This is a genomic window from Vreelandella sp. EE27 (assembly GCF_968206495.1).
Map to the genome: position 1 here is coordinate 2,425,715 of NZ_OZ309109.1, position 57,671 is coordinate 2,483,385.

Below are 57,671 nucleotides of genomic sequence, written 5' to 3' on the forward strand. Positions count from 1 at the left end.
CGGCCAATGCTGAAGGCGGGCACCATGACCGTGCCATCGTTTTTAAGCGCTTGGGTGATCGCACTTTTGAGCACCGCACGCCGATTTTCGCGGCTGGGGTGGATGCGGTTGCCGTAGGTGCTTTCCAGTACCAGCTGGTTACAGCGGTGGGGCGACTTGGGGGCCGACAGCAGCGGCGCGTGGGGGGCGCCCAAGTCGCCGGAGAACACGATTCGCTCTTTCTGCTGATTGGAGAAATCTTGATGGCTTACTTCTACGTAGCTCGAGCCCAGTATATGCCCTGCCCGCTTTAGCTTTATGCGGGTATTGGCGTTTTCATCTGCTACTACCGTGTGCCACTTGCCATACGCCACGCTTACGATTTGGGATTCCAGCTGTGCCTGGAAGCGCTCGATCAGTTGGGCATCGCGGGTGAAGCCTATTTTAAGTGCGTCTTCGATCACCAGCGGTAGCAGTTTAGCAGTGGGCTTCGAGCAAATAATGGGGCCTTTGAAGCCCGCCGCCAGCAGGTACGGCAGCCGCCCTACGTGGTCGATATGTACGTGGGTAACGATGAGTGCTCGTACCGTGGATATATCGAACTCGATTTGTAGCTGCTCGAACGAATCTTCACGGGCATCCTCGCCCTGGAACAGGCCGCAGTCTATTAGCAGCGAGTTTTCACTGTTTAGTATTAGCTGGTGGCAGCTGCCGGTAACGCCGTTGGCGCCACCGTGGTGGAGGATGTCGAGCATTAAGGTCCTTTTCGTGCTTTCTTTCAGCATTGTAACGTGTGGGCGTATGATAGCGATATCAAAGCGGCTCTCGCTGCCCTTTGCAGGTGTCTCATTTGTTTGTTGCTCGCTCTTTCTTTATGCCGCACCACGGGGTAATGGCCCCGATTTATTATTACACCTTATTATGAGGGACGCGCAAACCTCACTTTAGACCGGTCCCATTTTTTAAGTACTGATTCCACAAACCAGCTTGAATCAATTTTTTCAAATTCGCTTTCGTAGATATCCAGAAAACCATCAGGTGTCGCTTCTGCAAAATGAAGATGCCTTTCACTTGAATTATCAAAAAAGTAGGCTCTTCGACATTTCACAACCATTTCATACAAAAGTGACAAACTTGCTTGATAACGACTTTTTATTTTATCTGAGGGACATCGTGCCCTCCGCTAGAAACTCTTTGTGCAACACGCGCTTGATTAATTTCAGGGCTAGAGGTGCAAATATAATAAAGATAGGGTTCGAATCCTAAATCAAGTGCCTTTTCTACGAAGTTTAGGTGGCTACTATGACTCATAACGGATTCGTAGGTAAGAGAGAGGCCAGATTCCAGCCAGTCTTCTCTTAGGCCTATGGCAATCGCTTGGGCAGATATCGCAGCAAAATAAGCTTCAAAATCCTTGGCAAACTGATTTGAAGAGGCATCACCATGGGAAATTGCGGTTGATGTTCTTTCTAACACGCTATTTAGCTGAATGTGCTTAGCAATGTCATCAGGATTTAAATACTGCCCCAATGGTATTTTTTTACTAAGCAAAAATTGAGTCAAGGTAGTTTTACCCGAGCCATTCGGGCCAGCAATTAGCCTTAACCTTGGCACAAATACTCCCTAAGGTTGAAAGGTTGTGTTTCTTTTAATTTTTTAAGCTGTTTGACCTGATGGTCGGGCGTCTCTTCAACTAAATAGCCATCACGTTCATATACAACAGAGACGCCTGCAGCCAGGGTTTTTCGAATAGCCGCACTAGAGGATTCGCTCGCAAACCGCATGAGTGAGCGGGTGTCTTGCATTGGATCTTTCCTCTTCACCTTGCGCACAACCACTAGCTTTTCGGGGTTCGATTTTATATTCATGATTTTTCCATCTCAGCAAAGACTATGAAACCTTAGATCTATTATAGACCGTGTGGTTTCGAAGCAAGCAGGCTTTAGCCAGCGATTTGTTGAACGGGGCGCCGTTAGCAAGGGAAGGCTGGCGCCTTCCATCGCCGGATGAATCCAGCTCCTACGGGGGGTGGCAGGATTACCTTCTGACCGTGGGAGGATGCTGTAGCCGCCGCCTCGCGGGTGCCTCGCTGTTGCTCGTTACGCTGCGCTACGGTATATGCACGTGTTTACGATTCACCACTTACTATTTACTCAACCCTAATCGCGGTGGTCCTTCACGATCATGATGATCATGCTGAGGATGAACGCGAGGAAGATGGTGATGATGGCGAATACCGTGCTGTTGTAGAGCCGGTTGGGCGATACCGGGTATTCCGGTAGTAGCGGGCTTTGCAGCACGCTTACCTGCTTGAGCTGACGGGCGGCTTCCAAGCGGGTGTTTTCGAGGGCGGCCAGGGCGCTGGAGTAGGTTTCCTGGGCGAACTGGGCTTGTAGTTCCAGGGTTTGGTACTCGGCGGAGACGCGGTTGAGCGCGCCGCCAGCGGCCTGGGCCAGACGTTCGCTTTGCTCGCTGATCTGATCGCGTAGTGCGGTAATATTGCGCTCGACCTGCCTGAGCTCGGCAGATTGGGAGCTCTGGAAGCTAGCCAAAGCGTCGCGCTGAGCCTGCAAGCGCGCTAAATCCCCTTCAAGCGTGGAGACGACCTGGTTAAGCCCTTCTACCGTAGCCGTGGGAGATACCAGGCCATACTCGTTTTGAAAGTCTAGAAGTTCGCTGCGCGTTTCGCGAAAGCGTTCCTCAAGACGCACCATTTGCTGTTCGAGAAACTCTACCTGCTCTTGGGCTAGCCGGTGACCCATGGCGTTCATATGATTTTCTCCAGCCTCCAACAGCATGGCGGTCATTTGCTGGGCAAACTCGGGGGTATAGCCTTCGACCTCGATATTGAGCACACCGGCGTACTCATCCATCTCGATCTCGACCCGACGCTGATAATAGGCGTGCAGGTTTTCGATGGGAGCGTTGGCATCCCACAGCTTGGCAAAAATATCACCGTGAGTGCTATAGTGCTCGCGAAAGCCTAACTCCTGGTCCAAGTGGCGCAGCATATCGACCGATAACAGGTGTTCGCGAAGCAATAGCAAATCGTGCGTATTGCCGCCACCGCCACCGCCCATCAATGAAGCAAAGCTGATATCCGGCGTAGCAACCTGGGGGCTTTCGAGCACCACCGTCGCGCGGGAAACGTAACGCTCCTGTGCCCACAAGAACCAATAGAAAGTAACCAGGATAATGGCAAGAACGGCAACTGCCCAATGGGGCGATTTCTTAACGAATTTTGTAAATGAACCTTGCATGGATTAGCTTGCCTTTAACCGGTCAATAAAGCGTAAATGCATGATTAAACCTAGAGAGGTAACCGAAAGCGTGAAGAGCCAGAAGTAGAGCATGCTAGTACCGTGAACTACCTTGTAGTTTTCGAAAAAGCCCAAGCGTAGTGTTTCTATTCCATGGGGAATCGGGTTAAGCATCAGATACTCCAACAACCAATGGGGCATGCTATTGAGGGGCAGTATTACGCCTGAGATTATTAGCAGTGGTAAAGACAACATTCTTATTATCCGCCCCACTTCCGGCACTAACGAAGCGGATACCGACGTTATCAAGCCAAGGCCTAACCCCAAACTCCATAGCGAAAACCACGCAGCCATGGCTCGGATCGCATTGTCGGGATACAAGTCCAGCCCCAGCATTAGTCCGCCTGCGATAAAAAGCAAAAAGACGAATGAGCGTAGGGCACCTTCAAGAAAATTACGCACCAGCACGGGGTCTACTGGTTGCACTTGGCGGTAAGAGAACAGCGCCTTATTAGCGTCCACTGCTCCCATGCCACGCAGCATACCTTCGCGCACCAAAAAGAAGCCCATTAGCCCTGCAACCATCCAGGGAATAAAATCGGCATTCATGACCATTCGATCGCCATTAATAAAGCTGCGAATAGCCACCATAATGCTTATTAGTGCAAATGGCTCGAAAATCATCCAGAACCAGCCCATGCGGTCGGACATGGTGCGCGAGATGGCCTCGCGCATGAACATGGCGTACCACACGCTGCGGGTTACCTGCCACGGCGTGCGGGCGCCGCGGCGTGCCGTTGGGTTATCGGCCATGATTACAGGTCCAGCGCCACACGAGTGGTGACCGCGATCTGGAAGAGCATTTGGGTCAGCGTGGAAACCAGCTGCAGGTTGTGTGCCGGCACTTTCGGCATCACGAGGATTTCATCACCCGGGCGTAGCGGCGAGTTGCTGGCGTGCTCCACGGCGCCGTTTTGGCGAACCAGCAGAATCTGGTCTTCATCCGCACGTTCGGTAAAGCCGCCGGCGTTTTGTACGTAGTCGATCACGCTCATGCCCGGGCGATACACCACGGCTTGCGGTACGACGATCTCGCCGCTCAGGAGTACGGAGTCGCTGATTTCGGGAATAGTGACGACATCGCCATCCTGCAAGCGGATATCCGAAATTTGGCCGTTTTGCGCAACGACCAAACGGCCGCTGGGCTCGAGATCGCGGGCGCGTTCGATAAAGCGCTCGATGAGTTCGGCTTCGCGCAGGCGGATTTGTGCTTCTTCATCGGTGCGCGAGGTGGCGCCCAGGTAGGTGGTTTCCAACCGGCGCAAGCTGTCTTCTAGCGACTGCTCCTGCTGCTGACGCACGCTTTCGCGGCGAAGCGATACGCTGTCGACCGCGGTAAGATTCTGCGGCACGGAAATGGCATCGAGCAGCTCGCTCAGGCGCGCGTTACGCGGCAGCGCGTAGCGTGAAGGCCCGTAGTAGCTGCCTTCCACTTCGACCACGATCGTCTCGCTGCGCTGGTCGGCGCTGAAGGTGACTTCATCGCCACTGCGTACGGTTTGGCCCGAGAACAGCCCCAGCGGAAAGTACTGGGCAATAGGGCCGCTGGGGCGGTCGCCACGAAGCAGCACATGAGAAACCCCGCTTCTTAGTCGCGCCAGGTTGACAAGTTCCGCACCGCTTAGGGTGTTGCCGGTCAGTTCGTAGCGCAGTTCGCGGTGTACGTCTCCCACTACGGCAATCGCCGGGCCACGCTCTTCAACCACGATCGTGTCGCCGTCCTGGAACTGCGGGCGGGGGATCGTGCCGTTGATGAGAAAGTCGTAAAGGTCGACGGTGGCGATCTGGCTACCATCACGCATCACGCGAAGCTGACGGTAGCTGCCCAGGTCCTGGTCGATACCGCCGGCCTGGTCCAGAAAGTACAAAAGCGAATCATCCGGCGTACCGGCATAGCGGCCGGGGTTTTCCACGTAGCCGGTGACGTACACCGCCACAGGCTGAACGCCTTGCAGGTTGGTATAGACTTCGACGTTATCCGGGTACACCGAGGTAATCGCCTGACGTACGGTGTTATCCACCTGCTGGCTGCTCAGGCCTTCCACATTGATAGGGCCAGAACCGGGGATGAAGATATTGCCTTGGGCGTCCACGGGCAAAGAACGGTCCAACTCGATCGCCCCCCAGGCACGTACGGTGACCTGGTCACCGGGTTTGATGCGGTAATCGGCATTCATGCCGTCGCCTATCGCGCCGCGAAAGCCGCCGGTAAACAGGTTGAAGCCAAACGGCGGGAGTAGGTCCGGGTTTCTGGGCTGATTACTGGGCAACGGGCCGTAAGTGCCGCTTCGCCAGTCGGCACGGGGCGCGTCTTCTACTTGCTGCTGGCCCTGGGCCGCTTGCCCCCCTTGACCCAGGCCTTGCCCCTGACGCTGGCTTTGGCTTGTGGACTGACTACTGCGCTGGTTGGAGAGCGTATCGTCTGGCAGGCTCAACACTTGGGCCTGAGCGGCCGGTCCGAGGGCCATCAAACAGCTCAACGAAACGGCAGCGAGCGCTTTGGTAACGCTCAGGCGTTTATGAAAGGTAAACACGTTCATTGCAACCGCCCTTCTACCGTTTGTGTGACGACACGCTGATTGACCCACCCTTGGGGCGTTTTACATGCCAGCGCCCGGCTGTTTTCACCTTGCGTGGCTATAATTTGCAGGCGTCGGCATTCCCGACCGCTTGCCGCCAGGTACGGCTGGTCGGCGACGATCTCAACGTTGTTACCCCAAGGGCTGTTGGCCGCGCTAACGACGCCTCCGGCGGGCGACTGCTCCAAAAAGCCGTTGATGGTGTCATTGTTGATGGTTTGGGCGCTGTCGTTGTCCAGCGCGTACTGAAGCTGCGATTCGCTACCCGAGGGGTAACGGGTGGCACACCCGCTCAACAACGCCAGGCTAACGGCGGTGAGCAGCAAGCGCACGGATACCGTTTGGATACGTGGGGTATAGATCATTTGGATTCCCAGAAAAAAGGCACGCTACCGCCCGGGGATTAAACCGGGCGCTTTCCCTTGCCCTACACTTTACTATGTAAAAACGTGGGGTGCGCTATCGCAGCGCCGTAAAATAGACGGCCATTGTATGTGATTCCTCTTTAGCGCTCCACCTTAACAAATCTTTTACAAATTCCACGTTTAAAACGTTTATTCACTATATGTTGTTTTACTGAAATAAAAAAAGCCGACCCTTCACCGGGCCGGCTTTAAAGCGAACTTGGCTTAAGCGCTCGCGTTAAAAAGAGGTATCGCCCTCCTGTGATCCAGTAAACGTCGTCAGAAGAGGCACGAATGGCTGGTGAATCGGCTTCGGCGACTCCAGCTTCACTACTCGAAACATTTTTATGCGCAATAAAAAACCGGCCCTCGAAGGGGCCGGTTCCATATACTGCAGGGGTACTTCTTAAGCGCTCGGGTCAATTAAGCCGGGCTTAGAAGAAGTAACGCGCGCCTGTCAGCCAGTAAACGTCGTCAGTCAGGTCGCTAAGCGTACCGTCGCTGCCGAAGAAGTCGTCGTTACGGTTAACGCGCGGTGCGTCAGCGTCAGCCACTTCCAGGAAGACGTCGAAGTTGCTGGAAACGTTGTAGTACGCGCCAGTCGCCCAGGAGCGGCTGGTTTCGGCATCGTCACGCTCGATGTTGTAGTAATCGATGTTGAATGCCCACGGGCCGGTAGTGAAGGTACCACCAACGCCTACGGAGTCGTAGCCGCCACCGCGAGTCTGGTCGAACGGACCTACTACGTCGCTGCTGTTGTCACGACCTTCGTAACCCAGACGAGCCGAGAACTGATCGGTAAAGTCGTAAGAACCGACCAAGCCGTACAGCATTTCGCCGTTACCGCCGTCGCCACGGGCAACGTCATCGATGAAACCTAGACCAACAGTAACCGGGCCTTCAGCGTAGCGAACACCACCCTGTGCGGCGGTTACGCTGCCTTGATCACTTGTTTCACGAGTAGCAACACCCGCGATGTCTTCGTCAACCAGGCCGCGCTCGCTGTAGTGCTTAGCCTGTACGAATACAGTGAAGCCTTCCAGGTCAGGCGTGTAGTAACCGATCGAGTCGCCGCGAGACTGCTTCGCATGGCCACCGAACCTGTAACCCTGGTCGACGTAGACGTCGAACGGCAGAGAAACGAACTGGTTGTAGAAGCTGTCGAAGTTACCCGCTTGGAACGTACCGAACTGCTGGCTGGTCATACCGAGGTAGGACTGGCGAGTTTCGGAGAACGCGTCGAAGTTGTTGCCGTTGCGATTACCTGCTTCATCGGCACGGAAACGCCACTCGAGACGACCGAAAGCGGTCAAGTCGCGAGTAACTTCTTGGCTCAGACGGAAGCCAAGACGCGAAGAGATATCGACGAATTCCGGATCGTTGTCGATTTTCAAGCCATTTTCTTCTTCCGGGCCGCCGCCTGCAACGCCGAGTGCGATACGGCCGTACAGGTCAAGTTTGGTGCCGTCTTCGTCGTAAACAGTGGCTGCTTGAGCGGCAGCAGAAGCGCCCAGAGCGGCGATGACAGCAGTCGCTAAAAGTGTCTTTTTCATGATGTAGGTTCCTTAACTAGCTTACTGTTTCGATCGTGTCTGCCAGACTTTTATAAGCCTGCAGGTTGGCCTATGGGTCATGCTCTTCTGCCATCCGCCGTTTTAGCCAGCGATATGTGGCATGTCCTCACTAAAGCCTTGTTATAGTCCAATGCTCGCAAGTCAAACTCTATACCGGGATTCGAGGGAACGCAATAGAAAAAAACAGTGTTCTTTTACGATTTGCGCTTTTTTATGGAACCCACGGCCTGTTGATGAGTCTCAGCGCCCTTCGAATTTCTGCATTAACCCTTTTATTTTCTCTTCCATGCTAAGCGGTTTTGCTTCATCGCTTTTTTCCGGCGCCTTGTTTTGCGAAGCGCGCGGTTCAGTGGCGCCAGCAGAAGCATTATCGGCCTTATGGCCTTGTGGGTTCGGTTTTTTAGACGCTTTGTCGTGCACCTGGCTCGAAGCTTGACGAACGGGTTTCTCCCCCGCCTGGTCCTTGCGCCGCTCGTTGGCGTGAAGCGAAGCCTCTTTATCTACTTTCCCCGCGGGCAAGCCATCCAGGTCGACCCGCTCTGCGCCTTCGCGCATGGATTTCACGTAGCGTGGCAAATTGACATAGTTGGCGAGCGCCCGGCGTATCAACTTGCCAGACCATGGCTCGCGCTCGGCCAGGTCATGATGAATACCCACCTTGAGCGGTTTGGTGTGCCCTTTGAAAAAGGCATGGGGATAGCGCTCGTACCACTGTTTCAAAAGCGCGTGGGGCGAGGGCTGCTGCGTATCGGAAGATTCATGGGCGTTCGATGGGTCGACTTGTCGAGCTTTCTGCGCTGGCGGCTCTTCTACCTGCGGCTTCGATGCCAAAGGCTCGAACGCATTGTCCGCTTGCCCAGAACGGGCCTGAACCGGGCTCTGGGCCGAAGGCGTTACTTGCGCCTGCGCCACTTTCTGCACCGCTTCAGGCGTTGGCGGCTGTGCGATTTGGCTTTCACCCGCCACAGGGGAAGGCGATGCAGAAGCCCCCGCCTCCCGAGCAAGCTGCTCGCGAAGCGCGGTATTTTCCCGGCGCAGTAGCTCGAGTTCTTGTTGAGTGCGCTGGAGGTGCGTCTCCAGTGATTCGATCAAACTATTTACGCTGGCGGCCATTGCGCCCTCCCTGGAACTGGTCAGTCGTCAATACGCTCGTAAACGACAAAGTCATAATGCGGCTGCCCTTCGCTGGGCGTACCCGCCACGCGCTCTACTTCTCGAAACATTTGCGGCGGTATCGCCGGAAACGTGGTGTCGCCGTCTACCTCGACATCCACCTCGGTGACGTAGAGGCGCTGGGCATACGGCAACGCCTGGCGATAAATTTCGCCGCCCCCCATTACCATGATCTCTTCCGCTGCTTCTATCGTCGCTTGCTGGTCGGCAAGGGTTAGCGCACTTTCAAGATCATGGCAGACACGCACACCGTCGGCATCGAATTGCGGGTCTCGGGTCACCACGATGTTCAAGCGGTTGGGCAGCGGCTTGCCAATGGAAGCGTACGTCTTGCGCCCCATTACCAGTGGCTTTGCCTGGGTCTTACGTTTAAAGAACTTCAGGTCTTCTGGCAAGTACCAGGGCAAATTACCTTCAACGCCAATCACGCGGTTTTTGGCCATGGCGACGATCATTGCCACCGGCACCAAGGGCTCATGGTCGAGTTGCGGGCTCATACGGCCACCTTCGCTTTGATGTGGGGATGAAAGGCGTAGTCGTCGATGCGGATATCGTCGAAGGTGAAATCGAACAGGTCCGTGACCTCCGGATTCAACCATAGCTTGGGCGGGCTGTAGGGCGCGCGGGCCAACTGCTCTTTCGCTTGCTCGAAATGGTTACTGTAAAGGTGGGCATCGCCCAGGGTATGGATGAACTCCCCGGGTTTTAGGCCAGTCACCTGGGCCACCATGCACGTAAGCAGCGCATAGCTTGCGATATTGAACGGTACGCCCAGGAAAATATCCGCACTGCGCTGGTAGAGCTGGCAGGAGAGCCGGCCATTGGCCACGTAGAACTGGAACAGGCAGTGGCACGGCGGTAATTTCATTTCATCGACCTGGGCCGGGTTCCAGGCCGACACCACCAGCCGGCGGGACTGCGGCGCGTTGCGGATCTGCTCGAGCACGTTGGTTATTTGGTCGACCCCTTCGCCGCCTTTCGGGTCGGGCCAACTGCGCCACTGGTAGCCGTACACCGGCCCCAGGTCGCCGTTTTCATCCGCCCACTCGTCCCAAATGCGCACCCCATGCTCTTTCAGGTAGCCAATGTTGGTATCGCCTTGTAAAAACCATAAAAGCTCATGAATGATGGAGCGCAGGTGCAGCTTTTTGGTGGTTAAAAGCGGGAACCCGCGGGCCAGGTCGAAGCGCATCTGGTGGCCAAAAAGAGACCGCGTACCGACGCCGGTACGGTCACCCCGGTCGGTGCCCTGCTCCAGCACGGTATGCATCAGGTCCAGATAAGGCTGTTCCAGCGCGGCGGAGGTCGCTTGAGGTGCGGCAGTTGCAGGCGTTGAGGCAGTCACAGGGTTTCCAGAGTTGCAGATCATTAAAGGCTTTATTCTAGGCAGGGGGCGATGAGAAATACAACGCCGCCCGCCCCAGGTATCCGTTCGTTGAACAAGGCCCTGACAGGGCGCTAAAAGGTGTTGGGTACGTTAAACCGCTTTCGCATCGACCGGGTTGGTGCGCGACCACACCATGAACGCCACGCCCAGCGCGATCATCGGCAAGGTCAACAGCATTCCCATGGTGACCCAGCCAAAGGCGATAAACCCGATGTGGGCATCCGGCAGGCGCACGAACTCCACCATAAAACGGAAGACACCGTACCCCAGCAGGAAAAGGCCCGAAACGAACCCGCGGGCGCGCGGCTTGGCCGATACCCACCAAAGAATCACGAAGAGCACCAGGCCTTCCAGCAACGCCTCATAAAGCGCGGAAGGATGACGTGGCTCTGGCCCCATACCGGGAAACGGCATTCCCCAGGGCAGCGAAGTAACCCGCCCGGGCAGCTCATGATTGATGAAGTTACCAATGCGCCCGGCCCCCAGGCCGATGGGCACCAGCGGCGCGATAAAATCGGTCAGGGTAAAAAAGGCCAAGCGCTTGCGCCGGGCGAAGAGCCAGGCGGCGAGCAGAACGCCGATTAGACCGCCGTGAAAGCTCATGCCGCCGTCCCAAACACGGAAGACCCAAAGCGGGTCCGCCGCCCACTGCCCCAAACCGTAGAAAAGGGCGTAGCCCAAACGCCCACCGGCCACCACGCCCACGGCGCAGTAAAACAGCAAGTCGCTGATGTCGTCGTTGGTCAGGCCAATGCGCGCCGCGCGTTTACAGCCAAGCCACCAGGCCGCCACGAAGCCGACGACGTACATCAGGCCATACCAGTGAACCTGCAGGGGCCCGAGAGAAATCGCTACCGGGTCAATCGCTGGGTAATTGATCATCAACCGCCTCTAGGTAAATCAATACAAACAAACCAGTTCAGGTCATCGCGGGCTTATACCGCGCTGCCTTTTCGTTTTTTAGCTCAGTACCGTCAAGCCAGTATAAAGCGAAGCCCCACGACGGCCAGCAGCAGCGCAAAGGATAACCGCAATACGCGAGCCGACAACACGTGGGCCAGCTTAACGCCTACGCGAGCAAAAGGGACACTCGCTAACACGATGCCGAAAAACGCCGGCCACATGATAAAGCCCGTGGACCAGGCGGGCAGCAATGCGTTGTTCCACCCCACCACGATAAAGGTGAGCGCGCCGACCAGCGCAATGGGCAGCCCGCACGCCGCCGAGGTACCCACCGCCTGGGTCATGGTGGCGCCACAGCGTGAAAGCCAGGGCACGGTCATTGCCCCGCCGCCGATACCGAATAGCGCCGAGATGCCCCCGACGACGCCGCCGGCAATCGTCATGGCGATTTTACCCGGCGCTATGGAGCCCGGCTTTGGCTTGAGCCCGAGAACCATTTTCCCCGCCAGCAAAAGCACGAACACGCCGAAAAGCGTGCCCAGCACCGTGCCGGAGAGATTCCCTGCAATGAAGACGCCGCCAATGGCGCCCAGCATCAGGCCCGGTAAAAGCGCCATGAACCAGGGCCGGTGAATGCTGCCTTTACGGTAGTGCCCCAGGGTCGACGACGCACCGGTGACCACGATGGTGGCAAGCGAGGTACCCACGGCCAGGTGCATGGTGATTTCCGGCGCAACGTTTTGCAGATTGAACGCAAACACCAGGGCGGGAACGATGATCAGCCCGCCGCCAACGCCAAACAGCCCGGCCATGGTGCCAGCCGCCGCGCCCAAAAGGAGATAGCCCAGTAGTGTGATCGCAATGCTCATGATGCAGCGCTCTTACTGATTGAGAGAGGGTGTTTTGCGCTTGCCCCCGCTGGAAGGCGGCGGGCAATATGAGCAGATGATAACATTTAGCCCCTTTCGATGGGGCGCCATGGTCCACTTTTGAAAGGCGATCGACGCCATGTGCCTACTTACCTTTGCCTGGAACCCGGGCAGTGCCACGCCCTTGAAGCTCGCCGGTAACCGCGACGAGTTTCACGCCCGCCAAACGGCGCCGCTACACCACTGGCAAGACCACCCGGACATTCTGGGCGGGCGCGATTTACAGGCCGGCGGCAGTTGGTTGGCGGCCAACCAACGAGGCGTAGTGGCGGCACTGACCAACGTACGCGAGCCCGGCGCGGCGCTACCCGCCAACGCCCCTAGCCGGGGCGAGCTCGTCTTTCGTGCATTACGTGCCGATGACCCGACCACATGGCTTCAACAGTTGGTCAAAGACGAGGCCACGCACTTTGGCGGTTTCAACCTGCTGGTGGCCCACAACGCGACGCTTTGGCACGTGCATCGCGGGGTCGCGGGCGTTTTTATCGAGCGCGTGCCGCCGGGTGTGCACGGGCTTTCCAATGCACGCCTGGATACGCCCTGGCCCAAGCTGACCGCCGCCCGCCAGGCGCTCGAAGAAGCGGGAAGCGACTGGCAAGCAGCCACCGCTCGAGCGCTGCATGACCCCAACACCGCCCCGGACGAAGCACTTCCCCATACCGGCGTAGAAGCGGGCCTGGAGCGTCGCCTTTCGGCGGCGTTCATCGTCGGGGAGGAGTACGGCACCCGCGCGACCACCTGGCTGAGCCTGGACGCCCAGGGCCACATCAACATGACCGAGCAACGGTTTGGCCCCATGGGGCGGCGCGAGGGAGAAACCACCCTGGCCCAACCCCGCGCGCCGCTTTAAAGACGCGGTTAGTCGCGGGGCGGCAGCAAGTGGGTTAGCTGCCACTCGTCCATGCGCTTGTTCAAGTGCTGGCGCACCAGGGCCGGGGTATCCAGCGCCATGATCTCATCCAAAAGCGTTTGGGCATCGGTGAGCGGCACCCGGCGAATCGCGGCGCGCACTTTCGGCAGGCTAGGCGCATTCATCGAGAGGCTCGAAAAGCCCATCGCCATGAGTAGCAGCGCGCCAGCCGGGTCGCCGGCCAGTTCGCCGCAAAGCGAAATCGGCTTTTTTAGGCGCAAGGCATCCTGGGAGAGTTCCTGGAGTGCGCCGAGAAGCGCCGGGTGCAGCGCATCGTAAAGGCTCGAGACCCGCGGGTTGTTGCGATCCACCGCCAGCAGATACTGGGTCAGGTCGTTACTGCCCACCGAGAAGAAATCGACCCGCTTGGCCAGCGCATCCATTTGGTAAATGGTGGCGGGCACTTCGATCATGACGCCTACCTGGGGGCGCCCGACGGCGATCCCCTCCTCGCCCAGCTCGAGAATGGCGCGGTCCAGCAGGCGCAAGGCTTCGTCGACCTCTTCCACGTTGGTAATCATGGGGAAAAGGATATAAAGGTTGTCGATCCCATGGGAGGCCTTGAGCATGGCGCGCAGTTGCACCATCAGCACTTCCGGGTGATCCAACGTCACCCGCATGCCCCGCCAGCCCAAAAACGGGTTGGCCTCCTCGATGGGAAAGTACGGTAGGTCCTTGTCGCCGCCGATATCCAGCGTACGCATCACGACCGGCAGCGGCGCGAAACCTTCCAACTGCTCGCGATACATGCGCATTTGTTCTTTCTCGCCGGGAAAGCGCTCGGCGATCATGAACGGCACTTCTGTCCGGTAAAGCCCCACCCCGCCGATACGGCTTTTGAGCAGCGCACTGGCGTCGACCGCGAGCCCCGTGTTCACCATGAGCGGCAGGTGGTAGCCATCCGGCGTTTCGCTGGGCAGGTCCTGCTCGTGCTCGAGCATGTCGCTCAGCGCCTGCTCTTCGGCAATCAAGCTTGCATAGCGCGCCTCGAGCTCTGGCGAGGGCCGCACGAACATGCGCCCGCGGTGGCCATCCAGCACGACCGGAGCGCCGTTCAACCGCGGCAGCGGTAGATCGACCATGCCCAGCACCGTGGGAATGCCCATCGCCCGGGCCACGATCGCCACGTGGGAGGTGCTCGAGCCGCGCACGGATACCAACCCTTTTAGCTTCCCCTTGGGCACTTCGCCCAGCATGGCCACGCTGATCTCGTCGCCGACCAGAATCGCGTTATCCGGGTAGGTTTCCGGGGTCGAGGGGGTGTCCTGCTGAAGATGCGCCAGCACCCGGCGGCCCAAATCGCGAATGTCGGCGGCGCGCTCGCGCAGGTAGTTGTCGTCCACACGTTCGAGATACTGAACGTGGCGGCGTACAACATCCGCTAACGCCCCGGGCGCCCACTGCCCTTCGCGAATGCGCTTTTCGACCTCTTCGGAAAGCGCCGCCTCGCCCAGCATCTGCTGGTAAACATCAAAAAGCGCCAGCTCCTGGGCGGAGATACGGCTGGCCAGGCGCTCGGCGGCGGCGCGGATTTCGCGGCGGGTTTGTGCAATGGCCTCTTTCAAGCGGGCGACTTCGAAATCCTGATCGCTTGGAACCAGATCCGGCACGCTGTTCAAATCCGCCGGCGGGCTGATCACGACGGCTTCGCCGATCGAGACCCCCGGCGAGGCCGCCACCCCCTTGAACATCGCCTGGCCGCCGGGCAGCGCCGGGCGCGAGAGATTCCCGGTGGCTAGCGCGTGGGCCAGCACCCCGGCAAGTTGGGCGGCCATGGTCACCAGGAACGCTTCGTCTTCGTCGTCGTAGCGGCGCTTTTCGGCTTGCTGCACGACCAGCACGCCCAGCATTTGGCGCTGGTGAATGATGGGCACGCCCAGAAAGCTCGAGTAGCGCTCCTCGCCGGTGGCCTCGAAGTAGCGAAACTGGGCGTGGGCCCGGGCGTCTTCCAGGTTCAGCGGCTCGCTGCGCTTGGCCACCAGCCCCACCAGGCCTTCGCCCAGCGGCAGCACTACGCGGCCCACGGCCTGGGTGCGCAGGCCGATGGTTTCCATCAGCACCAACGACTCGAGATCGCTATCATAAAGATAGAACGAGCAGACATCGGTCTGCATTGCCTTGCGGATACGGCGCACCATGGTAGACAGCGCGGCTTCTAACGTTCGCGCGCCGTTCACTTCTTGTATGACGCGCCTCAATACCTCCAGCATGGATGTTTTAGACTTCACTTTTGTTGTCCTCGCTGAGGGGTAGGCGGCACGGCGAGCAGCGCCTCGGCCAGTAGCGCTTTTTAATTGCGCTACTGGCCCTACGTCGGCCCGCCTTGTTTTTCACGCTATTCATCTCCCAGTGCCAAGCGCTGCACGCGAGGGGAAAGCTCGCGCAAGGCCCGCCGGTAGACTTCCCGCTTGAACGGCACGACCTGGCCCAAGGGATACCAGTAGCTGACCCAGCGCCAGCCGTCGAATTCGGGCTTGGGGGTTGCCGTCATGCTGATCCGGTTCTCCTGACACCGAATCCTGAGTAAAAACCACTTCTGCTTCTGACCGATACAAACCGGCCGTGAGTGGGTACGAATCATGCGTCGTGGCAGACGGTAGCGCAGCCACCCCCGGGTGCAGGCGACAATATCAACATCGTCGGCGGTCAGGCCGATCTCCTCAAACAGTTCACGATACAGCGCTTGCTGTGGCGTTTCGCTTGCTTTAATGCCTCCTTGGGGGAACTGCCACGCGTTTTGTCCTACGCGACGCGCCCAAAGCAGCTGCCCCTGGCTATTGACAATGATAATGCCAACATTGGGGCGAAAGCCGTCAGCGTCGATCACGGACTTCACCTTCTTGAATTTTCAGTTGTCCCCATTTTTCCACAAGGCAGACAAGCGTATCAATACAATATAACGCTCGGGGGCAATAACGGGGAGAAACGGTGCGTTCGCGGTGGGCAGCGGCCAGGGTCTCTGAGATAATTCGGTGCGCTTAACGTTCAGCGGCTTGAATCAAAGACCTATAAACCTACAAGGGGAACACGGTGAGCCTGGCCATTTTCGATTTGGACAACACGCTACTCTCGATTGATAGCGACCACGCCTGGGGCGAGTTTTTGCTGGAACAAGGCGCCGTGGACCCGGTGGCGTACCGCGAAGCCAACGACCGTTTCATGGCCGAATACGAAGCGGGCACGCTGGATATGGCGGCGTTTTTGGAAGTGGCCTTGAAGCCACTGGCCGAAAACTCCCCGGAGCAGCTGGCCGCCTGGCACCAGCAGTTCATGGCCAGCAAGATCGAACCGCACATTCTCGCCAAGGGCGAAGATCTTTTGGCCCGCCACCGCACCAAAGGCGATACGCTGTTGATCATCACCGCGACCAACCGCTTCATTACCGGACCGATTGCCGAGCGCCTGGGCGTGGATGACCTGATCGCCGTCGAGCCGGAAATGGTCAACGGACGCTACACCGGCAAGGTCACCGGCGTACCGAGCTACCGCGAAGGTAAGGTCACCCGTTTGCAGGCGTGGCTCGAAACCCAGGACCACACCCTGGATGGCACATGGTTCTACAGCGACTCGCATAATGACCTACCGCTTTTGGAACAAGTCGAACACCCGGTCGCCGTCGACCCCGACGACACCCTGCGCCAAATCGCCGAAGAGCGCCAATGGCGGATCATGAGTTTGCGGGATGATTAATGGGTGAAGGGTGAATGGTGAATGGTGAATGGTGAATGGTGAATGGTGAATGGTAGGAGCAGGCTTCAGCCATCGATGCAGCGCAACGCGCTGCCGGGGTTGGTGGTTGTGGCAACCTGTAATGCCTTCGTCACCCAAGGGCGGCTAGCGCCGCCATCGCCCAATAAAATTGGGCTCCTACAATAAAACCGTGCACCCATCTATTTGTAGGAGCAGGCTTCAGCCAGCGATGCAGCGCAACGCGCTGCCGGGGTTGGTGGTTATAGCAACCCAAAATGCCTTCATCACCGAAGGGCGGCTAGCGCCGCCATCGCCGATGTGTCGGACCACCAATAAAATTGGGCTCCTACAATAAAGCCGTGCCCTCTCTTGTAGGAGCAGGCTTCAGCCAGCGATGCAGCGCAACGCGCTGCCGGGGTTGGTGGTTATGGCAACCTGTAATGCCTTCACCACCCAAGGGCGGCTAACGCCGCCATCGCCCAATAAAATTGGGCTCCTACAATAGAGCCGTGCACCCATCTTTTGTAGGAGCAGGCTTCAGCCAGCGATGCAGCGCAACGCGCTGCCGGGGTTGGTGGTTGTGGCAACCTGTAATGCCTTCACCACCGAAGGGCGGCTAACGCCGCCATCGCCGATGTGTCGGACCACCAAAGAATCGGGCTCCTACAATGGAACCGTGCCCCAATTCTCTTGCAGGAGCAGTTTTGAGATAACAAAAAACCCCGCGAGCATACTTGCGGGGTTTTGGCATTGCGTCACGCGTGGCTTAGCCGAGCAGGTGCTCGACGGCGGAGCGTTCTTCGCGTAGCTCTTTCTCGGTGGCCTGCACTTTCTCTTTGCTGAACGCGTCCAGCTCGAAACCCTGGACGATTTCGTATTTGCCGCCTTTGCAGCGAACCGGGTAGGAGAAAATGATGCCTTCTTCGATGCCGTAGCTGCCGTCAGAGGGGATGGCCATGCTGACGATGCCGTCACAACCCAGCGCCCAGTCGTGCATATGGTCGATGGCGGAAGACGCAGCAGACGCGGCGGAAGAAGCACCGCGCGCCTTGATGATGGCCGCGCCGCGCTGCTGCACGGTGGGGATGAAGTCGTTTTCGTACCAGTCGCGCTCGACCAGATCGGTGGCGGCCTTGCCGTCGACCTTGCACTGGGCGATATCCGGGTACTGGGTCGCGCTGTGGTTGCCCCAGATGACCATGTTTTCGATATCGGTGACGTGCTTGCCGGTTTTTTGTGCCAGCTGGGTCAGTGCGCGGTTGTGATCCAGGCGGGTCATCGCGGTGAACTGGCCCTTGTCGAGATCCGGCGCGTTGCAGGATGCGATCAGCGCGTTGGTGTTGGCCGGGTTGCCGACGACCAGCACTTTCACGTCACGGCTGGCGTGGTCGTTCAGTGCCTTGCCCTGTACGGAGAAGATCGCGGCGTTGGCTTCGAGCAGGTCTTTACGCTCCATACCCGGGCCACGCGGGCGGGCGCCCACCAGCAGCGCGAAATCCGCATCCTTGAACGCCACGTTCGGGTCGTCCGAGGCAACGATGTCCTGGACCAGCGGGAAGGCACAGTCGTTGACTTCCATCACCACGCCGTTTAGCGCGTCCATCGCCTGAGGAATTTCCAGAAGCTGGAGAATGACGGGCTGATCCGGCCCCAGCATGTCGCCGGCGGCAATGCGGAAAATTAGAGAGTAGCTGATTTGGCCGGCACCGCCGGTAATCGCAATACGTACTGGATCTTTCATCATCGCTCCTTGGTTGGTTCGCCTTGGGGTGGTCGACAGAACACAAGACGCCAAGATGGTATGCCCACTTTAAAAAAAACTCAATCAGACAAAGGCCACAGGCGGTTGCGTCGCGATTCAAAGGCTCGCCGCCCCGCCGTGAGTGCGCTATGGTGGGAGCCGATTCTAACGTTCGTTTGATATTGAGACCGACCACCCCATGCGACGAATCCCCCTTTCTTACGCCCTGGCGAGTGTATTCGTGCTGGCGTTGATCATATGGCTGGCGTTGGGCGACTTTCAGCGCTTTCAAAGCACCCCGCCCGATGTAGAGACCGAGCAAAGCGACGAAGCGCCCCGGGTCGAGGTCACCCGCCTACAAAGCACGCCGTATATTCCCGAGCAGGTGATTCAAGGCCAGCTCGAGGCCCACCAGGAAACACTCTTGCGTGCCAACGCCGCCGGCTACGTTACCGAAAAGCCCGTGACCCAGGGCGAGCAGGTAAGCCAGGGACAAACGCTTTTGGTACTGGATAACGACGCCCTGCCCGAGCGCCTACAGCAGGCCCGGGACGAGCTGGCGGTGGCCCAGGCCGAATACGCCGGCGCCCAGGACCTGCGTCGGCGCGAATTCATCTCCGAGCCGGACCTTCTTCGCCTGCAAAGCGCGCTTAGCGCCAGCGCGGCCCAGGTGGCACAGCTGGAGCGCCAGCTAGCCGACACCCGCCCGACCGCACCCTTCGCGGGCGTGGTCGACCGGATTCAGGTCGAGCTTGGCGACTTGCTCCAGCCCGGCGAGGAGTGGGGGCGCTTGATCGATGACCAAACGCTGACCGGTACGGCCTGGGTCTCGCAGCAGCAAATCAATGACCTGAGCGTGGGCCTACCGGTCACCGCGCGGCTTTTGAACGGCAGTACGCTGGAGGGCCAGGTCTCTCACATAAGCAGCCGCGCCGAGGAGCAAACCCGCTCGTTTTATATCGAGGTCACCCTCGACAACCCAACGCGGCAGCGCCTGGCCGGCGGCAGCGCCGAGTTCACCATCACCCTGCCCCCACGCCAGGCCCACGCGCTCTCCCCCGCGCTTTTGAGCCTGAACGATCAGGGCGAGCTTGCCGTCAAGCACCTGGGCGAAAACGATGAGATCAAACAAACGCCGGTGACGCTGATAAGTGCAACGCTGGAAAGCGCCTTTGTGGCGGGCTTGCCGGATTCGCTGGAGCTGATCACCCTGGGCGCCGGGCTCGTTGGCGTGGGCGATACGGTCACGCCGGTGTACGTAGACGACGCGACGCCCCAGCCCGGTAGCGACGCGGCGGCAGCGAGGCCTTAAATGCGTTCACTCATTCAGGCCGCGCTTACCCATACGCGCACTACGCTGCTGTTGCTGATGGGCCTTTTGCTGGCCGGGGTCACCGCCTGGCAGGTCATCCCCAAGGAGGCGAACCCGGACGTTACGATCCCGCTGATCTACGTGTCGCTGACCCTTGAAGGCGTCAGCCCTGAAGACGGGGAGCGGCTTTTGGTGCGCCCCATGGAGCAGGAGCTTCGCGGCATCGAGGGGCTACGTAAGTTCACCGCCCAGTCCAGCGAAGGCCACGCCTCGGTCACGCTGGAGTTCGACCCGGGCTTCGACCCCAATACGGCGCTTTCGGACGTGCGCGAGCGGGTGGACATTGCCAGGGCCGAGCTTCCCGATGAAGCGGACGAGCCCCGGGTGATGGAAGTCAACGTCTCGGAGTTTCCCGTGCTGAGTATCGGGCTTTCCGGCCAGCTGGATACCCGGGAGCGCATCGCGATCGCCAGGCGGTTAAAAGAGGAGATCGAAGGCATCGCCAACGTGCTCGAGGTCGAGATTGCCGGCGAGCAGGAGGATCTTCTCGAGATCGTGGTCGACCCCCTGGTGCTGGAGAGCTACGGCATCGACTTCGATGCGCTGTTCAACCAGGTATCGCGCAATAACCGCCTGGTCGCGGCGGGCAGCTTGAATACCGGCGCCGGGCGTTTGGCGCTGAAAGTGCCGGGGGTCATTACCTCGCTCGAAGACGTCATGAACATGCCGGTGAAGATCGACGGCGACCGGGTGGTAACGTTTGGCGACGTCGCCTGGATTCATCCCACCTTCAAGGACCCGGAAGGCTTTGCGCGCATCAACGGCGAGCCGGCGGTGGTACTCGAGGTTTCCAAGCGTGCCGGGGCGAACATCATCGAAACCATCGACGCGGTGTGGGAGCGCTTCGACCAGGCGGGCGAGCTGTTACCCGACTCCCTTCGCGTGACCCCGATTCTCGATGAGTCGACCACCGTCGCCAATATGCTGTCCGAGCTTTTGAACAACGTATTGACCGCGGTGGTGCTGGTGCTGATCGTGGTGGTCGCGGTCATGGGACTGCGTATGGCGCTGCTGGTGGGCCTGACGATTCCCGGCGCCTTTTTGACCGGTATTTTGCTGGTGTGGGCCTTCGGCTTCACGCTCAACATCGTCGTGCTGTTTGCGCTGATTCTGGTCGCCGGGATGCTGGTGGATGGCGCTATCGTGGTGAGCGAGCTGGCGGACCGCTACCTAAAAGAGGGCCAAACCCCGTTCGATGCTTGGCTCAACGCTGCCTCGCGTATGAGCTGGCCGGTCATCGCCTCGACCGCGACGACCCTGGCCGTCTTCGTTCCGCTGCTCTTCTGGCCCGGCGTGGTCGGTCAGTTCATGAAGTACCTGCCGGCCACGGTGATCCTTTGCCTTCTGGCCTCCCTGGCCATGGCGCTGGTGTTTCTGCCCACGCTTGGGCGGCTGATCACCCGTCAAGTCCCCAACCCCGAGGAGCAAACCGCCACGCTTGGCCAAAGCACCGCCCTTGGCCGCGGCTACCGGCGGCTACTTGCACGCCTTCTACAGCGCCCGGGCTGGGTGCTGGCGTTTTCACTGCTGGTCATCGCGCTTTTATATACCGGCTACGCGCGCTTTAATCACGGCATCGACTTCTTTCCCAACGTGGAGCCGGACAGCGCCCAGGTGCTGGTGCGCGCCCGGGGCGACTTCTCGGTGGACGAAGCCGACGCCATTTTAAAGCGCGTGGAGACGCGTCTAGGCACCATGAGCGAGGTGGAAGCCCTCTACGCGCGCTCGTTCGTGGCCAACGAACAGGCCGGCGACGATGTGGTCGGCACGCTGCAGTTTCAGTTCATCGACTGGTATCAGCGCCGCCCGGCCCGCACGATTCTTGCCGACATGGCCGAGCGCACCGCGGACATCCCCGGTATTACGCTGGAATTTCAGGAGCAGGAGCAAGGCCCTGGCGGCGGCAAGCCCATCGTGCTGGAAATCAGCGCCAACGACCCGGCGCTAGCCGATGCGGGGGTGGATCAGTTGAGCGAATTAATGCGCACCCTGGGCGGCTTTACCGATATTCAGGATAACCGCAGTCTGCCCGGCGTGGAGTGGCAGATCAATGTGGACCGCGAAGCCGCCTCGCGCATGGGCACCGATATCACCACCATCGGCAGTGCCGTGCAGCTTCTGACCACCGGCCTGCAGGTAGCAAGCTACCGCCCGCCCACGGTGAGCGACGAGGTGGATATTCGGATTCGCCTACCCGAGCGCTTTCGCACCCTGGATCAGCTCGAGCGCTTGACCCTCAATACCGAGCGCGGCCAGGTGCCCATTTCCCACTTCGTCACCCTCACGCCCGCGCCCAAGGTCGGCACGCTGAACCGTATCGACGGTCGCCGGGCGATTACCCTGGAAGCCGATCTGGCGCCGGGGTATCTGGCCGACGAGCGCCTGCGCGCGCTGTTCGAGGCAGGCCAGGGGCAGTTACCCGACGCCCTCATGGTCAACGTGGCCGGCGAGCAGGAGGATCAGCAGGAGTCGATGCAGTTTCTGATCACCGCGTTTTTGGTGGCCGTAGGCCTGATGACGCTGATTCTGGTCACTCAGTTCAACAGCTACTACCAGGCGGCGCTGGTGCTCTCGGCGATCGTGTTTTCAACCGCGGGCGTACTGATGGGGCTTTTGATTACTGGCCAGGCGTTCGGCATCGTGATGGTCGGCATGGGCGTGATCGCCTTGGCGGGGATCGTGGTGAACAACAACATCGTCTTGATCGACACCTATAACGAACTGCGCGGCCAAGGGCTTGCGCCCGGCGAGGCCGCCCTGGAAGCGGGTGCTCTGCGCCTACGCCCGGTACTGCTCACCGCGATCACCACGGTGCTGGGCCTGATGCCAATGGTGCTGGGCATCAACGTCAACCTTTTCGCCCCGGCGCTAGGCTTCAACGCCCCCTCCGCCCAATGGTGGACCCAGATGTCCAGCGCCATCGCGGGAGGCCTCACCTTCGCCACCGCCCTCACGCTGCTGCTTACCCCCTGCATGCTGGTAATTGGGGGAACGTTAAGGCGCGATAAGTAAAGATAGCGCCCAACCCCAGCAGCGCTCTGCGCTGCGTCGCTGGCTGAAGCCTGCTCCTATAAGAGATGGGGGCACGGTTTCATTGTAGGAGCCCGACTCATTGGTGGTCCGACACATCGGCGATGGCGGCGTTAGCCGCCCTTGGGTAGTGAAGGCATTATGGGTTGCCATTGCCACCAAAACCAGCAGCGCGTTGCGCTGCATCGCTGGCTGAAGCCTGCTCCTACAAAAGATGAGTGCACGGCTCCATTGTAGGAGCCCAATTCATTGGGCGATGGCGGCGTTAGCCGCCCTTAGGTGGCGAAAGCATTTCTGGTTGCCATCACCACCAACCCCCAGCAGCGCTCTGCGCTGCATCGCTGGCTGAAGCCTGCTCCTACAAGAGATGGGTGTACGGTTTCATTGTAGGAACCCAATTCATTGGGCGATGGCGGCGTTAGCCGCCCTTGGGTGGCGAAGGCATTACAGGTTGCCATTGCCACCAAAACCAGCAGCGCTCTGCGCTGCATCGCTGGTTGAAGCCTGCTCCTACAAGAGATGGGGCACGGTTTCATTGTAGGAGCCCAATTCATTGGGCGATGGCGGCGTTAGCCGCCCTTCGTTGATGAAGGCATTTGGGGTTGCCATAATCACCAGCCCCGGCAGCGCGTTGCGCTGCATCGCTGGCTGAAGCCTGCTCCTACAAGAGATGGGTGTACGGTTTCATTGTAGGAACCCAATTCATTGGGCGATGGCGGCGTTAGCCGCCCTTCGGTGATGAAGGCATTCTGGGTTGCCATTGCCACCAACCCCGGCAGCGCTCTGCGCTGCATCGCTGGCTAAAGCCTGCTCCTACAATGGATGGGGGCACGGCTCCATTGTAGGAGCCCAGTTTTATTGGTGGTCCGACACATCGGCGATGGCGGCATTAGCCGCCCATAGGTGATGAAGGCATTTAGATTGCCATTACCCCCAACCCCGGCAGCGCGTTGCGCTGCATCGCTGGCTGAAGCCTGCTCCTACAATAGATGGGGGCAAGGCTCAATTGTAGGAGCCCAATTTTATTGGGCGATGGCGGCGTTAGCCGCCCTTCGGTAGTGAAGGCATTACAGGTTGCCATTGCCACCAAAACCAGCAGCGCGTTGCGCTGCATCGCTGGCTGAAGCCTGCTCCTACAAGAGATGGGGCACGGCTCTATTGTAGGAGCCCAATTTTATTGGTGGTCCGACACATCGGCGATGGCGGCGTTAGCCGCCCTTGGGGGATGAAGGCATTCCAGGTGCCATCACCATCAACGTCGCGGGCCACCAAAAACCTGCACCTATGCAAAGGACGCTGTTTAAGAGGCAGTCTGCGGGCTGTGGGCGGCGTGCAGGCGGGCGATGAGCTGGTCTTCCAGCGCGAAGCGTTCGGTCAGGGCTTTGGCGAGGCGGTCGAGCCAGGCGGGAAGGCGTGTGATATTCGTTTGGCAGTGCTCAACGCTTGCGTAATCTTCGTCGAACGCCAGTACCATGGCCGTCGACATCTCCAAACGCTCCAGCAGCTTACCGGCAATTTCCAGGGCGCTTTCATCCTCGAAGGCTTTGGCTTCCCGGGCGAGCTCCGGGTAGACCTCGAAATGCCCGGCGCTGATATAGTCCATCAGAAGCTCGCTGAAGGTGTCGATGCGCGGCTTGTTGACGGCGTCGAGTTCCGAGTCGCAGGCTTCTTTTAGCTCGATGAAGCTGATCAGAAAAGAGCGGCGTTGCTCCAGCCAGCGGTCGATCAAGCTGTGTACCCCGCCCCATCGTTCCTGGGCGTTTGTGCAGTTCTCCAACATGGCGTTCTCCTAACCGGTAGCCACTTGTCCTCGCTTAGACTCGCTTTTCCTTTTGAGCGTGTCAATGCGAGCACAGGATTTCGATTTTTCGGCACCGGTGTGAAACCGATGCCGGAAATCGGCCGTTAGCGCTTATAGGCAAGCCACAGGATACGCAGGGGCACCAGCGCCAGGATCAAAAAGCCGATCAACGTCCAGGCGGGCAGTGACAGGCCCAAAAAGGTGAAGTCGATTTCGGCGCATTCGCCGGAGCCGGTCAGCACCATGGCGACGACCTCCTGCATGGGCAGGATGTCCATCATGTAATCGAGCCCAGGCCCGCAGGAAGGCACTTCGCTGGGTGGCAGATGCTGCAGCCATACGTGGCGCCCGGCAATGAAGGCGCCGGTGGCCACACTTGCAAACCCCAACACCCCGTAAACCGTTTTACCGGCGGTGCTCTTGGGGTTATGCAGCGCGGCCAGCAGCAAAACGATACCGGCGGTAATGACCGCCACCCGCTGAAAAATGCACAGCGGGCACGGCTCGAGCCCGACGACGTGTTCGAGCACCAGCGCCACGCTCATCATCAAGGCGCAAAAGGCTACCCCGGCCCAGGCCGTGGACCGGGTGAATGATGGGATCATTCCAATTCCTCGGAGGTAATAGACGAAAAGGTGCGCATTTCGCGGGCCTTGATGAAGTAGTGCTCGATGAACTCGCTAAACGATTCCTGGTCGGCGGCTTCGATATCGCGCTGCTGCTGATGAGACGTATCGATCAACTGGTCCAAAAGCGCCTCGCGGGAACGCAGCATGGGAGTCGATTCCAGCGCCTCGCGCTGCTCCTGGGCCAGCGCCAGCAGCGTATCGCTGAGCGAGCCATTGCCTTTTTTGAGGCGCTCGAGCATCTGGCCGGAGGGCGTAAGCGTCGGGTCTTGAAGCCGCGGCGCGAGGGCATCCAGCGCCGCCTGGTGGGGCGCGTCATCTTCGACGGCGTCCAGCAGGCGCGCTACTTCGCCCATTTCGGCAAAGATCTGCTCGCCCCAGGCGGGTAACGAGATCGCTTCGCCGTTTCTCAATAGCTCCAGGGCCGGGTCGCGGCCGCGCTCGACCACCAGGCGGCGGTTGTCGTCCAGCCGATCGCACTCCTCATCCGAAATCCAGGGGCTGTCGCTTAGCAAGCACCACAGCAGGAACACGTCGACAAAGCGCATCTGGTCTTCGGTGATGCCCAAGGGGTCGAATGGGTTCAGATCCAGACAGCGCACTTCGATGTACTCGACGCCCCGCGCCTCGAGCGCCTGGCTCGGCGTTTCGTTGTGCTTGGCCACGCGCTTGGGGCGAATATCGCTGTAGTACTCGTTTTCGATCTGCAGGATATTGGCGTTGAGCTGGCGCCAGTCGCCGTCGACGTTCACGCCCAACTTTTCGTAGTCCGGCCAGGGCGAGGAGATCGCGTGGCGCAGCGTATTGACGTAGTTGGAAAGCGAATTGAAGCAGATCTTGAGCTGCTCCTGCACCTTGTTCTGATAGCCAAGATCCGACATGCGCAGCGTCGTGGCGTAGGGTGCGTAATAGGTATCGTCGCTCAACGGCTCGAGCTTTTCGGGTATTTTACCGTCCGGCAGGAAGCTTTTGTCGATCGCAGGCGAGGCGCCGAAAAGATACAACAGCAACCAGCTATGACGGCGAAAGTGGCGGATCATGCCGAAGTAGCGCGTCGAGCGGTAGTCGTTGAACGGGATGTTGGTGGCTTTTTCGAGCTCGCGCAGGGCATGCCACATGTCCTCGGGCAGCGACACGTTGTAATGCACCCCGGCAATCGCCTGCATGATGCGCCCGTAGCGTACGTCCAACCCTTTGCGGTAGACGTGCTTCATGGTGCCCACATTCGAATGCCCGTAATCGGCGATCGGCACGCTATCGTTACCGGAAAGCCGCGACGGCATGCTGCCCGGCCAGACCCATTCGTTCTCCAGGTGCTGGTAGGTAAAGGTATGCAGATCGGACAAAAACGCCAACGCCTCGCGAGGCTCGGTGTACACCGGGGTGATGTACTCCAAAAGCGATTCCGAGTAGTCGGTGGTGATATGCGGGTGGGTCAGTTTCGAGCCCAGCGCTTTGGGGTGAGACGTCTGGGCGATATGGCCGTTGGCATCCACCCGTAACCCCTCTTTTTCTAGTCCACGCCGCAGCCGCCCTAGCCGCCCCAGGCGCGCGCTTGGTAGCAAGCGCTCGATTTGAGCGGTTAACGACGTTGGCACAGTGAGTGGCTCAGCCAAAACGAACACTCCTTGTCAATCAGGCCCGCCGTGCGGGCCCTGGTAAAATCGGCGGGTAGCCCTAAGGCTAGCCTTTAATAAAGCCAAGAATATGGCGCAAACTACGTAACATTCAAGGCGCGCGACTATTTGCCCTGCTTCGCTTTTAATAGTGCCGCGCCCAGCGCCCCCATGGAGGACTCGGCGGCGGGCTTTTCGCGCTGACCGCGGGCGCTCTTTTGCGCCCGAGGCGCTTTTTTATCGCCCAGCTCCTGGCTAGCGCCTTCGCTTTCGACTTCATCGCTTAGCCGCATGGAGAGCCCGACCCGCTTGCGGGGAATATCCACGCTCATCACCTTCACCGTGACGATATCCCCCGCCTTGACGATCGATCGCGGGTCCTCGACGAACTTTTCGGCCAGCGCCGAGATATGCACCAGGCCGTCCTGGTGAACGCCGATATCCACGAACGCGCCAAAGTGGGTCACGTTGGTGACCGTGCCTTCCAGCACCATCCCAAGGGTCAAGTCGCTGAGCTTCTCGACCCCTTCGCGAAATTCCGCGGCCTTGAACTCCGGGCGCGGGTCGCGGCCGGGCTTGTCCAGCTCTTTGAAAATATCGCTGACCGTGGGCACACCAAAGCGCTCATCGGCGAATTCGGCTGGTTTCAGCGCCTTGAGGGTTTGGCTATCGCCAATCAGGCCCTTCACGTCGCGCCCGCTCTGCTTGGCGATGCGTTCGACCAGAGTGTAGGCCTCCGGGTGAACGCCGCTGGCATCCAGCGGGTTCTCGGCGTTGCTGATACGCAAAAAGCCGGCGCACTGCTCAAACGTTTTCGGTCCCAGGCGGCTGACGTCCAGCAGCGCCTTACGGCTTTTGAACGCGCCGAGCTGGTTACGCTGAGCGACGATGTTCTCCGCGATCACCGCGCTAAGCCCGGCCACCCGCGAGAGAAGCGCGCTCGAGGCGGTATTGAGATCCACGCCCACGGCGTTCACGCAGTCTTCGATGACCGCTTCCAGGCTTTTGGAGAGCTGCACCTGGGAGACATCGTGCTGGTACTGGCCCACACCGATCGATTTCGGCTCGATCTTGACCAGCTCGGCGAGCGGGTCCTGCAGGCGCCGGGCAATCGACACCGCGCCGCGCACCGTAACGTCCAGATCCGGCAGCTCTTTGGAAGCGTACTCGGAGGCCGAATAAACCGACGCGCCCGCCTCGGACACCATGACCTTGCTCAGGCGCTGCTCGGTGCCCAGCGCCTTGACCAGCTCGCCGGCCAGCTTGTCGGTTTCGCGGCTGGCGGTGCCGTTACCTACCGCGATCAGCTCGACGTTATGGCGTTTGATGAGCCTGGTGAGCTCTGCGAGCGACTCGGTCCAGCGGTTTTGCGGCGCGTGAGGGTAAATCGTCGCCTGGTCCACGAACTGCCCGGTGGCATCGACCACGGCGACCTTGCAGCCGGTACGCAGGCCCGGGTCCAGCGCCAGCGTGACCTTCTGCCCCGCCGGCGCGGCCAGCAGTAGATCCTTCAAATTGGCCGCGAAGACATCGATGGCGGTCTGCTCGGCCTGCTCGCGAAGCCGGCCCAGCAGCTCGGTTTCGAGCGCCGTGTAAAGCTTGACCCGCCAGGTCCAGCGCACCACTTCGCTCAGCCATTTATCGGCCGGGCGGCCCTGATCTTGAACGCCCACCTGCTTGGCGATGGCGACCTGGGCCGGGTGAATCGGGGCTTCGTCTTCGCCGGGCAGGCGGATGGCCAAACTCAGCACGCCTTCGTTACGCCCACGGAACATGGCAAGCGCCCGGTGGGACGGCACTTTAGCGAGCTTTTCGTCGTGCTCGAAGTAATCGGAGAACTTGGCACCTTCCTGCGCTTTGCCATCGAGCATGCGGGCGCTGAGTTGACCTTCGTCCCAAAGCCGCTCACGCAGTCGGCCGATCAGCTCCGGGTCTTCGGCGAAGCGCTCCATGAGAATCTGCTTGGCGCCGTCAAGCGCCGCCTTGGCATCTTCGATGGCGGCAATATCGCCGTCCGCGGCGCGAAGATACCCTTGCGCCTCGCTTTCAGGGTTTAGCGTGGGGTCGGCCAACAGCGCGTCGGCCAGCGGCTCGAGCCCGGCTTCGCGGGCGATCTGAGCCTTGGTGCGGCGTTTTTTCTTGTAGGGCAGGTATAAATCTTCGAGGCGCTGCTTGGTTTCGGCGGCGTCGATGCTCGCCTTCAAGGCATCATCGAGCTTGCCCTGCTCGTCGATGGCGGCAAGCACCGCACCGCGGCGCTCTTCGAGCTCGCGCAGGTAGCGAAGGCGCTCGTCGAGTTGGCGCAGTTGGCTGTCGTCCAGCGCCCCGGTGACCTCTTTACGGTAGCGGGCGATAAAGGGCACGGTCGCGCCTTCGTCCAGTAGCGCTACCGTGGCGCTGACTTGCTGCGCCTTGACACTCAGCTCGTCCGCTAAACGCGAAATAATACGTTGATTCACATCCATACGTGCCACTAACTCATGCCATTTCAAATGCCGACAAGGTACCACAAACGTTTTAGGCTGGCATGAATTGTCGGTGGCACGAGCGGCGCGGTTCAGCCAATACCGCCCATCCAGCGGGCCCTGGCACCTTACCCGGCCGCCCATAAAAAAAGCAGCGCTTTCGCGCTGCCTTTGAGGTAGTGATCAAACCGTTCAGCTCAACTGCGGGCCTGCCTTGATGATGGCATCACTGACGCCTTCGAACTTTTTGAAGTTCTCGACGAATTTGGTGGCGAGTTCGCGCTGGTGATGATCGAACGCGCCTTGATCCTGCCAGGTGTCGCGGGGGTTTAGAAGGCTCGAATCCACGCCCGGCACCGCGGTGGGTACGTCGAGGTTAAGGCCATCGATGTGCTGGGTTTCGATATCGCGCAGTACGCCGGACTGAATGGCGCTGATGATCGCGCGGGTAGTCGGGATCGAGAAACGCGCGCCCCCTTCACCATAGGCGCCACCGGTCCAGCCGGTGTTGACCAGGTACACCTGGGCGGCCTTTTTATCGACACGCTTGATCAGAAGATCGGCGTACTCGCGGGCCGGGCGGGGGAAGAACGGCGCGCCGAAGCAGGTAGAGAACGTCGCGGCCAGGCCCTCAGACGAGCCCATTTCCGTGGAGCCCACCTTGGCGGTGTAGCCGGAAAGAAAGTGGTACGCCGCCGCTTCCTTGGAAAGGATCGATACCGGCGGCAGCACCCCGGACATGTCGCAGGTCAAAAAGACGATGGCGTTGGGCTCGCCGGCCAGGTTTTTGGCCACGCGCTTTTCGACGTGTTCCAGCGGGTAGGCGGCGCGAGAGTTCTGGGTCAGGCTATCGTCGGCGTAGTCGGGTACGCGGCGGTCGTCGAGCACCACGTTTTCAAGCACGGTGCCGAAACGAATGGCGTTCCAGATGACCGGCTCGTTCTTCTCGGAAAGATCGATGCACTTGGCGTAGCAGCCGCCTTCCATGTTGAAGACGATGTCGTCGCCCCAGGCGTGCTCGTCATCGCCAATCAGGTAGCGGCCCTGGTCGGCGGAGAGCGTGGTTTTACCGGTACCGGAAAGACCGAAGAACAGGCAGGTTTCGCCGTCCTCACCCACGTTGGCGGAGCAGTGCATGGGGAGCACATCGGCGTCGGGCAGCAGGAAGTTCTGTACCGAGAACATCGCTTTTTTCATCTCGCCGGCGTAGCGCATGCCGGCGATCAGCACTTTTTTCTCGGCGAAGTTGATGATCACGGTGCCATCAGAGTTAGTACCGTCGCGGCCGGGTTCGCACTCGAAACCCGCGGCGTTGAGAATCGTCCAGGCCTCTTTACTCGCCGGGTTGTAGGTCTCCGGGCGCACGAACATGGTGCGCCCGAACAGGTTCTGCCAGGCGGTTTCGGTTGTGACCCGTACCGGCAGGTAATGAGTCGCGTCGCTGCCCACGTGCAGCTCGGCGACGAAGTGCTCTTCACGGCCCAAATACGCTTCCACCCGCGCCCACAGTGCAGAGAACTTTTCGGCGTCGAAGGGGCGGTTGACGCTGCCCCAATTGATGCTGTCTCGCGTGGAGGGCTCATCGACGATGAAGCGGTCCTTGGGGGAGCGCCCGGTGCGCTCGCCGGTATTCACCACCAAGGCGCCGTCTGCAGAAAGGCGGCCTTCACCACGGGCCACGGCGCGCTCGACCAGTTCGGCGCTGCTGAGGTTGACGTGGGCTTGGGGAGCGGCTTGAGTCGTGGTCATGTCAGTTCCTGGGCTTGAAGCCGTTTCTCGTTACAAGCGCAAAAGACGTGGGCCTCTTTTTGCGCTGGAAAGGTTCTCCCAGCCGCTACACAAGCGGGCCGGGCGCTGAAGACCGGCGCATTATGGCAAAAAGAAAGCCCCCGTGAAACGGGGGCTTGGGACAATCATTTTGTAGTTAAACTACTACAACGACGGGCTTTTTCGTGCTGCGCTGCGGTAATTTTTCAAACACTTGTTTGCCTTTAGTGCTATACCCCAAGGCCTGCATGGGTTAAGCGTGTATGGTCTTTAAATACCGGCAACGCCTTGGCGACTACATAATTAGTGGATGACCGGCGCGGGACCGTCCGGATCGTCGATGAGCGCTTCGATTTGTGCCGCAGTGTAGTGATATTTCGTGTGGCAGAAGTGGCATTGGGTCTCTATTTCGCCCTGCTCGGCCAGAATATCCTTGAGCTCGGCTTCGCCCAGCGAGTGAAGCGAAGAGCTCATGCGCTCGCGCGAGCAGGTGCAGCCAAAGCGCAGTTCCTTGGGCTCGAACACGCGCACGGTCTCTTCGTGGTAAAGCCGGTAGAGCACTTCGCGCTGCTCGAGCCCGAGGATTTCCTCGGTTTTGATCGTTTCGGCCAGGTGTACGCTGCGCTCCCAGGCGTCCACGTCCTGATTTTGCGAGGCGTCCGGCAGGCGCTGGAGTAAAAGCCCGCCGGCGGTTTTGCCATCGGCGGCCAACCAAAGCCGGGTAGGCAACTGCTCGGACTGGCTGAAATACGCCTCCAGGCAGGTGCCGAGGGTTTCGTGTTCGAGACCGACGATCCCCTGGTAGCGCTTGCCCTCTTTGGGGTCGAGGGTAATGATGATTTGGCCCTCACCGACCAGGTCGCGAAAACCGGCGCTCTCGCTGGGAAGCGCGCCCTCTTCGTTGAGCCTGGCAATGGCGCGCAGCTCGCCACCGGGGTTGGATTCGGCCATGAGTAGCGAAAGATCGCCCTGGCCACGTACTTCGATACTCAGCGTGCCGTCGAGCTTGACCGTATCGGTCAACAGCGCCACGGCGGCCAGCAGCTCGCCCAGCAGCGTGTTGACCGCCTCCGGGTAGGCGTGGCGGCTGAGCACCTCGTGATAGGCCGACTCGAGGCTTACGATCTCCCCGCGCACGTTGGTGTGGTCGAACATAAAGCGTTGGATTTGATCAGACATAGGGGACCATCGAAAAAAATTGGGGGACATTGAGGGGGAGATTTACTCGCCCTGATTACGCTGAAAGCGCTGAATCTCGCGGCGCTGTTTTTTATCCGGGCGCTTTAACGGATGCTGCATCACTTCGTTATTGAGGCGGCGGGCTTCGGTTTCCTTGGCGCGGCGCTCTGCGCTCTCCTGGGTTTCGCTGTAGAGCGTACGCGCCTCCGGGGCGCCGCGGCGCTGGCCCGACAGGGTGAGCACTTCGACCTCGTAGATATCCCACCCCTGGGGTACACGGATCAGCGCGCCGACCTCGACATTCTTGCTGGTCTTAACGCGGTCACCGTTGTAGTGCACCTTGCCACCTTCGATGGCTTTTTTGGCCAGTGCCCGGGTCTTGAAAAACCGTGCGGCCCACAGCCATTTATCCAGCCGAACGCTGTCGCTCATTGAGGCTCTCCTTACTGCGTGGGGGTATCGCCTGGTAGCAGCTGGGCAAATCGGTCCAGGGCGATGAATTCCTGCAGCTCTTTTTCGGGACGCTGACTATCGGGCTGCTTGATGCCCATCAGGTATTTGATACCGAACTCCCGGGCGCTTTCGAGCACGCGCGGGTTGTCGTCGATAAACAGGGTGCGGGCCGGATCGAAGGGCTCGCGCTCTTGTAGCGCAAACCAGAACGCCTGCTCCTCTTTCGCAGCCCCCACATCTTCGGAAGAGATGATGGCGTCGAGATACTTTTCCAACCCCGTGAGCGGCAGTTTTAGCGCCAGGCTGGCGCGGTCGGCGTTGGTGGCCAGCACCACTCGCGGGTGGGCACTTTTGAGCCAGGTGAGAAAATCCAGCGCGTCGCTGCGCAGGCCGATCAAATGCTGGACTTCTCGCTTCAACTCGACCACGTCCACATCGAGCTCGCGGCTCCAGTAGGCCAGGCTGTACCAGTTGAGCGTACCCTGCTCGCCGATGATGCGTTCGCGCAGCTCGTTCTGGGTGACCTCATCGAGCTTGTGTAGCTCGCCGTAGCGCCTGGGCAGGTGCTCGAGCCAGAAGTGGCTATCAAAGTGCAAATCCAGCAGCGTGCCGTCCATGTCCAGCAAGACGGTATCGATCTCGCGCCAATCAATCATGGCCACTCCGGTGTTGAAACGGTAAGCGTGCTATTGTAGCCCAAGGCGTTTTTTCGAGCCATGGAGGCCCTTATGTCCAGATCCGACTCCCCTCGCCCCGACCCGACTCAACCGGATGCCAACGCGCAGGAAACGACGCTTTCGGGCTACCCGGTCAAGCCACATATTCTGGCGCGGGAAAGCGTGGCGAAAAGCCGCCTTTTCCATATCGAAGCGCTGGATTTGCGCTTTTCCAACGGCGAAGAGCGCCGGTTCGAGCGCTTGACCGGCACCGACCACGCGGCGGTGATGATCGTGGCCATGCCGGACCCGGACCACGTATTGTTGATACGCGAGTACGCCGCCGGTTTCGAAGAGTACGCGCTGACCCTGCCCAAGGGGTTGGTGGACCCGGGGGAAGACGTGATCGGCGCGGCCAACCGCGAGTTGATGGAAGAGTGCGGCGTAGGGGCTCACCGCCTGGAGCCGCTCATTGAGCTGTCGCTGGCGCCCAACTACATGCACCACCGCATACAGGTGGTCATGGCCACCGACCTTTATGAGCAGCGACTCCCCGGCGACGAACCCGAGCCCCTGGTCGTCGAGACTCACGCCCTCGAGGACTTACCGGCGCTTTTGATGCGCGAGGATTTCCACGAAGCCCGTGCGATTGCCGCGCTTTATATCGCCCGCGACAAGCTTCGTGACGAGAAGCGTGAAGATGCCATGGATTTGCTTTAGCGGGCGCCGCCAGTAAGGGAAGGCTGTCGCCTTCCATCGCCCAATGAATTGGGCTCCTACAATAGACAGTGGCAACCATCATTTGTAGGAGCAGGCTTCAGCCAGCGATGCAGCGCTGCGCGCTGCCGGGGTTGGTGGTGATGGCAAACTACAATGCCTTCATCACCCAAGGGCGGCTAACGCCGCCATCGCCCAATGAATTGGGCTCCTACAATAGACCGTGGCACCCGCCCTTTGTAGGAGCAGGCTTCAGCCAGCGATGCAGCGCAACGCGCTGCCGGGGTTGGTGGGGATGGCAACCTGCAGTGCCTTCACCACCGAAGGGCGGCTAACGCCACCATCGCCGATGTGTCGGACCACCAATGAATTGGGCTCCTACAGGGGATGGTGGCAGCCGTCATCTGTAGGGGTTAATAGGTAGTGAGCGCGGGCGCTGACTTTTGTAGTGCCTGGTTGACTCGCGCGAGCTTTTCGATGGATGCCTGGATGTTCTCTTCCTGGGCGCCCTTGAGTCGGAAGGCATCCACGACGTTGGCCAGCTCGAACACCTCTATGGCCAGATTATCGGCGGACTCGGCGATCATTTGGACCTTGTGTGCGTTTTGCTGGGTGGTGCTGTCCATTTCGGCGATGGCGCCGTTGATCTGGCCGATGCCGCTACTCTGCTCGTCCGAGGCGCTGGTGATCGAGGCCATTAGCTCGCTGACCTGGCTGACCTGCTGCATGACGTTCTCGATCGAGCTTTCCGCCTGTTGAACCGCGGTGCGTCCGCCGTCTACTTCCTGGGTGGCGCTGGCGATCATGAGGCGAATTTCCTGAGCGGCGTTGGCGCTACGCCCGGCCAGGTTGCGCACTTCGCTGGCCACCACGGCGAAGCCGCGGCCGTGCTCGCCGGCCCTTGCCGCCTCGACCGAGGCGTTCAGCGCGAGGATATTGGTCTGGAACGCGATACCGTCGATCACGCCGATCATCTCGGTCATTTTCTCCGCGCTTTGCGCGATGCGCTGCATGCGCTCGACCAACTCCTCCATCTGGTGGCGGGTATCCCGCGTGCTGCTGGCGTTCTGCCCGGCCAACTGGCTTGCCTGGCGGGCGTTTTCGGTATTCTGCGCAACGGTGGTGGTCATCTCCACCATGCTGGACGCGGTCTGGGCAAGCGCCGAGGCCTGTTGCCCGGTTCGCTGAGAGAGATTGTCGTTATCCTGGGCGATCTGCTCGACGGCCGGGGTCACCACGGACACCCGGTTTTCGACCTCGCCGACCAGGGCGGCCAGGCTAAAGCGCATGGTATCCAGCGAGTAGGCAAGATCGCCCAGCTCATCGCCGCTGCGCAGCTGGTTACGTGCCGCCAAATTACCGGCGGCTACCTGAAAGGTCATATAGCGCGCGCCTTCCAGCCCTTTGAATATCGACCGCAAAATAAGAATGCTCAGTCCCACCATCACCACAAGCCCCACCACCATCAGCAGCAGCTGGGCGAGCAGCCTTTGCTCACGCTCCTGGCGGGCTTCTTCCACCATGGCGGTGGCCTCGATGCGCTTGTCATCGACCAACTGAGTGCTGAGCGTGCGAATCGACTCGGTGGTGGGCGCCACGATATCGTTGAACGCTTCAAAGGCGGCAAACCCGCTAGCCTCGCTCAGGGCGTCCATCGTTTGGGTGAGCCCCAGGGTCCACTGCGCAAGGGCCTCATCGAATGCCTGCACACTCGGGTGCTGCATGTCGTCATAGTCGAGATATGCCGACCACTGGGACTGGATCTCCTGCAAATACGCATCAACAGTGGACGAGAGCTCCTCCAGATCCGCGCGGCGAGGGTTACGCACGGCGGGCTCTACGAGCTCGACCGCCTGGCCGATGCGCCGCTCGATATTTTGTAGGCTTGCGATGGATTGAAGCCCTGAGTGGTTGAGCAAATCCAGCCGCTCGCCTGCCTTGACCAGGCCCATGGCGCCCAGCCCCCCTGCCAACCCCAGTAGCACCAGCGCTATCAGCACCATCCCGGTGAGCTTGGCTTTCAAGCTACCCAACTGAAAACGGCTGATCAGCCCCAGTGCGCCTTTACGCTGTATCGTCCCTCTTTTGACCTGATAGCCGCGGGACTTACCCTTGTCGCGCATCTCGGCGTACACTTTTTGGGCCAATGCGATATCAGCCGGCGCGGCCTTGCGGCGCACCGAGGTGTAGCCCACGATACGGTCGCCATCGCGAAGCGCGGCTACCGTGGCGTTCACCCAATAGTGATCGCCGTTTTTACGCCGGTTTTTAACGAGGCCTTGCCAGGTGTTACCGGCCTTGATGGTGTGCCAGAAATCGCGAAACGCCGCTTCGGGCATATCCGGATGACGGATCATGTTGTGGGGCGAGCCCATCAATTCGTCCCGCGAATAGCCGCTGACTTTGACAAAGGCCGCGCTTGCGTAGGTAACGTTTCCTTCCAAATCGGAACGGGATATCAGTACGGTTTCGTCATCGAGCACGTACTCTTTTTGAGTCACAGGTTGGTTGTTTCGCACCTTGAGGTCCCGTCAACAATTGTTAAAAAGAATCGAATATTGTCATTATCCAGCACCCTCCAAGTTTTAATTCGAAGAATAGGCAAAAAAAACGCCACTCTTTTATAGAGTGGCGCATTGAAGCTCAACCTGACTGCTAGTGATTACTTGAATACGATATTCGCAACATCTTTATATCGATTAGCGAAGTGTACGGTCATTCCCTCTTTCAAGTAATCGGGTAACTCGTCGTAGTCGCGGCGGTTGGGCTCGGGCAGAATCACCTCGAAAATATCGCTGCGCCGGGCGGCGATTACTTTTTCGCGAATACCGCCTACCGGTAGCACCTGGCCGGTCAGCGTTAGCTCACCGGTCATGGCCAGCGGCCGGTCGATCGCCTTTTTCGTGGCCAGCGATAAAAGCGCAGTGGTCATGGTGACGCCGGCGGAAGGGCCATCCTTGGGCGTGGCGCCTTCCGGCACGTGAAGATGCACAAACGCCTGATCGAAAAAGGTCGGGTCGGCGCCATACTCTTTCAAATGCCCCAGCGTATAGCTGTAGGCGATATTGGCCGACTCCTGCATGACGTCACCCAGCTTACCGGTGAGCTTGAAGCCGCGGTCCAGCGAATGCACCTTGCCCGCCTCGATGGGTAGCGTTGCCCCGCCCATGGAGGTCCAGGCAAGACCGGTGACCACGCCTTCGCCCTTGAGTACTTTCTCTTTTCTAAACAGCGGTGCGCCGAGAAACTCCTCGAGGTTCTTGACCGAGATCTTGACGACCTCTTCTGGCTCTTCGAGTAGCTTGACCGTGGATTTACGCACGATGCGGTGAAGCTGCTTTTCGAGCTGACGCACGCCGGCTTCCCGGGCGTAGCCTTCGATGACCTGCTTGAGGGCGGCATCGGTCAGGTTGATACGCTTTTTGGGCAGGTTGTTGCGCTTGAGCAGTTTCGGCCAGAGGTGGTGCTTGGCGATCTCCATTTTCTCTTCGGCGATATAGCCGGAGAGGCGAATCTGCTCCATGCGGTCCAGAAGCGGCCCCGGGATAGAGTCCAGGGTGTTGGCCGTGCATACGAACAGCACCTTGGAAAGGTCCATGCGCACATCGAGGTAGTGATCGAGAAAGTCGACGTTTTGCTCCGGGTCGAGCACTTCCAAAAGCGCCGAGGCCGGGTCGCCCTGGAAGGACTGGCCGAGCTTGTCGATTTCATCGAGCATGATGACCGGATTTTCGACCTTGACCTCCTTGAACGCCTGCACGAGCTTACCCGGCATGGCGCCCACGTAGGTGCGTCGATGGCCCTTGATCTCGGCCTCGTCGCGCATACCGCCGACCGAGAAGCGGTAAAATTCGCGGCCTAGCGCCTCGGCGATGGAGCGGCCCACGGAGGTTTTACCCACCCCGGGCGGGCCAACGAGCAGTACGATCGAGCCGCCCACGTCGCCCTTGAAGGTGCCCTCGGCGAGAAACTCGACGATACGCTCTTTGACGTCGCCCAGGCCGTCGTGATCACGGTCCAGTACTTGCCGGGCGTGGGTCAAATCCAGCTTGTCCTGACTGGTGATCCCCCAGGGCAGCGAGGTGAGCCAGTCGAGATAGTTGCGGGTGGTGCCGTACTCTGGCGAGCCCGTCTCCAGCACGCTGAGCTTGTTGAGCTCTTCGTCGATGCGCGGCTGCACGCGCTCCGGCACTTTTAGCTCTTTCAGGCGGTCGCGGAAAGTGTCGACATCGTTTTCGCGGTCGTCCTTGGAGATGCCCAGCTCGCGCTGAATGACCTTGAGCTGCTCACGCAGGAAAAACTCGCGCTGGCGGTCCTGCATCTGGGCATTGACCTGCTCGCTGATCTCGCTTTGCAGCTTGGCAACGTCGATCTCCTTGCGCAGCAGCGGCAGCACCTTGTGCATACGATCCGCCACCGGCAGGGTCGATAAGACATCCTGGAGTTCAGGGCCCTTGGCCGAGGTAATGGCTGCCGCAAAGTCGGTGAGCGGACCCGGCTGGTTGGGGCTAAACCGGTTGAGGTAGTGCTTGAGTTCCTCCCCGTAGAGCGGGTTGATCGGCAGAAGCTCCTTGATGCCGTTGATGATCGCCATGGCGTAGGCACGGGTCTCTTCATCCTCGGCATCCACGGGCTCTTTGGGGTAGCTCACCTCGACCAGATACGGCGGCTCTTTCGAGAGCCAGCGTTGGATCTTGAAGCGACGCACGCCCTGGGCGATGAACTGAATCTGCTGGTCTTCGCTTTTGAGCTTGTGAACCCGAACGGCGGTGCCCATTTCCGGGAAGCTCGACTCGTCGAGTTCATCCACACCCTGCTCGCCGACAAAAGCGACGCCGAGCGTGTGATGCGGGGTGTTGCCTACCCGGCGCATGGTTTCTTCCCAGCGCTCCTTGTTGATCACCAGCGGCTGGACTTGAGCAGGAAAGAAAGGCCGGTTATGGATAGGCAGAATGTAGATGCGCTCCGGCAGCATTTCACTGGCCGACACCAGCGAATGAGCCTTTTCGCCGTCCGAGCGCTGTTCGCCGTCTTTCACACCGTCGTTGCCGCCGGGTTCGTCGTCGGTCAACCAAACCGGTGAATCGCTGTCGTGTTGATGATCCTGGTCGCTCATGCGGCCTCCATAGGTGGGACTGGCGGTAGCGCCGCCTGGTATTACCCATGGAATGTGGGCAGAGCGAGGAAACTTCAACCCTTGGACCTTAGAACCCTTTTGCCTTACTGACTCCCGGTTCGCTTTACAAGACAAGCCGGCGAAAAGGCGCCTACTGGGGCCAAAGCTCGGGTATGGGGCGGCCGTTCACCCGCCAATTGCCGCGAATCACGTCGAACTGAAGCTCCCGCGTGCCGAGCGGAAGCCCCAGCCACAGCGCGGCGACCGTCGGCGCATCGTACCAAACGAAGTCGCCGTCGATTCTTTCCTTCCAACGGCTACGCGCCTGGGCATCGCCAAGCCCGGCCAGGCTGAGCGGCTCGAGCCGGCGACCATCGAAAAACAGCGCCCCGTCCGCGTCGACGGTAATACCCAATAGCGGGCTCTCGAGGGCAATGCGGGTAACGTCGAGCCGGGGCGAGTCGCTTAGAAGATGAAGCACTTCTGGCTCCAGTCGGGTCATGAAGCCTTCGGCCATGGGCCGGTCCGTGTCGCCCCAGGCCGCCTCTTGACGGATGCGGCGAATGATTTGGCGCACGGCGTCGGCGTTGAGCCGCGAAAGCTCCGCTTCGATTTCACCGCTCAGTAGCGGGGTATCCGGGGCTTCGCTGGGCACGCGTACATCGCCCACGGAAAGGCTGCCTTGCAAGCGCAGCTCGCTTTCATCGAGCACCATGTAGCTTTGCAGGTCGATGGGCGCAGCCTGGACCTCGTAGCCCGGGTAGTAGAGCGTGGTGGTGTCGATGTGCAGGTGGTCGCGCTGGGCGAAATGGTAGGCGTCTTCGATATAGGTGTAGCGGCTTTCAAGGGTGGTGGGGCCAAACGAAAGGTAAGCCTGGCCGTCACTTAGCGTAAGCTGGTCGAACAGCGCGCGCAAACGCCAGTCGCCAAACACGCCTTCCAGGCGCAGGCGGGCGCCGCGCACATCGAGCTCCCGGCCGTTTTGCTGAATGACGAAAGGCGCCAGCGCCAGGCGTAGCTCACTCTTACCACTCCAGGTATGGTAGCGCCCTTCCCAACGCGGCAGCGAAAGCGCGGATACCTCACCGACCGCCTTTTGCAGCGCGCTGTCCAGTCTAGGTACTAGGGTACCTTCGACATCGGTGCTCAAAAGCCCGTGACGGGCATCGTAGGTCAGCGCAAGCTGCCAGGGCCTGCCCAAAAGCGGTGAAAGCAGCACCCGCCCCCGGGAGGTCAGCCAGCCCTGGCGGCTTTCGCTGCGACTTACCCGCCACTCGCCGCGGGCCTCCAGGTCTTCCAGCGCCTGGCTCAAGCTGCGCTCGAAAAGAATACTCGAAACCAGCTGAGCGACGGCCCAGACAAGCGCCGCCACCACGATGACCGGCACAATAAGACGTTCCTTACGCATGCCATCTCCCTGGATAGCCCAAGATTGACGCCCGGCTCAAGGCGCATTGCCCACTACGCTAAAGCAAATACCGCCGCGATAACATCCTTGAACGCGACCGCCCGCCGCCGCTATAGCGTAGCGGGCGTTTCAGTGCAGCCAGAACCACAGGTGCATGGTGCTCCAGGCGTAGATACCGGCCATGACGTCGTCGATCATGATGCCAAAGCCGCCTGCCACGCGCCGGTCGGCCCAGCGAATCGGCCAGGGTTTGAAGACATCGAAGATGCGAAAGACGATGAACCCCCAAAGCGCGGCCTCCCAGGAGAACGGCACGGCGGCCATGGTGATCCAGTAGCCGACGAACTCGTCCCAGACGATGCCGGAGTGGTCGTGAACGCCCAGATCGTGGGAAGTTTTATCGCAAAGCCAGACACCGACCACAAAGGCCACGAACACCAGGCTCAAGTACCAGCCCAGCGGCAGATCCGCCATGATCCAGTAAAACGGAATGGCGGCGAGGGTGCCAAAGGTGCCCGGCGCCCAGGGCACCATGCCGCTGCCCAGGCCAAAGGCAAAAAAGTGGGTCGGGCGGCGCCAAACGCTCGAAGGTGCCTGGTTCATGGCGCTTCCTCGTTGAAATGCTGCCACCCTTGGGCGCTTTGTGCATCGACGCCACGTACCCCGGGCGTATCGCTACAGCGCCCAATGACGGTGAGCGCTACGCCAATCTGCGCCAGCGCCTGCTCGGCTTTCGCTAAATTGCCCGGCGCAAGCGTCACCAACAGTTCGTAGTCATCGCCGCCACTTAGCATGGCCTGCAGCGCGCCGTCTCCCAGGGCCTCTTCCAGCCCGCAGGCTTTGGGCAGCGCCTCGGGGTAAAGCTCGGCCCCGACGCCGGAGGCCCGGCGCAGATGACCCAGGTCGGCCAGCAGGCCATCCGAAATATCCAGCGCGCTGCTGGCAAGCCCGCGCAGCGCGATACCCGCCTCCAACTGCGGTGTCGGCAGAAGATAGCGCTGCAAAAGTGGATGCGCCATGTCGCGCTCACCCTGCTGCCACATATAAAGCCCGCCGGCGCCGCCACCCAGCACCCCGGTCACGGCGATGAGGTCGCCGGGGCTGGCACCGGCGCGGGTGAGTGCCTCGTGACCGGGTACCTCGCCCATGACGGTCACACTAATGCTCAGCGCACCGGCGGTGACATCGCCGCCCACCAGCGCCGTTCGATGCTGGTCGCAAAGCGCATGAAAGCCCTGGGCGTAGGCCTGGTACCAGCGGGTGGCATCAGAGGCGTCGCGAAAAGCGTTTTGGGGCTGACTCAGCGCCATCATGCACCAGCGCGACCTGGCGCCCATGGCGGCCAGGTCGCTCAAGGCCACCGCTAACGCGCGGTGGCCGATAGCCTCGGCCGGGGCATCGGCGGGGAAGTGAACGTCAACGATCGATGTGTCGACGCTCACCGCCAGCTGACAGCCCGGCTGGGGCGTTAGCAAGGTAGCATCGTCACCGCAGCCCAGCGCCACACCGCTGTTGCCAGCCAGCGTGGGTGCGGGTTTTAAAAACCGTTCAATGAGTTCGAATTCGCCAAACACATGGGGCCCCTTGACGCGATCCAAGCGAACTCGCCTTAAAGCCGGCGAGCGCTTACCTCGGCACTGCGTAAGCGGTTGGCCAGCTTATCGAGAATGCCGTTAACGTATTTGTGGCCATCGGTGGCGCCAAAGGACTTGGCCAGCTCGACGCCTTCATTGATCGCCACGCGATAAGGCACTTCCGGGCGCTTGGCAAGCTCATAGGCGCCCAGGCGCAGAATGGCCAGCTCCACCGCATCCAGATCCTCCAGGCGGCGATCCAGTAGTGTGGAAATTTCGCGATCGAGCTCGGTTTTGTGACGCACGGTTTCGTGAAACAGGGTGTGAAACAGCGCCTTGTCGGCGATCTGCATCACCATGACCCAGTTTTCGTGGTCTTCCAGGTCGTCGTCGGCGAGCTGGCTACGAAACTCGGCCTCCACGGTGGAGGCCGACTTGCCGGTCATTTCCCACTGGTAAAGCGCCTGCACGGTCAGTTCTCGGGCGGCACGGCGCGCCTGCTGGGCAGCGCTTGGCTGACGCTCGCTCATGAACGCTCTCCGAGGGGTAGCGCGCGCAGCAGCGACACCATTTCCATGGCGGCCATGGCCGCTTCGGTGCCTTTATTACCCGCCTTGGTGCCGGCGCGCTCGATTGCCTGCTCGATGGACTCCACGGTCAGCACGCCATTGGCGATGGGGGTATCGAACTCGAGCTGAAGATGGTTGATGGCCGTGTTGCAGCCGCCCGCCACGTACTCAAAGTGCGGCGTACCGCCACGAATCACCGCGCCCAGCGCAATCACCGCCTCGGGCTTGATGGTTTTGAGTACCCGCTTGACCGCCAGAGGAAGCTCCCAGGCGCCGGGCACGTGCACGATATGAATATTGTCAGCGTCGACGCCGTGGCGCGTCAGGCTGTCTACGGCGCCTTCGACCAGGCTATCGACCACATGGTGGTTGAAACGCCCGACCACGATCACGTAGCGGCCGTCGACATCGACAAAACTGCCTTCAACTTGCGAAAGGGATTGCATCTATTTAATCCTACTTAATCATCTATCAAGACGTGGGTTCAGTGCCGCTTTCGGGGCCTACGAGCTCGACGACTTCCAGATCGAACCCGGAAAGCGCTGAAAATTTCCACGGCGAACTGAGAAGGCGCATCTTGCCTACGCCCAGATGGCGCAGAATCTGCGAGCCTGTACCAATGGTCATGTAATTACCGGAGCCGTCGGAGTCGCTGGTGCGCGGTGGCTGTACGCGGCCCAAAAACAGCTCCAACTGATCCTTGAGATCCTGCGCCGGATACCCTTCGTCGATCAATACCAGCACGCCCGCCTCGGCCGTGGCGATCTCATCGAGTGCCCGGTGCGCGTGCCAGCGATAGGACGACGCCTGCGTCAGCCCCAGCACGTCGCGCAGCGTATCGGCCAGGTGAACGCGCACCGTGGTGATCTCTTCCGGGACGGGGCGACCCTTGACCAGCGCCAAGTGGTGGCTGCCCTGCAGGCGGTCGCGAAACACGTGCAGCGTCAGCTCGCCGTGAGTGGTCGATACCGGCGTGGTTTCGATTAGATCGACGGTTTGCTCGTTGACCATGCGGTAGTGAATCAGATCGGCGATGGTGCCCATCTTGATACCGTGGGTGTTGGCGAACGCCTCGAGCTCGGGGCGGCGCGCCATGCTGCCATCGTCGTTCATGATCTCACAGATCACGCCGCTCGGGTCACACCCGGCAAGCGCCGCCAGATCGCAGGCCGCCTCGGTGTGCCCGGCGCGGCGCAGCACCCCGCCCGGCTCCGCCATCAACGGGAAGATATGCCCGGGCTGCACGATATCCGCCGCTTTCGCGTTGGGGGCCGCCGCGGCCTGTACGGTGCGGGCGCGATCCGCCGCCGAGATACCGGTCGTCACGCCTTCGCGGGCCTCGATCGAGAGCGTGAACTTGGTACCGAAACCGGAACCGTTTTTACCCACCATCAAGGGCAGGTCCAGCCGCTCGCAGCGCTCGCGCGTCATGGGCATACAGATCAGCCCGCAGGCGTGGCGCGCCATGAAGTTGATATGCTCGGGCTGAACCTTTTCAGCCGCCATAATGATATCGCCTTCGTTTTCGCGATCCTCATCATCCATGAGGATCACCATTTTGCCCTGCCGGATATCTTCGACCAGATCGGCAATCGGGGATAGTCCCTCTGAACAGGCGTGCACCATGGAATCTCCCAAACAGTAGCCGCACTATGTGCGATTTTGCGCGCAAGGGTACCTTGGCTGACCCGCGCGCGCCAGGTTTAAGCGCGTTCGCCACCAGCGCCAACCTTTGGTCAGCGCCTCTCAACGCGCGCTCGATTTAGTCGGCGTTACCGCAGGTCTCGAGATCGCGGGGTTTGGCAATAATGCGCCAATCCTCCCCTACCGCCCGGATATCCTGAATATCCAGGCGCTTTTGATGGGCCATTTCGGTAAGCCCGGGCAGCGCGAAAAGCGGCCGCGCTTCGCCCCCCAAAAGCGTGGGCGCGACAAAAAGCTGCAGCTCGTCGACCAGGCGCGCGTCGAGCAGTGCCCCGGCCAGGGTCGCGCCGGTTTCTACCAGCACTTCGTTGACATCGTACTCGCAGGCCAAATAGCTCAGCATATCGGAAAGCGACACCCTGCCCGCCGCGAAAGCGGGCATCACGTGAATGTGCGCGCCCGCCTCTTCCAGTTTACGGCGCTTCTCTTCGCTGTGCTGCTCGGTGGTGATCACCAGGGTCTGGCCGGGCTCTTGTAGACAGGCCGCGGCCAGCGGCAGGCGCAGCGTCGAGTCCATGATCACGCGAAGCGGCTGGCGGGCGGCGGCTAGCTCGCCGTTGTCGAGGCCGAGCTGTTCGGCGCGCAGGGTCAGGCGCGCATCATCCAAAATGATCGACTCGACGCCGCTCAAAATGGCGCTCGAACGCGCGCGTAGCCGCTGTACCTGGCGGCGCGCCTCGGGCCCGGTAATCCACTGCGACTCCCCCGAGCCCATGGCGGTGCGCCCATCCAGACTCATGGCCATTTTCAAGCGCACGAACGGCAACCCGCGCTGCATACGCGAGATAAACCCCGGATTGAGCGCCTGGGCCTCGGACGCCAAAAGCCCGGTCTCGACCTTGATACCCGCCTTTTCCAAGCGCTCGACCCCTTGGCCGCTGACCTGCGGGTTGGGGTCGACCATGGCGATCACCACCCGGGCTACCTGGGCGCTGACCAGGGCATCGGCGCAGGGGCCCGTGCGGCCTACGTGAGAGCAAGGCTCCAGCGTGACGTAGGCGGTCGCCCCGCGGGCGCTGTCGCCGGCAGCATCCAGGGCATGCACTTCCGCGTGGGCCTCGCCCGCTCGCTCGTGAAAGCCTTCGCCTACCACGCGCCCTTCGTCCTCGGCGCCTACGTCATCGTAGCGAACGATCACGCAGCCCACTCGCGGGTTGGGGTCAGTGGTGTAAAGGCCCTTTTTGGCAAGCGTGAGAGCTCTTGCCATATAGACGTGGTCGCGGGGGGAAAAGGCCGTGCTCATCAGGATTCTCCGCCAGGCTTTGCCGTTTCATTATCAGCGCCTGCCGGCGTAGCACTGGAGGCCTCTTTAGGGCTTTGCGCCAGCCGGTCGATCTCGGCGCGAAACTCGTCCAGATCCTGAAATTTGCGATAAACCGAAGCAAAGCGGATGTACGCGACCTGGTCGAGCCCGCTCAGCGCTTTCATGACCGCCTCGCCAATATCCCAGGCGTTCACTTCCCGCTCGCCTTGAGCACGCAATTGCTGGCGAATGCGCTCGACCGCCGCTTCGATGGCCTCGGCGCTGACCGGGCGCTTTTCCAGCGCGCGCAGCATGCCGGCGCGCAGCTTGGCCTCGTTGAAACTTTCACGGGAGCCGTCGGATTTTACCACCCGGGGCATGATGAGCTCCGCGGTTTCGTAGGTGGTAAAGCGCTCCTGGCAGCTGGCGCACTGGCGCCGCCGCCGCACCTGGTCGCCGTCTGCCACCAGGCGCGAGTCGGTGACTCGAGTATCATTAGCACCACAAAAAGGGCAATGCATGGCCGTCAACCTATGGTTAGAGCAGTAATAACGTTGTGCCGCCTGAGCGCGTTTTTAAAACGCCACGCTATCGAACAAGAGCCGTTTAAAAGCAGGCCTTTAAAAACAGATTTTTTAAAGGCTTACTGAATAGCCCCACAAGGGTTCGTTCGATATGCAGGGGTCGCCGCCTTTTATATCGATGCGGCCATAACCTAGCATTGTAACGATTTGGCACACAAGCTGCAGCGTTTGTTACAGCTATCACAAGAGGACGCGCCATGACGCCTTTCGAGCAAACGCTTCACCGCTATTTGACCCACCTTTATGGCCACCGCGCGGACGAGGTCGTCCGGCGAATCAACCAGCACCTGGCGTACTACGCCGACGCCCGGGCAAGGGGCGAAAGCCAGGACGGCACGCCGGTTGCCCGGGTGAATGACGCCCCTCCCGGCGCACCACTTTGGAGCGAAAGGGATCAGTGGGTGATCAGCTATGGCGACTCGATCACCGCCGAGGACCAGCCTCCCCTTACCGTGCTCAGCGATTTTTTACGCAACCGCCTGGGCGACTGCATTAGCGGCGTGCACGTACTGCCCTTCTTTCCCTGGAGCAGCGATGACGGCTTCTCGGTCATTCACTACCGGGAGGTCAATCCCGAGCTCGGCGATTGGTCGCATATTCGCGAGATTGCCCACCACTTCGACCTCATGGGCGATTTGGTACTCAACCACGTCTCCCGGGAGTCGCTCTGGTTCGTCGACTACCTGACCGGGAGCCTGCCCGGGCGCGATTTCTTTATCGAGGCCGACCCGCAGACGGATGTCTCCCAGGTGACCCGGCCACGCAGTAGTCCGCTTTTGGTGCCCGTGGCCACCCGGCGCGGCACGCGCCACCTGTGGGCGACCTTTTCCGACGACCAGATCGATCTGAACTTCGAAAACCCGGATGTCCTGCTCGAATTCGTGGGCATTCTGCTTTTCTATCTACTGCAGGGTATTCGCATCATCCGCCTCGACGCCGTGGCGTTTTTATGGAAACGCCTGGGCACGAACTGCATCCACCTGCCCGAAACCCATACCGTGGTGCGCCTTTTGCGCGCGATCGTCGACGAGGTGGCCCCGGGGACGCTGTTGATCACCGAAACCAACGTGCCCCACGCGGAGAACATCAGCTACTTCGGCCTCGAGCGGCTACTGCCGGATGCAACAGAGCCCGTGAAAACCGCGGATGAGGCGCACATGGTGTATCAGTTCGCCCTGCCGCCACTTTTATTGCACACCCTTACCCGGGGTGAAACCTCGACGCTACAGGCCTGGCTTGCAAGCCTGCCCACGCTTCCGGACAACTGCACCTACTTGAACTTTACCGCGAGCCACGACGGCATCGGCGTGCGCCCGCTGGAGGGCCTGTTACCCGATCACGAGCGCGACGCTTTGCTTGAATTGATGCACCGCTTCGGCGGTTTTGTCAGCATGCGCAGTAACCCGGACGGCAGCGACACGGCCTACGAGATCAACATCACCTGGTTCGAGGCAATGCGCGGCACCCGCCGCGGACCGGACCCCTGGCAGATCGCCCGATTTTTGTGTAGCCAGGCGATCATGCTCACGCTTCAAGGGATTCCCGCGCTCTACATCCACACCCTGACCGGCTCGCTCAACGACGTCGAGGGCGTAGAACGGAGCGGACGGCTACGCTCGATCAACCGTCACCACTGGGCGCTCGATGAGCTGGAGCTGTTGCTGGAAAGCCCGACAACGCCGACCCATGATATATTCTTTGCGCTACGCGAATTTTTGAAGCAGCGCAGCTCAGAGCCATGCTTTCATCCGGGCGCCGCCCAGCGCGTTATCGCGACAAGCGACAACGTACTGGCCATCGAGCGCGGCCCGCTTCGAGATGGTAGAACCTTGCTGGCGCTTTTCAACGTGACCGACAAGCCCGCCCCGCTCGAAGAGGCCGGTGAGACGCTGACAGACACCCTCGACCGGCACACCTGGCGAACACTCGATAGCGAGCAGGCCTGGGTACCGGAAAAAGCCCTGCCACCCTACGCCGTTCGCTGGCTGGTGCGCGAAGGGGGTTGAACCGCTCGACCTGCGCTGCACGACGACCCACTCCCTTGAGGCCACTACCCCCATGCCGGTCACGTTTAAAAAATCACTGCTCACCGCGCTTGCAAGCGCAGGCCTGGGGGCGACACCTGGCGTTGCCTCAGAACTGCCCGCTCCCATCGAGGCGCTGCGCGATCAGGGCGTCATGATTCACGAACGCTTCGAAGCCCCTGGCGGGCTTACCGGCTTTGGCGCCAGCACGCCAGGTCAGGAAATGATCATCTACCTGACGCCGGATGGCGAGCACGCCATTATCGGCACGATGATGGATCGCCAGGGCGAAAATGTCACCGAAGATCAGCTTGAGGCTTCTGTGCGCGTACCGTTGGAAGCGCAGACCTGGCAAAGCCTTGTGCAGAGCCACTGGATTCAGGATGGCGACCGCGAAGCGCCCAGGACGGTCTACATGTTTACCGATGCCAACTGTCGCTACTGCAAGCAGCTTTGGCGCCAAACCCGCCCCTGGGTCGAGGCCGGCGAGGTCCAGCTTCGCCACATCATGGTCGGTATATTGGCGCCCAACAGCCCGGCGCTGGCCGCCACGCTGCTCGCCGCCGACGACCCGTCGGCGGCCTTGAAAGCGCATAGCGAAGGCGAGCCTATCGAGGCCAGCGCCCAGGCGATCGCGATCGAGGAGCAGGTCTACACCAATAACCAGCTCTTCGAGGCGCTTGGCCTGAACGCCACCCCGACCAGCGCTTTCCAGCGCGAAACCGAGGACGGCCATATCCGCCTTGATCGTATCGAGGGGTTGCCAAGCGAGGAGCGCTTGATCGACATGATGGGCAGTGAGGCGCCTTGAGGCGCGCTCACTATAACTCGGAATACGACGCACCCCGCCCCCCATCATCCGCTTGCTCTGCAAGCGGTTTTTTTTATTAATGCTCCGCCGGTTTCCGCCGATATAGAGCATCGTATCTGAAGGTGCTTGTTTTAAATAAAACCAAACCGGGAACACCATGACACGATTAACGTTGAACCAAAGACTGTGGGGCGTACTGGCCATCATATGCTTTGCCATGCTGGCCCTGGTGGGCTGGCTTAGCTGGGATACTCGACAAACCATGGAGGAGGAGCGGCGCACCAGTATCCAGCAGGTAGTCGAGAGTCTGGGTTCCCAGTTGGAATCACTTCAAGCGCGGGCCGCCAGCGGCGAGCTCACCCGCGAGCAGGCGCAGCAGCGCGCAATCGAGAGCATCGTCAACGCCGGCTTTGGCGACGGCGAGTATATCTTCGCTTTCGACGAGCAGCTCGATATCGTCGCGCACCCCAGGCGTGAACGGGGCGACGATATGAGTAGCTTCCAGGACAGTCGCGGCATGTATCTCTACAGCGCCTTCATGGAGGCGGCCAAGTCCGGCGGCGGCCACGTCGAGTACTATTCGCGCCGCATCGATGAGGGTGACGACCAGTTTCCCAAAATCAGCTATTTCGCTTACTTACCTGATTGGGGCTGGGCCTATGGCGCGGGCATCTATACCGATGACATCAACGCGGATTTTATTAGCAACCTGATTCAGTCGCTGATCGCCTTTCTCATTATCGGCTTGCCCGTGGCGCTTTTAATGGGCTGGATCATTCGCGATGTGGGACGCCGGCTGGGGGGTGACCCGCGCTATGCCGCCAACGTGGTCAGCCATATTGCCGATGGTGACCTGACCCGCAGCACCACGCTTGCCCGCTCGGATCAACACAGCTTACTGTTCAATATCAACCGTATGCGGGAAAACCTGGCGGATACGATTGGCGGGATTCACCAGGGCGCCGACCAGGTCAACAGCGGGGTCGAGCAGATCGTGGGCGTCAACGAAGAGCTTTCGACGCGCACCGAGCAGCAGGCCGCCTCGCTTGCCGAAACCGCTTCGAGCATGGAAGAACTGACGGCGACGGTGAAGCAAAACGCCGAGCACGCCGACCACGCGCGTCAACTGGCCGCCTCCACGGCCTCCAACGCCCAGCGCGGCAGCGACGCCATGACCAACGTGGTCAGCACGATGGATGCCATCAACGAAAGCTCGTCGCAGATGAGCAGCATCGTCGACACGATCGACGGCATCGCGTTTCAGACCAATATTCTGGCGCTCAATGCCTCGGTCGAGGCCGCCCGCGCCGGCGAGCAGGGCCGCGGGTTTGCCGTGGTAGCCAACGAGGTGCGCCAGCTGGCCAGCCGCTCAGCTGCGGCGGCGCAGGAGATCAAGAAACTGATCGAAGACTCCGGCGTGAAAGTGACCGGCGGTAGCCAGCAGGTACGCGATACCGGCGATGTCATCAGCAGCGTGGTTGGCGATATTCAGCAGCTCAGCACGTTGGTACAGGAGATCGCGGCGGCGACCAAGGAACAAAGCAGCGGTATCGAGCAGGTCAACGAAGCGGTCACTCAGATGGATCAGATGACCCAGCAAAACGCCGGGCTGGTTCAGGAGAGCAACCACGCCACCCAAGCGCTGGCCCAGCTCAGCATGGAGCTGCGTGACCGGGTAACGCACTTTCGTATCCACGACGCCGCGCCGCAAACGGTACAGCGCCTGCCCAGCACCAGCGCCCCCTCCAGCGACTTCTAACGCCTGTCGCTCACAAGGCTGGCCTCTTCAGGCCAGCCTTTTTCTGACATCGACCCCAGCCGCGCTTTGCGCGGCATCGCTGGCTAAAGCCTGCTCCTACGGTGGATGAGCCTATCTCAGGCGCCCCATTCTATTGGGCGATGGAAGGCGTGTCCTTCCCTTGCTGGCGAGGCCACGTTTTAGAAATTACCCGCTGAAGCCTGCGCTTGCCATTAGGCCGGAATACGTTCTTGCTAGACCTTGCCCTGGTTGTCCAACTCGACCGCTTCGTGCATGCGCGCCAGGAGATCCGGTACGGCGGCCTGGACGCGGCTCCAGCTGGGGATGAAAGGGCGTTCGCGTGGGTTGTCCAGAAACAGGTTGCCCGCCTCCAGCAGGTTGCTGGCAAAAAGCTCGACCGCCTGCTCTTCGCTGTGGCGGTCAAGACTCAGTCCGTTCATGGTGGCGTCGTGGTCGTAGGCTTCGATCAAATCGAGCGCCAGACGGTAATAAGTCGCCTTGAGCGTGCGGAAATCCTCGCTGCTGAAAATCACGCCCTGGGTGGCGAGTTTGCGGTAAAGCGCTTTGGCGATATCCAGACTCATGCGGTTGAGCCCGCCGCTTGCGTCTTCTTCGCTGACCGGCTGATGTTTATGGTCGTAGGCATCGGCGATGTCCACCTGACAGATCTGGCGCATCGAATAGTTACGCTGAAGTTCCGAGAGTACGCCTATCTCGAGCCCCCAATCCGCCGGAATACGAATGCCTTCCAGCACGTCACGGCGCATGGCGAACTCGCCGGAGAGCGGATAGCGAAAGCTGTCCAGATAATCCAGATACGGCAGCGGCCCGCAGACGGTTTTCAGGGCGCGTAGAAGCGGTGTGACCATTAGCCGGGAAACGCGGCCGTTGAGTTTGCCTTCGGCAATACGCGGGTAGTACCCCTTACAGAAGCTGTAGTTGAAGCGCGGATGGGCTACCGGGTACATCAAGCGCGCCAGCAGCCCACGGTCGTAGGTCAAAATATCGCAGTCGTGAAGCCCTACCACCGTCGAGCGGTTCGATGCGAGCATATAACCCGCGCAGTACCACACGTTGCGTCCTTTACCCGGCTCCAGTGCCCCCAGACCGAGCTCTTCGAGTTCGCTGTCCAGCGCGCGCAGGCGCGGTCCGTCATTCCAAAGGATGCGCGTATGCTGCGGCAGACGGGAGAAAAATTCCCGGGCGTACAAGAACTGTTCGCGGTCGGCCCGGTCGAGCCCGATCACGATTTCGCCAAGGTAGGGAACGTGTTTGAGCTCGTCGATGATCGCCGACAGCGCCGGCCCCTCGAGCTCGGAAAAAAGCGACGGTAGAATGAGCCCCATGGGGCGGCGCTTGGCAAAGTCAGCCAGGTCTCTCTCGAGATCCTCGACGGGACGCCGCGTCAAGTTGTGAAAGTCCGTCACTAAACCGTTTTGATGAAAATCGCTCATGGTGTGCCCTCTCTGGCGTATCGTCCGGCATTGACTTTAAAAGGCCCCAGGACCCAATTTATCCCGTCGTGGCGTCGTCTTCGGCCACGGCCAAGCGTTCGTCTGCCTGGCCCCACCAGTACATGAGGCCTTCGACCCAGCCCTCGGGGCCTTCTGCATGGGTGCGATATAAAAGCGGGTTGGCGGGGGCCACGGTCAAGCGGTGACGTCCCTTGATGACCACCGCCTGGTTCACGGCCTCGAGCATTTCGACATCGTTGGGCCCATCGCCAAGGCCCAGGGTAAGTGGCGCCCGCCCACGCAGGGCGCTAAAGCGCTTGATCAGCCAGTTCACGGCGCTGCCTTTGTCCGAGGCCGCGCCCATTACATGATGAAAACGCCCGCCCTGGGTCAGCGCCAGGCCATCGCTTTCAAGCGCTTGACGAAAACCTTCCAGCGCCTTGTCGTCATCCTCCCAGATTAGCGGCTCGCTGCCTTCGCGCTGGCGCGCGGCATTGGCGCGCGCCTCATCCAACCCGGTCAGTTCGATGAGCCGTTCGACGGACATCTCACCCATACGAGTAAAGCGCACGCCCAGGCGCTCACGCCATACGTTCAGTCGCGCGCGAATGAAGCGGGCATCCACCCCGGTATGTTTGATGACGATGCCGTCTCTGGCGTCGCCCGGGCGGTCCAGGCTTGGATGGCACCAGCCCGGCGGCAAGCCGATCACCGCGCCGTTTTCAGCGACAAAGGGGGTGGAGGTGAGCTTGAGGGCCTCGCGCAGCGGAATCAGCTCGGCGCGGGTCTTACTGGTCACGGGGATGACGGGCACCCCCAGCTCGCCAAGCCGAATGAGCGACGCTCTGGCCGGTGAAAAGTCGTAGCTGTCATGGTCCAGCAAAGAACCGTCCAGGTCCGTTACCAGCAAGCGCGGCTCGAAGGCGGGGTCCAGCGCTCTGCTGCCAGGCTCCTGGGCCGATCGTTGTGTTGGGACGTGTTCCGGCATGGCGCACCTGCTCGCGTTTTAGGCCACCCGATATGGACGGGCGGCGCTGTGAATTAGCCACCAAGCAGATTACGTGCCACACAGCGTATTTTGTTTACTTTCAAAAAGATAAAAAGCGAGTGCTGTGACGCAAAGTTACGAGCACCAGAACGGGGCAGCTACTTTGCACCACATTGATGCAAATAAAGTCTCGCATTCTGGCTCGATGCCTCGTGGGTTATCACTTAAAAACGGTAAAACTTTAACAATGCTTTAACAAGGCATAAAAAAACATTCAAAAAATGCTTGGCAGAAACGCCAAAATGTCTATACTCAACTTGTACCTGCTGACGGCCTTGTACACCCCTCACCTGACGCCAGCAGAATACATCGAGCCAAGCCCTTAGTGACCCGCCCTCCCCCGGCGGGTCTTTTTTTGCCGGTACGTTACTCCACGTGAATGACGACCTCGACCCGGCGGTTTCTCGCGCGGCCATCCGCCGTGGTGTTGTCCTCGAGCGGGCGCGTCGCGGCGAGCCCCACTGCCCGCAACCGCGAAGCCTCGACGCCGGCTGCCTCGAGCGCTTCAACAATGGCGATGGCCCTGGCGCTGGAGAGCGCCCAGTTGGAGGAAAACTCCGGCGTATTGATCGACTGGCTATCCGAGTGGCCTTCGACCCATACTTCGCCATCAAAGCGCTGAATGGTTTCCAGCAGGCTATCCACCAAAGAAGCGCCGCTTTCGGTGAGCTCCGAGGTGGCCGAGGGAAATAGCAGCTGATCCTGCACGCGCAGGCTAATCCCTTCGGCGACACGCGCTACTTCGACCCCCTCCAAACTTGGCAGATAAAGCGAGTCGGCGACGCGCTCGTTCAAGCCCTCGGCGGCGCTCACCGCCCCTTCGATGGCCTCGTCGCTCAAGGCAATCGCGTTTACCGGCGGCTGATCGGTTAGAATCACCATGTAGTCGGCTAGGGCCGAGTTGCCCGTTAGACGCGTATCGTTGCCCTGGCGTGCCGTGGCCTGGGCGGTAAAGAGCGGCGTGGGAAGCAGCCACTCAAAAACCGGCGCAGGCTCGTCAATATCCAGCGCATCGACTTGAGCGCCAGGCGCCAGGCGGGCCAGCAGCGCAGGGGGAGGCAGGGCTTCTACCGGTGCTTGTGCCGGCGACGCTATGGGCCTGCGAGGTAACGGCCCCACCACGCCAAGCGAGGCGCTAATGGCAGCGGGGCTCAGCCCCCACGCCACCGGCGCGGGGGTACGCTCTAGCGTTTCCGGCAATGGCACACGAAGCTCGGGCTGGTGAATATCCGGCGCGTCGCTGGTCGATAAATCCAGCGGGTCGTCGTTTGACCAGCCAGGACTTACATTCGCTGCGGCGATAATGATCACAAACAGCGCGACGAGCAGCGTCATGATGTCGATATAGCTGATCATCCAGCCGCTGTTGCCATCGTCCGACGGGTACGCGGACAGCAACGAGTCGTGGCGCGGACCTCCGCGGTGGTCTTCAAGCATAGGTGTCTCTACTCATTCAAGTTTTCTACCCGTTGGCCGATGGAATATAGACGTGGCCGACAAGTCTATCAAAAACACCTTTTGTGAAGAGAAGGAACTAGCCGGTGTATACCCGCCTTTTAGCTGGAACAACGCGTTTGGGAGGCGCGCTTGGCGTGGGACTGTTGAGTCTTACCCTGAGCGGCTGCTTTTACGCCAATACCTCGCAAGCGCCGATTGCGACGACCTACCCCTATTCGGAGCAGCAGCGCATGCAGGCCGCTCACCACTGGGAAATACTCGCACGCCATGAAGCGGGCCAGATCCTTCAGCGCGAGCGCGTACGGTTTCGCGACCTACATATTCAAGACCAAGAGCCGGACGGCTACGTAGCCTACAGCGGCGGCGAGTTTGGCCGCGGTTTCCGCACCTTTTTGACCAGCGAGCTGGTCACCCGAGGCGCCAACGTGACCATGAACCCCACCGATAACAGCGCCGAGGTCGTTATCGATGTCGAGGTCGTCGAGCATCGCGATCGCGGCTTTATCCGCCCGCCGGTAGGCGCGTTCACCGCTCTAACGGCGGGCATCGCCGTGGCCACGATTCCGATCAACCGTTGGAGCGAACCGGCGCTGGGGCTGATTCCGGCGGGGGTCGCGGCGGATATCACCAGCGGTAGCTGGACGCACACCGGCAACGAAGAGATCATCGTCACAACGCAAATCATCGATGGCGAGCGCATCCTGTACTCTTCTTCCAATATCTACTACATCAATAAGGGTGATCGCCACCAATACGCGCCGCGCCGGGTATACCATACCCCTGTCGAGCCCTCTATCCCACTCACCAATACCTGGTAAGGCCATGCACGCCATGATTTCTTCACCGTTTGCCTTCATTACGCGCCGTGCCCACTGGCGCCTGGCGCTTTTTGCCCTGAGCGTGCTGTTACTGAGCGGCTGCGCGGGCATCAATCAGCGAAATGCCAATCCGCCCCCGCCGCCGCCGGATCTATCCGACCTGGCCCACGAGGCCGCGATGACCATGATCGCCAACAACCCGGACTTGACCCGGTACAGCCCGATGATCGCGGCGACTTTCGTCAGCATCGACAACCTGACTCAGTCGTCGACCTTTGGACGGATCAGCTCGGAAATCATGGCCTCAGCCCTTGCCCAACAGGGCATGCAGGTGCGCGAAGTCAAAATGCGCGACAGCATGTTCATCGAAGAGAGCGTGGGCGAGCTGATTCTTTCCCGCCAGGTTCAGCGGCTAAGCGCGCAGAACAACGCGCGCTCGATCTTGATGGGTACCTACGCCCAGGGGCAGGATTTTATCTACGTGAGTACCCGCGTGGTGCGGGCCGGCGACGCCATGGTGCTCGGCAGCGCCGATTTCAAGCTGCCGATCAACAACAACGTGCTCAGCCTACTCGAGAGTCAGGGCGGCTGGTAACGCCAGGGGCACGGCCATTAGCGTACCTTGCGCTTACGGCCGTGCCTGTCGAGCGGCACGCTTTTGGTAAGCGCTAAAACTCCCCCACCAAAGCGCTAGCCAAAAAGCGTAAAACATGGCGCCGCTGTTGTGCGCCAAAAATGTTTGGGAAAGGCCAAAATCGATATACGCTACCGGCAGCAAACTGCCGGCCACGGCCAGCGAGCGTACCTCTAAATCCGGATGGTTAAGCCCGGAGGCGAACATCTTAAGCGGAATGATGTAAAGCGCCAGCAGAACCAAAAGCCCCACCACCCCGCGTTTGGCGGCGGCGTCGATAAAGTCGTTATGGGCGTGATCGAACGCGGTGGCCCCCATCGTAATCACGCCGCGCTCGCCCAAGGCCGCCATGGCCTCGACGTACCCCTTTTCCCCCCAGCCAAACAGTGGCCGCTCGGCAATGAGTATGCTGGCGCCGCGCCACATCTCAAAACGCAACCCTAAAGAGGTATCGCGCTCGCCGCCGGAGATATACTGCGCCACATCGTTAATACCGGCCTGTACACGGTTTTGTACGCCAGTTTGTGGGGTAGCGTACATAGCCAGCGCTAACAAGGCGGCGGCGCCAAGTGCAGCCAGTTTCCAACGGCGCGCTGCTGCGCGCCCATAGCCCCGATAAAGCACAAAGCCGATAAAGGGCAGGCCAATCCACCCGCCGCGGCTACCCGAAAGCAGCGACCCTAACATGCCAAGAAACGCGCCCGCCAGCAGTAGCGCCATCCAAAAAGGGCGCTTGCGTTGTACCGCCGCCCAGCCAAGCCCGGCCAGGCACAGCATACCCATTAGCATACTCAGATTGCCAAACTGGATAACATGCAAAAACCCGCCGGCTCGGTCGACGTTTTCAACGAGCTTTTGCCAAATGGCCCAGCTGCCGGCCCCTATCGCGCCCAGTGCCAGCCCCACCCAGAGCGCGGTACGACCAGGCGGGCTGCGCAGCAATAGCAGTAGCACGGGTACCGCTAACAAAAAGCGCAAGGGGCGGTCAAAGCCGGGCGCACCCAGCTCGAGTGCGGACATACCCCCCACCACCAAACCATAGGCCACCAGCGCGGCGATCACTACGCGATCACGCTGGGAAAGCTCGATCCGAGAGCCGTTGAAGAGCAGGCTTGCGCTTAACAGCAGCAGCATCCCAGGGCCAAGCGAGTAACCCGATGGCGCCACCAGCGTAAGCACGCCCATTAAAAACACCG

48 protein-coding genes (2 of these 48 running past the window's edge) are annotated in these 57,671 nt (G+C 60.3%); 10 read left to right on the top strand and 38 right to left on the bottom strand.

The window, feature by feature from the left end; all coding sequences use genetic code 11:
• From ACWHVV_RS11545 to ACWHVV_RS11605, 13 genes are all read right to left on the bottom strand, one after another.
• Positions 1 to 734: the 5' portion of an MBL fold metallo-hydrolase gene (locus ACWHVV_RS11545; RefSeq protein WP_447926371.1), read on the bottom strand. It extends 661 nt beyond the left edge of the window; the window shows 734 of its 1,395 coding nt (coding positions 1-734); the start codon lies at positions 732 to 734; its stop codon lies beyond the left edge, outside the window.
• A gap of 397 nt (positions 735 to 1,131) precedes the next feature.
• Positions 1,132 to 1,593, bottom strand: coding sequence for a zeta toxin family protein (locus ACWHVV_RS11550; RefSeq protein ID WP_447926372.1), 462 nt, complete (start codon positions 1,591 to 1,593; stop codon positions 1,132 to 1,134).
• On the bottom strand, positions 1,581 to 1,847 hold the full coding sequence (locus ACWHVV_RS11555) for a hypothetical protein (protein ID WP_447926373.1): 267 nt from the start codon (positions 1,845 to 1,847) through the stop codon (positions 1,581 to 1,583). The genes ACWHVV_RS11550 and ACWHVV_RS11555 overlap by 13 nt, the downstream gene beginning before the upstream one ends.
• Positions 1,848 to 2,138: 291 nt before the next feature.
• Positions 2,139 to 3,239 (bottom strand): chain-length determining protein, encoded by a 1,101-nt coding sequence (locus ACWHVV_RS11560; protein WP_447926374.1) that lies wholly within the window; start codon positions 3,237 to 3,239, stop codon positions 2,139 to 2,141.
• Positions 3,240 to 3,242: 3 nt separating this feature from the next.
• Positions 3,243 to 4,052: an ABC transporter permease gene (locus tag ACWHVV_RS11565; protein ID WP_447926375.1), complete on the bottom strand. Its 810-nt coding sequence runs from the start codon at positions 4,050 to 4,052 to the stop codon at positions 3,243 to 3,245.
• A gap of 2 nt (positions 4,053 to 4,054) precedes the next feature.
• Positions 4,055 to 5,839 carry a polysaccharide biosynthesis/export family protein gene (locus ACWHVV_RS11570; RefSeq protein WP_447926376.1) on the bottom strand — a complete coding sequence of 595 codons (1,785 nt, stop codon included), beginning with the start codon at positions 5,837 to 5,839 and terminating at the stop codon, positions 4,055 to 4,057.
• Positions 5,836 to 6,243, bottom strand: coding sequence for a DVU3141 family protein (locus ACWHVV_RS11575; protein WP_447926377.1), 408 nt, complete (start codon positions 6,241 to 6,243; stop codon positions 5,836 to 5,838). The genes ACWHVV_RS11570 and ACWHVV_RS11575 overlap by 4 nt, the downstream gene beginning before the upstream one ends.
• Before the next feature lie 473 nt (positions 6,244 to 6,716).
• Positions 6,717 to 7,835, bottom strand: coding sequence for a porin (locus tag ACWHVV_RS11580; RefSeq protein WP_447926378.1), 1,119 nt, complete (start codon positions 7,833 to 7,835; stop codon positions 6,717 to 6,719).
• A 261-nt stretch (positions 7,836 to 8,096) separates the two neighbouring features.
• Entirely contained in the window at positions 8,097 to 8,969 is an 873-nt protein-coding gene (locus tag ACWHVV_RS11585) for a ProQ/FINO family protein (RefSeq protein WP_447926379.1), read from the bottom strand.
• Between the two features lie 20 nt (positions 8,970 to 8,989).
• The gene (locus tag ACWHVV_RS11590; RefSeq protein WP_447926380.1) at positions 8,990 to 9,526 is read right to left on the bottom strand and encodes a dihydrofolate reductase; all 537 of its coding nucleotides are present in this window, start codon (positions 9,524 to 9,526) and stop codon (positions 8,990 to 8,992) included.
• The gene (locus ACWHVV_RS11595) at positions 9,523 to 10,299 is read right to left on the bottom strand and encodes a thymidylate synthase (protein ID WP_447929144.1); all 777 of its coding nucleotides are present in this window, start codon (positions 10,297 to 10,299) and stop codon (positions 9,523 to 9,525) included. The genes ACWHVV_RS11590 and ACWHVV_RS11595 overlap by 4 nt, the downstream gene beginning before the upstream one ends.
• 207 nt (positions 10,300 to 10,506) lie before the next feature.
• Positions 10,507 to 11,298 carry a prolipoprotein diacylglyceryl transferase gene (gene lgt, locus ACWHVV_RS11600; protein ID WP_447926381.1) on the bottom strand — a complete coding sequence of 264 codons (792 nt, stop codon included), beginning with the start codon at positions 11,296 to 11,298 and terminating at the stop codon, positions 10,507 to 10,509.
• Positions 11,299 to 11,390: 92 nt separating this feature from the next.
• On the bottom strand, positions 11,391 to 12,188 hold the full coding sequence (locus ACWHVV_RS11605; RefSeq protein WP_447926382.1) for a sulfite exporter TauE/SafE family protein: 798 nt from the start codon (positions 12,186 to 12,188) through the stop codon (positions 11,391 to 11,393).
• Positions 12,189 to 12,327: 139 nt separating this feature from the next.
• Between ACWHVV_RS11605 and ACWHVV_RS11610 the strand changes: the two genes are divergently transcribed.
• Positions 12,328 to 13,098: an NRDE family protein gene (locus ACWHVV_RS11610; protein ID WP_447926383.1), complete on the top strand. Its 771-nt coding sequence runs from the start codon at positions 12,328 to 12,330 to the stop codon at positions 13,096 to 13,098.
• An 8-nt stretch (positions 13,099 to 13,106) separates the two neighbouring features.
• Here ACWHVV_RS11610 and ptsP read toward each other — a convergent pair whose 3' ends face one another.
• Together ptsP and ACWHVV_RS11620 are read right to left on the bottom strand one after the other, a co-directional pair.
• Positions 13,107 to 15,368 carry a phosphoenolpyruvate--protein phosphotransferase gene (gene ptsP / locus ACWHVV_RS11615; RefSeq protein WP_447929145.1) on the bottom strand — a complete coding sequence of 754 codons (2,262 nt, stop codon included), beginning with the start codon at positions 15,366 to 15,368 and terminating at the stop codon, positions 13,107 to 13,109.
• Positions 15,369 to 15,493: 125 nt separating this feature from the next.
• The gene (locus ACWHVV_RS11620) at positions 15,494 to 15,985 is read right to left on the bottom strand and encodes an RNA pyrophosphohydrolase (protein WP_447529217.1); all 492 of its coding nucleotides are present in this window, start codon (positions 15,983 to 15,985) and stop codon (positions 15,494 to 15,496) included.
• A gap of 203 nt (positions 15,986 to 16,188) precedes the next feature.
• Here ACWHVV_RS11620 and ACWHVV_RS11625 point away from each other — a divergent pair, with 203 nt between their 5' ends.
• Positions 16,189 to 16,848 carry a histidinol-phosphatase gene (locus ACWHVV_RS11625; protein WP_447926384.1) on the top strand — a complete coding sequence of 220 codons (660 nt, stop codon included), beginning with the start codon at positions 16,189 to 16,191 and terminating at the stop codon, positions 16,846 to 16,848.
• A gap of 766 nt (positions 16,849 to 17,614) precedes the next feature.
• On the opposite strand, the gene ACWHVV_RS11630 is transcribed toward ACWHVV_RS11625, so the two are convergent.
• On the bottom strand, positions 17,615 to 18,589 hold the full coding sequence (locus ACWHVV_RS11630) for a malate dehydrogenase (RefSeq protein ID WP_447926385.1): 975 nt from the start codon (positions 18,587 to 18,589) through the stop codon (positions 17,615 to 17,617).
• A gap of 199 nt (positions 18,590 to 18,788) precedes the next feature.
• On the opposite strand from ACWHVV_RS11630, the gene ACWHVV_RS11635 reads away from it, so the two are divergent.
• Together ACWHVV_RS11635 and ACWHVV_RS11640 are read left to right on the top strand one after the other, a co-directional pair.
• Positions 18,789 to 19,901, top strand: coding sequence for an efflux RND transporter periplasmic adaptor subunit (locus ACWHVV_RS11635; protein ID WP_447926386.1), 1,113 nt, complete (start codon positions 18,789 to 18,791; stop codon positions 19,899 to 19,901).
• On the top strand, positions 19,902 to 22,973 hold the full coding sequence (locus tag ACWHVV_RS11640) for an efflux RND transporter permease subunit (RefSeq protein WP_447926387.1): 3,072 nt from the start codon (positions 19,902 to 19,904) through the stop codon (positions 22,971 to 22,973).
• Between the two features lie 1,318 nt (positions 22,974 to 24,291).
• On the opposite strand, the gene rsd is transcribed toward ACWHVV_RS11640, so the two are convergent.
• The 8 genes from rsd to yrfG all read right to left on the bottom strand — a co-directional run bounded on the left by rsd (position 24,292) and on the right by yrfG (position 33,554).
• Positions 24,292 to 24,771, bottom strand: coding sequence for a sigma D regulator (rsd, locus tag ACWHVV_RS11645; protein WP_447893742.1), 480 nt, complete (start codon positions 24,769 to 24,771; stop codon positions 24,292 to 24,294).
• A 125-nt stretch (positions 24,772 to 24,896) separates the two neighbouring features.
• Entirely contained in the window at positions 24,897 to 25,397 is a 501-nt protein-coding gene (locus ACWHVV_RS11650; protein ID WP_447926388.1) for a disulfide bond formation protein B, read from the bottom strand.
• A complete protein-coding gene (gshA, locus tag ACWHVV_RS11655) occupies positions 25,394 to 27,034 on the bottom strand; it encodes a glutamate--cysteine ligase (protein ID WP_447926389.1) in 1,641 nt (546 codons plus the stop codon). Before gshA ends, ACWHVV_RS11650 begins: the two co-directional genes overlap by 4 nt.
• 125 nt (positions 27,035 to 27,159) lie before the next feature.
• Positions 27,160 to 29,499, bottom strand: a complete 2,340-nt coding sequence (locus ACWHVV_RS11660; protein WP_447929146.1) for a Tex family protein — start codon at positions 29,497 to 29,499, stop codon at positions 27,160 to 27,162.
• A 192-nt stretch (positions 29,500 to 29,691) separates the two neighbouring features.
• Complete coding sequence (locus ACWHVV_RS11665) at positions 29,692 to 31,248, bottom strand: phosphoenolpyruvate carboxykinase (protein ID WP_447926390.1); 1,557 nt, start codon at positions 31,246 to 31,248, stop codon at positions 29,692 to 29,694.
• Positions 31,249 to 31,569: 321 nt separating this feature from the next.
• A complete protein-coding gene (gene hslO / locus ACWHVV_RS11670; RefSeq protein WP_447926391.1) occupies positions 31,570 to 32,445 on the bottom strand; it encodes an Hsp33 family molecular chaperone HslO in 876 nt (291 codons plus the stop codon).
• A 42-nt stretch (positions 32,446 to 32,487) separates the two neighbouring features.
• Positions 32,488 to 32,877, bottom strand: coding sequence for a ribosome-associated heat shock protein Hsp15 (gene hslR, locus ACWHVV_RS11675; protein ID WP_447529229.1), 390 nt, complete (start codon positions 32,875 to 32,877; stop codon positions 32,488 to 32,490).
• A gap of 11 nt (positions 32,878 to 32,888) precedes the next feature.
• Positions 32,889 to 33,554 carry a GMP/IMP nucleotidase gene (gene yrfG / locus ACWHVV_RS11680; RefSeq protein ID WP_447926392.1) on the bottom strand — a complete coding sequence of 222 codons (666 nt, stop codon included), beginning with the start codon at positions 33,552 to 33,554 and terminating at the stop codon, positions 32,889 to 32,891.
• Between the two features lie 72 nt (positions 33,555 to 33,626).
• Here yrfG and nudE point away from each other — a divergent pair, with 72 nt between their 5' ends.
• A complete protein-coding gene (nudE, locus tag ACWHVV_RS11685; protein WP_447926393.1) occupies positions 33,627 to 34,274 on the top strand; it encodes an ADP compounds hydrolase NudE in 648 nt (215 codons plus the stop codon).
• A 410-nt stretch (positions 34,275 to 34,684) separates the two neighbouring features.
• Here the strand turns inward: nudE and ACWHVV_RS11690 are convergent, their stop codons facing one another.
• From ACWHVV_RS11690 to nrdR, 10 genes are all read right to left on the bottom strand, one after another.
• Positions 34,685 to 36,790 (bottom strand): methyl-accepting chemotaxis protein, encoded by a 2,106-nt coding sequence (locus ACWHVV_RS11690; RefSeq protein WP_447926394.1) that lies wholly within the window; start codon positions 36,788 to 36,790, stop codon positions 34,685 to 34,687.
• A 143-nt stretch (positions 36,791 to 36,933) separates the two neighbouring features.
• Positions 36,934 to 39,387: an endopeptidase La gene (gene lon / locus ACWHVV_RS11695; protein ID WP_447926395.1), complete on the bottom strand. Its 2,454-nt coding sequence runs from the start codon at positions 39,385 to 39,387 to the stop codon at positions 36,934 to 36,936.
• Positions 39,388 to 39,538: 151 nt separating this feature from the next.
• Positions 39,539 to 40,795 carry a DUF945 family protein gene (locus ACWHVV_RS11700; protein ID WP_447926396.1) on the bottom strand — a complete coding sequence of 419 codons (1,257 nt, stop codon included), beginning with the start codon at positions 40,793 to 40,795 and terminating at the stop codon, positions 39,539 to 39,541.
• Between the two features lie 129 nt (positions 40,796 to 40,924).
• Positions 40,925 to 41,398 carry a phosphatidylglycerophosphatase A family protein gene (locus ACWHVV_RS11705; protein WP_447529235.1) on the bottom strand — a complete coding sequence of 158 codons (474 nt, stop codon included), beginning with the start codon at positions 41,396 to 41,398 and terminating at the stop codon, positions 40,925 to 40,927.
• The gene (gene thiL, locus ACWHVV_RS11710; RefSeq protein ID WP_447929147.1) at positions 41,395 to 42,369 is read right to left on the bottom strand and encodes a thiamine-phosphate kinase; all 975 of its coding nucleotides are present in this window, start codon (positions 42,367 to 42,369) and stop codon (positions 41,395 to 41,397) included. Before thiL ends, ACWHVV_RS11705 begins: the two co-directional genes overlap by 4 nt.
• Positions 42,370 to 42,404: 35 nt before the next feature.
• Positions 42,405 to 42,899, bottom strand: a complete 495-nt coding sequence (gene nusB, locus ACWHVV_RS11715; RefSeq protein ID WP_447926397.1) for a transcription antitermination factor NusB — start codon at positions 42,897 to 42,899, stop codon at positions 42,405 to 42,407.
• Positions 42,896 to 43,384, bottom strand: a complete 489-nt coding sequence (ribH, locus tag ACWHVV_RS11720) for a 6,7-dimethyl-8-ribityllumazine synthase (RefSeq protein WP_447926398.1) — start codon at positions 43,382 to 43,384, stop codon at positions 42,896 to 42,898. Before ribH ends, nusB begins: the two co-directional genes overlap by 4 nt.
• A 25-nt stretch (positions 43,385 to 43,409) precedes the next feature.
• Entirely contained in the window at positions 43,410 to 44,564 is a 1,155-nt protein-coding gene (ribBA, locus tag ACWHVV_RS11725) for a bifunctional 3,4-dihydroxy-2-butanone-4-phosphate synthase/GTP cyclohydrolase II (RefSeq protein ID WP_447926399.1), read from the bottom strand.
• A 136-nt stretch (positions 44,565 to 44,700) separates the two neighbouring features.
• Complete coding sequence (gene ribD, locus ACWHVV_RS11730; protein ID WP_447926400.1) at positions 44,701 to 45,885, bottom strand: bifunctional diaminohydroxyphosphoribosylaminopyrimidine deaminase/5-amino-6-(5-phosphoribosylamino)uracil reductase RibD; 1,185 nt, start codon at positions 45,883 to 45,885, stop codon at positions 44,701 to 44,703.
• Positions 45,885 to 46,406 carry a transcriptional regulator NrdR gene (gene nrdR, locus ACWHVV_RS11735; protein WP_447926401.1) on the bottom strand — a complete coding sequence of 174 codons (522 nt, stop codon included), beginning with the start codon at positions 46,404 to 46,406 and terminating at the stop codon, positions 45,885 to 45,887. The genes ribD and nrdR overlap by 1 nt, the downstream gene beginning before the upstream one ends.
• A 260-nt stretch (positions 46,407 to 46,666) precedes the next feature.
• Between nrdR and ACWHVV_RS11740 the strand changes: the two genes are divergently transcribed.
• The 3 genes from ACWHVV_RS11740 to ACWHVV_RS11750 all read left to right on the top strand — a co-directional run bounded on the left by ACWHVV_RS11740 (position 46,667) and on the right by ACWHVV_RS11750 (position 51,063).
• Positions 46,667 to 48,475: a sugar phosphorylase gene (locus tag ACWHVV_RS11740; RefSeq protein WP_447926402.1), complete on the top strand. Its 1,809-nt coding sequence runs from the start codon at positions 46,667 to 46,669 to the stop codon at positions 48,473 to 48,475.
• Between the two features lie 52 nt (positions 48,476 to 48,527).
• Positions 48,528 to 49,304 carry a thiol:disulfide interchange protein DsbG gene (gene dsbG / locus ACWHVV_RS11745; protein ID WP_447926403.1) on the top strand — a complete coding sequence of 259 codons (777 nt, stop codon included), beginning with the start codon at positions 48,528 to 48,530 and terminating at the stop codon, positions 49,302 to 49,304.
• A 157-nt stretch (positions 49,305 to 49,461) separates the two neighbouring features.
• On the top strand, positions 49,462 to 51,063 hold the full coding sequence (locus tag ACWHVV_RS11750) for a methyl-accepting chemotaxis protein (protein WP_447926404.1): 1,602 nt from the start codon (positions 49,462 to 49,464) through the stop codon (positions 51,061 to 51,063).
• A gap of 233 nt (positions 51,064 to 51,296) precedes the next feature.
• Here the strand turns inward: ACWHVV_RS11750 and ACWHVV_RS11755 are convergent, their stop codons facing one another.
• The 3 genes from ACWHVV_RS11755 to ACWHVV_RS11765 all read right to left on the bottom strand — a co-directional run bounded on the left by ACWHVV_RS11755 (position 51,297) and on the right by ACWHVV_RS11765 (position 55,002).
• Complete coding sequence (locus ACWHVV_RS11755) at positions 51,297 to 52,517, bottom strand: glycosyl transferase (protein ID WP_447926405.1); 1,221 nt, start codon at positions 52,515 to 52,517, stop codon at positions 51,297 to 51,299.
• 58 nt (positions 52,518 to 52,575) lie between these two features.
• Positions 52,576 to 53,505 (bottom strand): HAD-IIB family hydrolase, encoded by a 930-nt coding sequence (locus ACWHVV_RS11760; RefSeq protein WP_447926406.1) that lies wholly within the window; start codon positions 53,503 to 53,505, stop codon positions 52,576 to 52,578.
• Between the two features lie 426 nt (positions 53,506 to 53,931).
• The gene (locus ACWHVV_RS11765) at positions 53,932 to 55,002 is read right to left on the bottom strand and encodes an OmpA family protein (protein WP_447926407.1); all 1,071 of its coding nucleotides are present in this window, start codon (positions 55,000 to 55,002) and stop codon (positions 53,932 to 53,934) included.
• Positions 55,003 to 55,157: 155 nt separating this feature from the next.
• On the opposite strand from ACWHVV_RS11765, the gene ACWHVV_RS11770 reads away from it, so the two are divergent.
• Together ACWHVV_RS11770 and ACWHVV_RS11775 are read left to right on the top strand one after the other, a co-directional pair.
• Positions 55,158 to 55,841, top strand: a complete 684-nt coding sequence (locus ACWHVV_RS11770; protein WP_447926408.1) for a hypothetical protein — start codon at positions 55,158 to 55,160, stop codon at positions 55,839 to 55,841.
• Positions 55,842 to 55,845: 4 nt separating this feature from the next.
• Positions 55,846 to 56,436, top strand: a complete 591-nt coding sequence (locus ACWHVV_RS11775; RefSeq protein WP_447926409.1) for a FlgO family outer membrane protein — start codon at positions 55,846 to 55,848, stop codon at positions 56,434 to 56,436.
• A 33-nt stretch (positions 56,437 to 56,469) separates the two neighbouring features.
• Here ACWHVV_RS11775 and ACWHVV_RS11780 read toward each other — a convergent pair whose 3' ends face one another.
• Positions 56,470 to 57,671, bottom strand: the 3' portion of a protein-coding gene (locus ACWHVV_RS11780) for an O-antigen ligase family protein (protein ID WP_447926410.1). It continues 40 nt past the right edge of the window; the window shows 1,202 of its 1,242 coding nt (coding positions 41-1,242); its start codon lies off the right edge, out of view; its stop codon occupies positions 56,470 to 56,472.

Bases quoted from the DNA above. Each gene is read 5' to 3' on its own strand.
- ACWHVV_RS11555 (WP_447926373.1), bottom strand. From the start codon at position 1,847: ATGAATATAAAATCGAACCCCGAAAAGCTAGTGGTTGTGCGCAAGGTG.
- ACWHVV_RS11560 (WP_447926374.1), bottom strand. From the start codon at position 3,239: ATGCAAGGTTCATTTACAAAATTCGTTAAGAAATCGCCCCATTGGGCA.
- ACWHVV_RS11565 (WP_447926375.1), bottom strand. From the start codon at position 4,052: ATGGCCGATAACCCAACGGCACGCCGCGGCGCCCGCACGCCGTGGCAG.
- ACWHVV_RS11570 (WP_447926376.1), bottom strand. From the start codon at position 5,839: ATGAACGTGTTTACCTTTCATAAACGCCTGAGCGTTACCAAAGCGCTC.
- ACWHVV_RS11575 (WP_447926377.1), bottom strand. From the start codon at position 6,243: ATGATCTATACCCCACGTATCCAAACGGTATCCGTGCGCTTGCTGCTC.
- ACWHVV_RS11580 (WP_447926378.1), bottom strand. From the start codon at position 7,835: ATGAAAAAGACACTTTTAGCGACTGCTGTCATCGCCGCTCTGGGCGCT.
- ACWHVV_RS11585 (WP_447926379.1), bottom strand. From the start codon at position 8,969: ATGGCCGCCAGCGTAAATAGTTTGATCGAATCACTGGAGACGCACCTC.
- ACWHVV_RS11590 (WP_447926380.1), bottom strand. From the start codon at position 9,526: ATGAGCCCGCAACTCGACCATGAGCCCTTGGTGCCGGTGGCAATGATC.
- ACWHVV_RS11595 (WP_447929144.1), bottom strand. From the start codon at position 10,299: ATGCATACCGTGCTGGAGCAGGGCACCGACCGGGGTGACCGTACCGGC.
- lgt (WP_447926381.1), bottom strand. From the start codon at position 11,298: ATGATCAATTACCCAGCGATTGACCCGGTAGCGATTTCTCTCGGGCCC.
- ACWHVV_RS11605 (WP_447926382.1), bottom strand. From the start codon at position 12,188: ATGAGCATTGCGATCACACTACTGGGCTATCTCCTTTTGGGCGCGGCG.
- ACWHVV_RS11610 (WP_447926383.1), top strand. From the start codon at position 12,328: ATGTGCCTACTTACCTTTGCCTGGAACCCGGGCAGTGCCACGCCCTTG.
- ptsP (WP_447929145.1), bottom strand. From the start codon at position 15,368: ATGCTGGAGGTATTGAGGCGCGTCATACAAGAAGTGAACGGCGCGCGA.
- ACWHVV_RS11630 (WP_447926385.1), bottom strand. From the start codon at position 18,589: ATGAAAGATCCAGTACGTATTGCGATTACCGGCGGTGCCGGCCAAATC.
- ACWHVV_RS11635 (WP_447926386.1), top strand. From the start codon at position 18,789: ATGCGACGAATCCCCCTTTCTTACGCCCTGGCGAGTGTATTCGTGCTG.
- ACWHVV_RS11640 (WP_447926387.1), top strand. From the start codon at position 19,902: ATGCGTTCACTCATTCAGGCCGCGCTTACCCATACGCGCACTACGCTG.
- rsd (WP_447893742.1), bottom strand. From the start codon at position 24,771: ATGTTGGAGAACTGCACAAACGCCCAGGAACGATGGGGCGGGGTACAC.
- ACWHVV_RS11650 (WP_447926388.1), bottom strand. From the start codon at position 25,397: ATGATCCCATCATTCACCCGGTCCACGGCCTGGGCCGGGGTAGCCTTT.
- ACWHVV_RS11660 (WP_447929146.1), bottom strand. From the start codon at position 29,499: ATGGATGTGAATCAACGTATTATTTCGCGTTTAGCGGACGAGCTGAGT.
- ACWHVV_RS11665 (WP_447926390.1), bottom strand. From the start codon at position 31,248: ATGACCACGACTCAAGCCGCTCCCCAAGCCCACGTCAACCTCAGCAGC.
- hslO (WP_447926391.1), bottom strand. From the start codon at position 32,445: ATGTCTGATCAAATCCAACGCTTTATGTTCGACCACACCAACGTGCGC.
- hslR (WP_447529229.1), bottom strand. From the start codon at position 32,877: ATGAGCGACAGCGTTCGGCTGGATAAATGGCTGTGGGCCGCACGGTTT.
- yrfG (WP_447926392.1), bottom strand. From the start codon at position 33,554: ATGATTGATTGGCGCGAGATCGATACCGTCTTGCTGGACATGGACGGC.
- nudE (WP_447926393.1), top strand. From the start codon at position 33,627: ATGTCCAGATCCGACTCCCCTCGCCCCGACCCGACTCAACCGGATGCC.
- lon (WP_447926395.1), bottom strand. From the start codon at position 39,387: ATGAGCGACCAGGATCATCAACACGACAGCGATTCACCGGTTTGGTTG.
- ACWHVV_RS11700 (WP_447926396.1), bottom strand. From the start codon at position 40,795: ATGCGTAAGGAACGTCTTATTGTGCCGGTCATCGTGGTGGCGGCGCTT.
- ACWHVV_RS11705 (WP_447529235.1), bottom strand. From the start codon at position 41,398: ATGAACCAGGCACCTTCGAGCGTTTGGCGCCGCCCGACCCACTTTTTT.
- nusB (WP_447926397.1), bottom strand. From the start codon at position 42,899: ATGAGCGAGCGTCAGCCAAGCGCTGCCCAGCAGGCGCGCCGTGCCGCC.
- ribH (WP_447926398.1), bottom strand. From the start codon at position 43,384: ATGCAATCCCTTTCGCAAGTTGAAGGCAGTTTTGTCGATGTCGACGGC.
- ribBA (WP_447926399.1), bottom strand. From the start codon at position 44,564: ATGGTGCACGCCTGTTCAGAGGGACTATCCCCGATTGCCGATCTGGTC.
- ribD (WP_447926400.1), bottom strand. From the start codon at position 45,885: ATGAGCACGGCCTTTTCCCCCCGCGACCACGTCTATATGGCAAGAGCT.
- nrdR (WP_447926401.1), bottom strand. From the start codon at position 46,406: ATGCATTGCCCTTTTTGTGGTGCTAATGATACTCGAGTCACCGACTCG.
- ACWHVV_RS11740 (WP_447926402.1), top strand. From the start codon at position 46,667: ATGACGCCTTTCGAGCAAACGCTTCACCGCTATTTGACCCACCTTTAT.
- dsbG (WP_447926403.1), top strand. From the start codon at position 48,528: ATGCCGGTCACGTTTAAAAAATCACTGCTCACCGCGCTTGCAAGCGCA.
- ACWHVV_RS11750 (WP_447926404.1), top strand. From the start codon at position 49,462: ATGACACGATTAACGTTGAACCAAAGACTGTGGGGCGTACTGGCCATC.
- ACWHVV_RS11755 (WP_447926405.1), bottom strand. From the start codon at position 52,517: ATGAGCGATTTTCATCAAAACGGTTTAGTGACGGACTTTCACAACTTG.
- ACWHVV_RS11760 (WP_447926406.1), bottom strand. From the start codon at position 53,505: ATGCCGGAACACGTCCCAACACAACGATCGGCCCAGGAGCCTGGCAGC.
- ACWHVV_RS11765 (WP_447926407.1), bottom strand. From the start codon at position 55,002: ATGCTTGAAGACCACCGCGGAGGTCCGCGCCACGACTCGTTGCTGTCC.
- ACWHVV_RS11775 (WP_447926409.1), top strand. From the start codon at position 55,846: ATGCACGCCATGATTTCTTCACCGTTTGCCTTCATTACGCGCCGTGCC.